Annotated in this window: 53 protein-coding genes (2 of these 53 cut by a window edge); 24 read left to right on the forward strand and 29 right to left on the reverse strand. The window is 74.0% G+C overall.

What is annotated here, in order from left to right; genetic code table 11:
- The 5 genes from H6H00_RS29640 to H6H00_RS29660 form a co-directional block, all read right to left on the reverse strand.
- Nucleotides 1–206: the beginning of an RNB domain-containing ribonuclease gene (locus H6H00_RS29640; RefSeq protein WP_185718908.1), read on the reverse strand. Its footprint begins 1201 nt before the window's first position; the window shows 206 of its 1407 coding nt (coding positions 1–206); it begins with the start codon at nt 204–206; its stop codon lies off the left edge, out of view.
- Nucleotides 207–227: 21 nt separating this feature from the next.
- The gene (locus H6H00_RS29645; RefSeq protein WP_185718909.1) at nt 228–944 is read right to left on the reverse strand and encodes a maleylpyruvate isomerase family mycothiol-dependent enzyme; all 717 of its coding nucleotides are present in this window, start codon (nt 942–944) and stop codon (nt 228–230) included.
- On the reverse strand, nt 941–1780 hold the full coding sequence (locus H6H00_RS29650) for a fumarylacetoacetate hydrolase family protein (RefSeq protein WP_185718910.1): 840 nt from the start codon (nt 1778–1780) through the stop codon (nt 941–943). The genes H6H00_RS29645 and H6H00_RS29650 overlap by 4 nt, the downstream gene beginning before the upstream one ends.
- Nucleotides 1781–1863: 83 nt before the next feature.
- Nucleotides 1864–3018: a serine hydrolase domain-containing protein gene (locus H6H00_RS29655; RefSeq protein WP_185718911.1), complete on the reverse strand. Its 1155-nt coding sequence runs from the start codon at nt 3016–3018 to the stop codon at nt 1864–1866.
- A gap of 116 nt (nt 3019–3134) precedes the next feature.
- A complete protein-coding gene (locus H6H00_RS29660) occupies nt 3135–3611 on the reverse strand; it encodes a MarR family winged helix-turn-helix transcriptional regulator (RefSeq protein WP_185718912.1) in 477 nt (158 codons plus the stop codon).
- A 90-nt stretch (nt 3612–3701) separates the two neighbouring features.
- On the opposite strand from H6H00_RS29660, the gene H6H00_RS29665 reads away from it, so the two are divergent.
- On the forward strand, nt 3702–5291 hold the full coding sequence (locus H6H00_RS29665; RefSeq protein WP_185718913.1) for an MFS transporter: 1590 nt from the start codon (nt 3702–3704) through the stop codon (nt 5289–5291).
- Nucleotides 5292–5399: 108 nt separating this feature from the next.
- On the opposite strand, the gene H6H00_RS29670 is transcribed toward H6H00_RS29665, so the two are convergent.
- Nucleotides 5400–7748 carry a xanthine dehydrogenase family protein molybdopterin-binding subunit gene (locus tag H6H00_RS29670; protein WP_185718914.1) on the reverse strand — a complete coding sequence of 783 codons (2349 nt, stop codon included), beginning with the start codon at nt 7746–7748 and terminating at the stop codon, nt 5400–5402.
- A 182-nt stretch (nt 7749–7930) separates the two neighbouring features.
- On the opposite strand from H6H00_RS29670, the gene H6H00_RS29675 reads away from it, so the two are divergent.
- A complete protein-coding gene (locus H6H00_RS29675; RefSeq protein ID WP_185718915.1) occupies nt 7931–9583 on the forward strand; it encodes a fumarate hydratase in 1653 nt (550 codons plus the stop codon).
- Nucleotides 9584–9589: 6 nt separating this feature from the next.
- Here the strand turns inward: H6H00_RS29675 and H6H00_RS29680 are convergent, their stop codons facing one another.
- The 5 genes from H6H00_RS29680 to H6H00_RS29700 are packed head-to-tail and all read right to left on the reverse strand — an operon-like array spanning nt 9590 to nt 15621.
- Nucleotides 9590–10429, reverse strand: coding sequence for an HpcH/HpaI aldolase/citrate lyase family protein (locus H6H00_RS29680; RefSeq protein WP_185718916.1), 840 nt, complete (start codon nt 10427–10429; stop codon nt 9590–9592).
- Entirely contained in the window at nt 10426–10881 is a 456-nt protein-coding gene (locus H6H00_RS29685) for a MaoC family dehydratase (RefSeq protein WP_185718917.1), read from the reverse strand. The genes H6H00_RS29680 and H6H00_RS29685 overlap by 4 nt, the downstream gene beginning before the upstream one ends.
- Complete coding sequence (locus H6H00_RS29690; RefSeq protein WP_185718918.1) at nt 10878–12803, reverse strand: AMP-binding protein; 1926 nt, start codon at nt 12801–12803, stop codon at nt 10878–10880. Before H6H00_RS29690 ends, H6H00_RS29685 begins: the two co-directional genes overlap by 4 nt.
- A gap of 14 nt (nt 12804–12817) precedes the next feature.
- Nucleotides 12818–14485 carry an acyl-CoA carboxylase subunit beta gene (locus H6H00_RS29695; protein ID WP_255425443.1) on the reverse strand — a complete coding sequence of 556 codons (1668 nt, stop codon included), beginning with the start codon at nt 14483–14485 and terminating at the stop codon, nt 12818–12820.
- Nucleotides 14482–15621, reverse strand: a complete 1140-nt coding sequence (locus H6H00_RS29700) for an acyl-CoA dehydrogenase family protein (RefSeq protein ID WP_185718919.1) — start codon at nt 15619–15621, stop codon at nt 14482–14484. The genes H6H00_RS29695 and H6H00_RS29700 overlap by 4 nt, the downstream gene beginning before the upstream one ends.
- A 90-nt stretch (nt 15622–15711) precedes the next feature.
- Here H6H00_RS29700 and H6H00_RS29705 point away from each other — a divergent pair, with 90 nt between their 5' ends.
- Nucleotides 15712–16326, forward strand: a complete 615-nt coding sequence (locus tag H6H00_RS29705; protein ID WP_185718920.1) for a TetR/AcrR family transcriptional regulator — start codon at nt 15712–15714, stop codon at nt 16324–16326.
- 83 nt (nt 16327–16409) lie between these two features.
- Here the strand turns inward: H6H00_RS29705 and H6H00_RS29710 are convergent, their stop codons facing one another.
- From H6H00_RS29710 to H6H00_RS29720, 3 genes are read right to left on the reverse strand one after another with little or no spacing between them, the layout of a single operon-like run.
- A complete protein-coding gene (locus H6H00_RS29710; RefSeq protein WP_185718921.1) occupies nt 16410–19205 on the reverse strand; it encodes a bifunctional acetate--CoA ligase family protein/GNAT family N-acetyltransferase in 2796 nt (931 codons plus the stop codon).
- A 28-nt stretch (nt 19206–19233) separates the two neighbouring features.
- Nucleotides 19234–20406: an acetoin utilization protein AcuC gene (locus H6H00_RS29715; protein ID WP_185718922.1), complete on the reverse strand. Its 1173-nt coding sequence runs from the start codon at nt 20404–20406 to the stop codon at nt 19234–19236.
- Entirely contained in the window at nt 20403–21308 is a 906-nt protein-coding gene (locus tag H6H00_RS29720) for a sulfurtransferase (RefSeq protein WP_185718923.1), read from the reverse strand. The genes H6H00_RS29715 and H6H00_RS29720 overlap by 4 nt, the downstream gene beginning before the upstream one ends.
- Nucleotides 21309–21398: 90 nt before the next feature.
- Between H6H00_RS29720 and H6H00_RS29725 the strand changes: the two genes are divergently transcribed.
- Both H6H00_RS29725 and galE read left to right on the forward strand, forming a co-directional pair.
- Nucleotides 21399–22106 (forward strand): iron-dependent transcriptional repressor DtxR, encoded by a 708-nt coding sequence (locus tag H6H00_RS29725; protein WP_185718924.1) that lies wholly within the window; start codon nt 21399–21401, stop codon nt 22104–22106.
- 51 nt (nt 22107–22157) lie between these two features.
- A complete protein-coding gene (gene galE, locus H6H00_RS29730) occupies nt 22158–23120 on the forward strand; it encodes a UDP-glucose 4-epimerase GalE (protein ID WP_185718925.1) in 963 nt (320 codons plus the stop codon).
- Between the two features lie 5 nt (nt 23121–23125).
- Here the strand turns inward: galE and H6H00_RS29735 are convergent, their stop codons facing one another.
- Nucleotides 23126–24127, reverse strand: coding sequence for a DUF4192 domain-containing protein (locus tag H6H00_RS29735; RefSeq protein WP_185718926.1), 1002 nt, complete (start codon nt 24125–24127; stop codon nt 23126–23128).
- Between the two features lie 197 nt (nt 24128–24324).
- On the opposite strand from H6H00_RS29735, the gene sthA reads away from it, so the two are divergent.
- Nucleotides 24325–25749: a Si-specific NAD(P)(+) transhydrogenase gene (sthA, locus tag H6H00_RS29740; protein WP_255425444.1), complete on the forward strand. Its 1425-nt coding sequence runs from the start codon at nt 24325–24327 to the stop codon at nt 25747–25749.
- A gap of 10 nt (nt 25750–25759) precedes the next feature.
- Here the strand turns inward: sthA and H6H00_RS29745 are convergent, their stop codons facing one another.
- The 6 genes from H6H00_RS29745 to H6H00_RS29770 form a co-directional block, all read right to left on the reverse strand.
- The gene (locus tag H6H00_RS29745) at nt 25760–26581 is read right to left on the reverse strand and encodes a M23 family metallopeptidase (protein WP_255425445.1); all 822 of its coding nucleotides are present in this window, start codon (nt 26579–26581) and stop codon (nt 25760–25762) included.
- 535 nt (nt 26582–27116) lie between these two features.
- On the reverse strand, nt 27117–30551 hold the full coding sequence (locus tag H6H00_RS29750) for an indolepyruvate ferredoxin oxidoreductase family protein (RefSeq protein ID WP_185718927.1): 3435 nt from the start codon (nt 30549–30551) through the stop codon (nt 27117–27119).
- A gap of 59 nt (nt 30552–30610) precedes the next feature.
- Entirely contained in the window at nt 30611–31465 is an 855-nt protein-coding gene (locus tag H6H00_RS29755; protein WP_185718928.1) for an IclR family transcriptional regulator, read from the reverse strand.
- A gap of 21 nt (nt 31466–31486) precedes the next feature.
- Nucleotides 31487–32572 (reverse strand): histidine phosphatase family protein, encoded by a 1086-nt coding sequence (locus H6H00_RS29760; RefSeq protein ID WP_185718929.1) that lies wholly within the window; start codon nt 32570–32572, stop codon nt 31487–31489.
- The gene (locus tag H6H00_RS29765; protein ID WP_185718930.1) at nt 32569–33498 is read right to left on the reverse strand and encodes a catechol 2,3-dioxygenase; all 930 of its coding nucleotides are present in this window, start codon (nt 33496–33498) and stop codon (nt 32569–32571) included. The genes H6H00_RS29760 and H6H00_RS29765 overlap by 4 nt, the downstream gene beginning before the upstream one ends.
- A 73-nt stretch (nt 33499–33571) precedes the next feature.
- Nucleotides 33572–34501, reverse strand: coding sequence for a catechol 2,3-dioxygenase (locus tag H6H00_RS29770; RefSeq protein WP_185718931.1), 930 nt, complete (start codon nt 34499–34501; stop codon nt 33572–33574).
- A 96-nt stretch (nt 34502–34597) separates the two neighbouring features.
- Between H6H00_RS29770 and H6H00_RS29775 the strand changes: the two genes are divergently transcribed.
- The 7 genes from H6H00_RS29775 to H6H00_RS29805 all read left to right on the forward strand — a co-directional run bounded on the left by H6H00_RS29775 (nt 34598) and on the right by H6H00_RS29805 (nt 38581).
- Nucleotides 34598–35296: a hypothetical protein gene (locus tag H6H00_RS29775; RefSeq protein ID WP_255425446.1), complete on the forward strand. Its 699-nt coding sequence runs from the start codon at nt 34598–34600 to the stop codon at nt 35294–35296.
- The gene (locus H6H00_RS29780) at nt 35293–36081 is read left to right on the forward strand and encodes an IclR family transcriptional regulator (RefSeq protein ID WP_185718932.1); all 789 of its coding nucleotides are present in this window, start codon (nt 35293–35295) and stop codon (nt 36079–36081) included. Before H6H00_RS29775 ends, H6H00_RS29780 begins: the two co-directional genes overlap by 4 nt.
- 88 nt (nt 36082–36169) lie before the next feature.
- Nucleotides 36170–36952: a 2-keto-4-pentenoate hydratase gene (locus H6H00_RS29785; protein ID WP_185718933.1), complete on the forward strand. Its 783-nt coding sequence runs from the start codon at nt 36170–36172 to the stop codon at nt 36950–36952.
- Nucleotides 36949–37689, forward strand: a complete 741-nt coding sequence (locus H6H00_RS29790) for a 2-keto-4-pentenoate hydratase (RefSeq protein WP_185718934.1) — start codon at nt 36949–36951, stop codon at nt 37687–37689. The genes H6H00_RS29785 and H6H00_RS29790 overlap by 4 nt, the downstream gene beginning before the upstream one ends.
- Nucleotides 37690–37759: 70 nt before the next feature.
- Complete coding sequence (gene thmT / locus H6H00_RS29795) at nt 37760–37963, forward strand: 2-hydroxymuconate tautomerase (RefSeq protein ID WP_185718935.1); 204 nt, start codon at nt 37760–37762, stop codon at nt 37961–37963.
- Nucleotides 37964–37967: 4 nt separating this feature from the next.
- Nucleotides 37968–38330 carry a Rieske (2Fe-2S) protein gene (locus H6H00_RS29800; protein ID WP_185718936.1) on the forward strand — a complete coding sequence of 121 codons (363 nt, stop codon included), beginning with the start codon at nt 37968–37970 and terminating at the stop codon, nt 38328–38330.
- A 44-nt stretch (nt 38331–38374) separates the two neighbouring features.
- Nucleotides 38375–38581, forward strand: a complete 207-nt coding sequence (locus H6H00_RS29805; RefSeq protein ID WP_185718937.1) for a helix-hairpin-helix domain-containing protein — start codon at nt 38375–38377, stop codon at nt 38579–38581.
- Between the two features lie 12 nt (nt 38582–38593).
- Here H6H00_RS29805 and H6H00_RS29810 read toward each other — a convergent pair whose 3' ends face one another.
- Nucleotides 38594–38821 carry a hypothetical protein gene (locus H6H00_RS29810; RefSeq protein ID WP_185718938.1) on the reverse strand — a complete coding sequence of 76 codons (228 nt, stop codon included), beginning with the start codon at nt 38819–38821 and terminating at the stop codon, nt 38594–38596.
- Between the two features lie 160 nt (nt 38822–38981).
- Here H6H00_RS29810 and H6H00_RS29815 point away from each other — a divergent pair, with 160 nt between their 5' ends.
- Nucleotides 38982–40397 (forward strand): phosphatase PAP2 family protein, encoded by a 1416-nt coding sequence (locus H6H00_RS29815; RefSeq protein WP_185718939.1) that lies wholly within the window; start codon nt 38982–38984, stop codon nt 40395–40397.
- Here the strand turns inward: H6H00_RS29815 and H6H00_RS29820 are convergent.
- Together H6H00_RS29820 and H6H00_RS29825 are read right to left on the reverse strand one after the other, a co-directional pair.
- Nucleotides 40351–40569, reverse strand: a complete 219-nt coding sequence (locus H6H00_RS29820) for a hypothetical protein (RefSeq protein ID WP_185718940.1) — start codon at nt 40567–40569, stop codon at nt 40351–40353. The two genes, H6H00_RS29815 and H6H00_RS29820, sit on opposite strands and share 47 nt — an antisense overlap.
- Nucleotides 40566–41840, reverse strand: a complete 1275-nt coding sequence (locus H6H00_RS29825) for a Rieske 2Fe-2S domain-containing protein (protein WP_185718941.1) — start codon at nt 41838–41840, stop codon at nt 40566–40568. The genes H6H00_RS29820 and H6H00_RS29825 overlap by 4 nt, the downstream gene beginning before the upstream one ends.
- 99 nt (nt 41841–41939) lie before the next feature.
- Here H6H00_RS29825 and H6H00_RS29830 point away from each other — a divergent pair, with 99 nt between their 5' ends.
- Nucleotides 41940–42716 carry an IclR family transcriptional regulator gene (locus tag H6H00_RS29830; protein ID WP_185718942.1) on the forward strand — a complete coding sequence of 259 codons (777 nt, stop codon included), beginning with the start codon at nt 41940–41942 and terminating at the stop codon, nt 42714–42716.
- A gap of 59 nt (nt 42717–42775) precedes the next feature.
- Here H6H00_RS29830 and H6H00_RS29835 read toward each other — a convergent pair whose 3' ends face one another.
- Both H6H00_RS29835 and H6H00_RS29840 read right to left on the reverse strand, forming a co-directional pair.
- Complete coding sequence (locus tag H6H00_RS29835; protein WP_255425447.1) at nt 42776–43846, reverse strand: PEP/pyruvate-binding domain-containing protein; 1071 nt, start codon at nt 43844–43846, stop codon at nt 42776–42778.
- Nucleotides 43847–43869: 23 nt separating this feature from the next.
- Nucleotides 43870–45618, reverse strand: a complete 1749-nt coding sequence (locus tag H6H00_RS29840) for a PEP-utilizing enzyme (RefSeq protein ID WP_185718944.1) — start codon at nt 45616–45618, stop codon at nt 43870–43872.
- 167 nt (nt 45619–45785) lie between these two features.
- On the opposite strand from H6H00_RS29840, the gene H6H00_RS29845 reads away from it, so the two are divergent.
- The 5 genes from H6H00_RS29845 to H6H00_RS29865 all read left to right on the forward strand — a co-directional run bounded on the left by H6H00_RS29845 (nt 45786) and on the right by H6H00_RS29865 (nt 50193).
- Nucleotides 45786–47021 carry an aromatic ring-hydroxylating dioxygenase subunit alpha gene (locus tag H6H00_RS29845; RefSeq protein WP_185718945.1) on the forward strand — a complete coding sequence of 412 codons (1236 nt, stop codon included), beginning with the start codon at nt 45786–45788 and terminating at the stop codon, nt 47019–47021.
- On the forward strand, nt 47015–47179 hold the full coding sequence (locus H6H00_RS29850; protein ID WP_185718946.1) for a hypothetical protein: 165 nt from the start codon (nt 47015–47017) through the stop codon (nt 47177–47179). Before H6H00_RS29845 ends, H6H00_RS29850 begins: the two co-directional genes overlap by 7 nt.
- Entirely contained in the window at nt 47179–47832 is a 654-nt protein-coding gene (locus tag H6H00_RS32610; protein ID WP_185718947.1) for an HAD family hydrolase, read from the forward strand. The genes H6H00_RS29850 and H6H00_RS32610 overlap by 1 nt, the downstream gene beginning before the upstream one ends.
- A gap of 160 nt (nt 47833–47992) precedes the next feature.
- Nucleotides 47993–48718 (forward strand): SDR family oxidoreductase, encoded by a 726-nt coding sequence (locus tag H6H00_RS29860; protein ID WP_221775719.1) that lies wholly within the window; start codon nt 47993–47995, stop codon nt 48716–48718.
- A gap of 65 nt (nt 48719–48783) precedes the next feature.
- Nucleotides 48784–50193, forward strand: coding sequence for a Dyp-type peroxidase (locus tag H6H00_RS29865; RefSeq protein WP_185718949.1), 1410 nt, complete (start codon nt 48784–48786; stop codon nt 50191–50193).
- Here H6H00_RS29865 and H6H00_RS29870 read toward each other — a convergent pair.
- Both H6H00_RS29870 and H6H00_RS29875 read right to left on the reverse strand, forming a co-directional pair.
- Complete coding sequence (locus tag H6H00_RS29870) at nt 50186–50596, reverse strand: tautomerase family protein (RefSeq protein ID WP_185718950.1); 411 nt, start codon at nt 50594–50596, stop codon at nt 50186–50188. The genes H6H00_RS29865 and H6H00_RS29870 overlap by 8 nt on opposite strands.
- Nucleotides 50597–50656: 60 nt before the next feature.
- Nucleotides 50657–51124, reverse strand: coding sequence for a MarR family winged helix-turn-helix transcriptional regulator (locus H6H00_RS29875; RefSeq protein ID WP_185718951.1), 468 nt, complete (start codon nt 51122–51124; stop codon nt 50657–50659).
- A 127-nt stretch (nt 51125–51251) separates the two neighbouring features.
- Between H6H00_RS29875 and H6H00_RS29880 the strand changes: the two genes are divergently transcribed.
- The 4 genes from H6H00_RS29880 to H6H00_RS29895 all read left to right on the forward strand — a co-directional run bounded on the left by H6H00_RS29880 (nt 51252) and on the right by H6H00_RS29895 (nt 55057).
- Nucleotides 51252–52283 carry a substrate-binding domain-containing protein gene (locus H6H00_RS29880; RefSeq protein WP_185722883.1) on the forward strand — a complete coding sequence of 344 codons (1032 nt, stop codon included), beginning with the start codon at nt 51252–51254 and terminating at the stop codon, nt 52281–52283.
- Between the two features lie 70 nt (nt 52284–52353).
- Nucleotides 52354–52641, forward strand: a complete 288-nt coding sequence (locus H6H00_RS29885) for an FmdB family zinc ribbon protein (RefSeq protein ID WP_185718952.1) — start codon at nt 52354–52356, stop codon at nt 52639–52641.
- Nucleotides 52642–52688: 47 nt separating this feature from the next.
- Nucleotides 52689–53942: a formamidase gene (fmdA, locus tag H6H00_RS29890; RefSeq protein ID WP_185718953.1), complete on the forward strand. Its 1254-nt coding sequence runs from the start codon at nt 52689–52691 to the stop codon at nt 53940–53942.
- 29 nt (nt 53943–53971) lie between these two features.
- On the forward strand, nt 53972–55057 hold the full coding sequence (locus H6H00_RS29895; RefSeq protein ID WP_185718954.1) for an urea transporter: 1086 nt from the start codon (nt 53972–53974) through the stop codon (nt 55055–55057).
- Here the strand turns inward: H6H00_RS29895 and H6H00_RS29900 are convergent.
- Nucleotides 55047–56001 carry the 3' portion of a cyclic nucleotide-binding and patatin-like phospholipase domain-containing protein gene (locus H6H00_RS29900; protein ID WP_185718955.1) on the reverse strand. It continues 959 nt past the right edge of the window, so only the last 955 of its 1914 coding nucleotides appear in the window; the start codon falls outside the window, past its right edge — the gene reads right to left on this strand; its stop codon occupies nt 55047–55049. The two genes, H6H00_RS29895 and H6H00_RS29900, sit on opposite strands and share 11 nt — an antisense overlap.

Here is a 56001-nt window from a genome sequence, read left to right on the forward strand (position 1 = left end):
CCGTCCCGGGAGACGCCGACCGCCTGGTCGAGGTCCTTGGACCCCGGCGGGTCGATCGTGACCAGGGGGAGGTCGGTCGCGTCGAGCCGGCCGGGCGACGGCGGCCGCGCCGCCGCCCGGGCGGCCTCGGCGAGCACCTCGGGCGGGAACCCGTCCGGGAGGCCGAACTCGACACGGACGGCGGCGAAGTCAGGACGGGCGGACACCCGGGCAGCCTCCCACGGGCGTCAGAGCCAGCGCGGCAGCACCGGGGGCTTCGTCCCCTCGGAGGTGCGCAGGTCCTTGCCGCGGGACCGGCCCAGCACCCAGCCCGCCAGCGACGCGGCCGGGCCGCGCACCTCGGCGCCGGTGCCGTCGCCGAGGACCCAGCTGCGGTCGGCGTCGGTGGTGGCCAGGCGCAGCGGCGGGCAGTCCGGCTTCGCCCCGACGACGCGCACGACGTCGCCAACGACCTCCACCAGCATCGGGACCGGCAGGTCGGACAGCGAGGCCCCGACGTCGAGGTCGACGGCGTGGATCCACATCTCGCGCGCCCGGATCCACGGGATGTCGGTGGCCGGGATCTCCACGCCCTGCACGTTCTTCACGTGCGCCGACCACGCCTGCGCCGGCATCTCCCGGACCGCCTGCGCGAGCCGGTCCGAGGAGTCCACGACGTCGTCGCGGATCGCCGCGGGGCTGCGGGTGGCGCCGGCCTCGATGTCGGCGTCGCGCGCCTCCGCGCTCGCGTACGCCGGGGTGGGCACGCCGGTGCGCGCCCACGTCAGCAGGTTGATCATCCCGTCGGCGTTGCGCGCGATGTGGGACAGGACGTGGGCGCGGCTCCAGCCGGGCAGGCCCGACGGGGCGGCGAACGCGTCGTCGCCCATCCGCGCCATCAGCCCGCGCAGGTGGGCCGCCCCGTCACCGGCCCAGGCCAGCGTCTCGTCGAGACGACGCGTCACCGCTTCTCCCTGCGGCAGGTGTTGCGCAGCTCGCCGACCCCCGCGACGGAGGTGACCAGCTCGGCGCCGTCGGTCAGGTAGCGCGGGGGCGTGCGGGCGTGTCCGACGCCGCCGGGCGTGCCCGTGGCGATCACGTCGCCGGGGTTCAGCGTGACGATCGCCGAGAGGTAGACGACGAGGTCGACCGCGCCGAAGACCAGCTCCGCGGTCGTCGACTCCTGCATCGTCTCGCCGTCGAGGGTGGTGGAGATCGCCCAGCCGGCCTCGGGGCCGCCCCCGGGCAGCTCGTCGGGCGTGACCAGCCACGGGCCGAGCGGCGTCGAGTGCTCGAACGTCTTGCCCTGCAGGAACTGGCTGCTGCGGCGCTGGAAGTCGCGCACGCTGACGTCGTTGAGGACGGTGTAGCCCGCGATCGCCGCCCGCGCCTGCTCGCGGTCGGCGTGGCGCACCGGGGTGCCGATGACGACGGTCAGCTCGGCCTCCCAGTCGACCTTCTCCGACGCCTCGGGCAGCACGATCTCGTCGTGCGCGCCCACCAGCGACGGCGCGTACTTGGCGAACAGCGTGGGGTACTCGGGCAGCTCGTTGCCCATCTCCAGCACGTGGTCGCGGTAGTTCAGGCCCACACAGACGATCTTCTCCGGCGACGGGACCAGCGGCGCGTAGTCCAGGCCCGCGACGTCGTGGGACGGTCCGGCGGCCGCCGCGGCGTGCGCGGCCCAGTCCGGACGCTCCAGCAGCGCGCGGACGTCGGCGTCACCGGTCTCCACCGCCGTCGTGTCGTCCACCCGCACCGCACGGTGCCCCGTGGCGGTGCGGATCGTGGCCAGCCTCATCGTGTCTCCTCCGTCGCGGGTGTCACGCCGGAAGTCTCGCCCAGCCCGCCCCCGGAGTGCATCCGGGGGCGGGCGGAGGTCGCTCAGAGCGAGGCGTAAAGGGCCTTCTCGTAGTTCGCGTAGAGCTCCAGCGCCTCCGGCGGGACGAACGGGAGGAAGTTGGAGTAGATCGAGCCGCAGATGCCGGTGGTCGGGTCCACCCAGAAGTGGGTGTTGCACAGCCCCGCCCACGCACCGCTGTACGCGCGGCGCATGCCCGGGACGTCCTGGGTGTTGAGCAGCAGCCCGAGGCCCCACTTGTAGCCGGGACCCGCGTTGAACTCGTGCGTCGACGCCGGGTCGGCGGTGGGGATCGCGGCCGGGAAGTCGAGGTCGCCGATCTGGTTGGTGAAGGCCTGGTCGACGGTGGCCTGCTGCAGGATCCGGACCCCGCCGAACTCGCCGCCGCCGAGGAGCGCCTGCTGGAACTTGATGTAGTCGCGCGGGGTCGAGTACAGCCCGTGGCCGCCCGCCCAGTACTCCGGGGTCTGGTTCAGCTCGATGCCCGAGTCGATCCACTTCCCGTCCTCGCCCTTGACGTGGACGGGCGTCGTGGAGTCCTTCCAACCCTCGTTCAGCGCGAACGCGGTCTCGTTCATCCCGAGCGGGCCGGTGATCCCGTCCTTGATCGCGACGTCGAGGGTGGTGCCCGACGCGGCCTCGACGACCTTGCCCAGCCAGTCGGTGTTGATGCCGTAGATGTACTGCGTGCCCGGGTCGGCGAGCAGCGGCGCGGTGAAGACGACGTTGGACCCCGACAGCACGTTGGGCGTGCTGGTGGCCGCCTCCCACTTGACGAGGTCCTCGCTCCAGAACCAGTAGCCCAGGCCGGAGGTGTGCGTCACGAGCTGCTTGACCGTGGCCTGGCTCGCCGGGGCCCGGAGCCTCGGGGTGTCGCCGTCCCACCCGTCGAGGACCTGGACGTCGGCGAACTCGGGGCAGTAGTCGGCGATCGGGGCGTCGAGGTCGAGCGTGCCCTTCTCGACCTGCTGCAGTGCCGCGGCCGTGGCCACCATCTTGGTCATCGACATGATCCGGAAGTGGGTGTCGACGGTGAGCGGGTCGTCGCTGCCGGCCGCCTTCGGGCCCGCCGCCCCCTCGTAGATCACGCCGTTGCGGTCCGCGGCGATCGCCGCGACGCTCGGTACGGCTCCGGCGTCGACGGCGTCCTGCAGGACCTTGTCGATGGACGAACTCACGGGATCGACTCCTCATGTGGACTGCGTGTGGGTCACGTCACACCCTCGCGGAGCCACTGCGACGCGTCAATGCGCAGCCACCCGTTCGCAGGTCCGCACCTGGCGGAACGGAGGGGTCACCCGGTGCTGAAGCGCCGCATCGCCCCGGCGACGCCGCGCAGGTACCGGGTGACGACCGCGGCCTCGTCGGCGCTGAGCTCCTGCGCGATCGCCTCGACGTCGGTCAGCAGCGGGAGGAGGGCGGCGAGCACGTCGCGGCGCGCGGAGTCGGTGGTCTCGACGATCAACCGGCGGCGGTCGGTGGGGTGCCGCACCCGCCGGACGTGCCCGGACGACTCCAGCCGGTCGACCAGCGCCGTGGCCGATGCCGACCGGATGCCGAGGTGGTTGCCCAGCTCGACCGGCCCCATGGCCTCCGGGGACTGCAGCAGGATGTCGAGCGCGAGGGTCTCGTTGTGGCCCACGCCCAGGCGTCGGGTCACCGCGTCGTTCACCGCGTCGGTGAGCCGGTTCACCTCGCGCAGCGCCCACGACACCTCGCTCAGCTCCGGCGAGTCCCGCCGTTCCGCGGCCTCGACGTCGTCGATCTCCACGTCCACCCCTCCCCCATATCGCTAGCTTGCCTAGTCACCAGACAGTCTCTACTCTGCGATCGCTAGACAAACTAGCTATCGGAGGATCTCATGCAGTCCGCACCCCCGTCCACCGACCGGCGCCGCTGGTACGGCCTGGTCGCGATCGCGTTCGCCGTCTCCCTGGTGATCATCGACGTCACGATCGTCAACGTGGCCGTGCCCGCCATCATCACCGACCTCGGTGCGACGGCCACGCAGGCCCAGTGGGTGCAGGAGGCCTACACCCTCGTCTTCGCTGCGCTGCTGCTCACCACCGGGCGCATCGGCGACCGGATCGGCAGGCGGCGGGTGCTCGTGGCCGGCATCGCGGTGTTCGTCGCGGCGAGCGTGCTCGCGGCGCTGGCCGCCACCCCCGGCCTGCTCATCGCCGCGCGGATGCTGCAGGGCGTCGGCGGGGCGGCGATCTTCCCGGCCACCCTGTCGCTGATCAACGCGACGTTCGTCGGCCGCGAGCGCGGCGTCGCGTTCGCCGTCTGGGGCTCCACCATCGGCGGGATGGCCGCCGTCGGACCGCTGCTCGGCGGGTGGCTCACGACCGAGGCGTCGTGGCGGTGGGCGTTCGGCATCAACGTCCCGCTCGGCGCGCTGGTGGTGGCCGGGGTGCTGGCGTTCGTCGTGGAGTCGCGCGACGGGGACTCGCGCCCGGGGATCGACGCCGTCGGCGCCCTGCTCTCCGCCGGGGCGGCCGGGTCGCTGGTGTTCGCGCTGATCGAGGGCCGCACGCTGGGCTGGTGGGCGGTGCGCGAGCCGGTCGGGCCGTGGTGGCCCGGCCCGCTGTCCCCCGTGCCGTACCTGCTGCTGCTGTCGGTGGTGCTGGCCGTGGCGTTCGTGGCCCACCAGCGACGCCGGGCCGCGGCGGGGCGGGTGGCGCTGCTGGACCTGACGCTGTTCGCCGTCCCGGGCTTCCGCCGCGGCAACGTGGCCGCGCTGACCGTGTCGCTCGGCCAGTTCGGCATCCTGTTCGCCCTGCCGCTGTGGCTGCAGAACGCGCTGGGCTACACCGCCCTGCAGACCGGCGTCGCGCTGCTGCCGCTGGCGCTGGCGTCGTTCGTCGCGGGCGGGGTGGGCGGCGTGCTCACCGACCGGTACGGCGCCGCGCGGACCGTGCAGCTCGGCCTGGTCTGCGAGCTGGCGGGCGTGGCGTGGCTGGCGTCGGTGATCGCCGTCGACACGCCGTGGTGGGGCACCGTCGGACCGCTGGCCGTCTACGGGTTCGGCGTCGGGCTGGCCACGGCGCAGCTGGGCAACGTGGTGCTCGCCGACGTGCCGCCGTCGGCGAGCGGCCAGGCCTCGGGCACCGAGACCACCGCCCAGGAGCTCGGCTCGGCGCTGGGCATCGCCGTGCTCGGGTCGGTGCTGTTCACCGAGCTGGGCCGGAGCCTCACCGAGCGGCTCGGTGAGGCTCCCGGCACGGTCGGGCTCGTCGACGCCGTGCGGGAGAGCGCTGGCGGGGCCATCGCCGGGCTCGCCGCCGACCCGGCCACCGCGGCCGTGGCCGACGCCGCCCGCGCCGCCCTCACCGACGGCGCCCGCACCGCGGCGTGGACGGCCAGCGCGTTCCTGGCCCTCGGCCTGCTGGCGAGCCTGCGCCTGCGCTCCGACTCGCCCCGCGACGCAGAGCCGGCGCCGACCCACTGAGGCCCCGCCCACACCCCCTGTCCCACGTGCAGTGGGGTGGCTCTACTACAACTGGGTGGGAGTGAAGCCACCCCACTGCAACTTGGGCGGGGGCGGGGGCGGGGCTCGTCAGATCTCGCCGCCCTCCGGGGCCGCGGCCTTCGCGCCGCGCACCGGGAGGGTCGCGAAGACCGCGGGCGGCTCGCGCCACGGGTCGGGCAGGGTGCCGGCGCGGGCGTCCTGCACCGCCCGCCAGACCCGCTCCGGGGTGCACGGCAGGTCGACGTGCCGCACCCCGAGCGGGGCCAGCGCGTCGACCACCGCGTTCTGCACGGCCGGGGTCGCCCCGACCGTCGCGGACTCCCCGATGCCCTTCGCCCCGAGCGGGTTGAGCGGCGTCGGGGTCTCGGTGTTGGCGGTCTCGAAGGTGAACAGGTCGGCCGCGGTCGGCATGCGGTAGTCGGCGAGCGTCGCCGTGAGGGGCTGGCCCTCGCCGTCGAACACGACCTCCTCGTACAGCGCCTGCGCGACGCCCTGCGCCAGCCCGCCGTGCTGCTGCCCGGCGACCAGCAGCGGGTTGAGGATCCGCCCGCAGTCGTCGACGGCGACGTGGCGCAGCGGGGTGACCCTCCCGGTGTCGGTGTCGACCTCCACGACCGAGACGTGCGCGCCGAACGGGAACGTCGCACCCTCCTGCCGGAAGTCGAGCCCGGCGTGCAGCTCCTCCCCCGCGCTGGCCACCTCGGCCCAGGTGACGGTCGCCGAGGGCACCCCGGCGACGCCGAACTCGCCGTCCTCGGTGAGCTCCACGTCGTCCTCGGCCGCCTCCAGCAGCGCGGCCGCGCGGCGGCGGGCCTGGACCAGCACGTCGTCGGCGGCGACGACGACCGCGTTGCCGCCGAGCTGCAGCGACCGCGACCCTCCGGTGCCGCTCCCCCGCGGCACGAGCGCGGTGTCGGACTGGACGAACGTGAACTTCTCCATCGGGATGCCGAGGCGGTCGCTGGCGAGCATCGCGAACGCCGTCGGGTGGCCCTGGCCGTGCCCGGAGGTGCCCGCGGAGATCGTCGCGGTGCCGTCGGCGTGGATCGTGACGGAGCCGAACTCGGAGCCGCCGCCGCCCGCGGTGATCTCGACGTAGACGCACACGCCGATGCCGATCTGCACCGGGTCGCCGCTCTCGCGGCGGGCGGCCTGCTCCTCGCGCACCTTGTCGACGTCGACCAGGCGCAGGGCCTCGCGCAGCGGCAGGTCGTAGTCGCCCACGTCGTAGCGCGCGCCGGAGTGCATGGTGTGCGGGAAGGCGGCCGGGTCGAGGAAGTTGCGGCGGCGCAGCTCGACCGGGTCGATGCCCAGCTCCGCGGCCGCCATGTCCATGATCCGCTCCAGGTGGGCGGTGGCCTCCGGGCGGCCCGCGCCGCGGAAGGCGCCCATCGGCGTGGTGGTCGTGAGCGCGGCGGCGGCGTCGTAGCCGACCACCGGGATGTCGTAGACGCCCTGGCTCATCGTGTACGTCGGGCCGAGCGCGAGCGCGCCCCCGAACCCGGCGTACGCCCCGGAGTCGGCGACGACCCGGGCCCGCAGGCCGGTGATCCTCCCGGCGCGGGTCAGCCCCAGCTCGTAGTAGGCGATCTGGCCGCGGCCGTGCGGCATCGAGACGAGGTTCTCCGAGCGGGTCTCCACCCAGCGCACCGGGCGGCCCAGCGCCCGGGCGGCGGCGATGGCCGTCGTGTGCTCGGCGAGGACCCCGGCCTTGCCGCCGAAGCCGCCGCCGACGTGCGGGGCGATCACCCGCACCTGCTCGGGCTCCAGCCCGAACAGCGCGGCGGCCTGGGTGCGGAAGCCGTGCGGCATCTGGGTGGACACCCAGATCGTGAGCGCGTCGTCCACCTCGGGCCGCACGGCGATCGCGTTGCCCTCCATCGGCATGACGGCCAGGCGCTGGTTCACCATCCGCGCCCGGACGACCACCTCGGCGTCGGCGAGCGGGTCGGCGTCGCTGCGGGCGCCGCCGGCCAGGTTGTCGGTGCGGCCCGGGTACTGGAGCGGGGCGTCCGGGGCCAGCGCGGCCTCCGGGTCGACGGCGGCGGGCAGCGGGTCGTAGTCGACCTCCACGAGCTCGGCGGCGTCGACGGCCTGCGCCTGCGTCTGCGCGACGACGACCGCGACGGCCTCGCCGACGAACCGGACGTGGTCGACGGCCAGCGGGGGCCGCGGCAGGTCGGGGTTGAGCACCATCAGCCCGTGGTGGGCGGGGAGGTCGAGATCGGCCGCGGTGAACACGGCGACCACCCCGGGCGCGGCGGCCGCGGCGGCGGTCTCGATCCCGGTGATGCGGCCGTGGGCCAGCGGTGAGCGGACGAAGGTGAGGTGCAGCATCCCGTCGAGGACGAGGTTGCCCACGTACGTGCTCGCCCCCGTCACGAGGTCGCGGTCCTCGACCCGGCGGACGGACGTACCGAGAATCGATCCAGGCATGTACCAACGCTAACCGAATCGCCCCGCACCCGTCAGCGGTTGACGGACCCTCCCCGTTCGGGGAGGGTCTCCATCCGGAGACCCCGCGTCGAGGGACCTCACGGTCCCGCTGCGCGTTCCCCCGGGGGGCCGGACTGGTCGGGGGCCGGTCCGGCCTCCCGACCACTTGTTACCGTCGTGGGGTGCCTGACTTCCACCACACAGAGGTACTCCCCCTCGGCCCCGACTCCACCGAGTACCGGCGGCTGGACCTGCCGCCGGGACGGGTCGTGGAGGCCGCCGGCCGCACGTTCCTGGAGATCGAGCCGGCCACGATCACCGCACTGGTGCGCGAGTCGGTGCACGACATCCAGCACTACCTGCGCACCTCGCACCTGCGGCAGCTGCGCGCGATCATCGACGATCCCGAGGCCTCGCCCAACGACCGCTTCGTGGCCACCGACCTGCTGCGCAACGCGTGCGTGTCCGCGGGCGGCGTGCTGCCGATGTGCCAGGACACCGGCACCGCGATCGTCATCGGCAAGCGCACGGAGACGGTGCTGACCGGCGGCGAGGACGAGGAGTCGGTCTCGCGCGGCATCTTCGAGGCCTACGACACGCTCAACCTGCGGTACTCGCAGATGGCGCCCACGTCGTTCTGGGACGAGCGCAACACCGGCACCAACCTCCCGGCGCAGGTCGAGCTGTACTCGGTGCCCGGGCAGGCGCCGAAGTACGAGTTCCTGACGATGGCCAAGGGCGGCGGCAGCGCCAACAAGACCTTCCTCTACCAGGAGACGAAGGCGCTGCTGAACCCGAAGAAGCTGGCCTCGTTCCTCGACGAGAAGCTGCGCTCGCTCGGCACCGCGGCCTGCCCGCCCTACCACCTCGCGGTCGTCGTGGGCGGGATGTCGGCGGAGTACAACCTCAAGGTCGCGAAGCTCGCCTCGGCCCGCTACCTCGACAACCTGCCCGCCGCGGGCTCCGAGCTCGGCCACGCGTTCCGCGACCACGACCTGGAGAAGCAGGTCCTGGAGCTCACCGCGCAGTTCGGCATCGGCGCGCAGTTCGGCGGCAAGTACTTCTGCCACGACGTGCGCGTGGTCCGCCTCCCCCGCCACGGCGCGTCGCTGCCCGTCGGGATCGCGGTGTCCTGCTCGGCCGACCGCCAGGCCAAGGCCAAGATCACGCCGGAGGGCGTGTTCCTGGAGCAGCTCGAGCGCGACCCGGCGCAGTTCCTGCCCGAGGTCACCGACGAGGGGCTGTCCTCCGACGTCGTGCGGGTCGACCTCAACCGCCCGATGAGCGAGATCCGCGAGCAGCTCTCGGCGCTGCCGGTCAAGACGCGGCTGTCGCTGACGGGCCCGCTCGTGGTGGCCCGCGACATCGCCCACGCCAAGATCGCCGAGCGGCTCGACGCGGGCGAGGAGATGCCCGGGTACCTGCGCGACCACCCCGTCTACTACGCCGGGCCGGCCAAGACCCCCGAGGGCTACGCGTCGGGCTCCTTCGGGCCGACGACGGCCGGGCGCATGGACTCCTACGTGGCGCAGTTCCAGGCCGCGGGCGGGTCGCTGGTGATGCTGGCCAAGGGCAACCGCAGCCAGCAGGTCACCGACTCCTGCGCCGCGCACGGCGGCTTCTACCTCGGCTCGATCGGCGGCCCCGCCGCCCGGCTGGCCCAGGACTGCATCCGCAAGGTCGACGTCCTGGAGTACGCGGAGCTGGGCATGGAGGCGGTCTGGAAGATCGAGGTGGAGGACTTCCCCGCGTTCGTCGTGGTGGACGACAAGGGCAACGACTTCTTCTCCGAGGTCAGCGCCCCCACCCTGCAGATCGGCTTCCGCCGCTCCTGACCCCGGTCAGGGCGCGGGGGCCCGGCCGAGCGTCACCTGGGCCATGCGGACGTGGACGTCGTCGACCATCTCGCCGTCCACCGTCCCGACGCCCTGCGCCGACGCCTCGATCACCGCGCGGGCGTGGGCCAGCTCGGCCTCGGTCGGGGTGAACGCCTCGTGGGCCAGCGGGACCTGGGCCGGGTGGATGCAGAGCTTGCCCAGGTAGCCGAGGTCGCGGGCGCGGGCGGCGTCGCGGCGGAACGCGTCGTCGTCGCGCACCGCGGTGACCACCTGGTCCAGCGCCGCGACCGCCGCGAGGCGGGCCGCCAGCACCACCTGGCTGCGGGCGTAGAGCACCTCGTGGCCCTCCGCCGTGCGCCGTCCGCCCAGGTCGGCGATGTAGTCCTCGGCGCCGAAGTAGGCCGCGACCAGACCGACCGTCGCCCCGACCGAGAGCAGCGACCGCGCGTCGACCACGCCGGCGGCCGACTCCAGCCCGCCGACGATCACGGCGTCGCCTCGGCCGCGGGCCTGCAGCTGCGAGCGCAGCTCCACGAGCTCGATGGTGCGCTCCAGCTTGGGCAGCACCACCCCGTCGGCCCGGGTGCCCGCCACCGCGGCGACGTCGTCGTCGAACCACGGGCTGTGGGCGTCGTTCACCCGGACCAGCACGAGGGTGCCGTCGGGCACCTCGAGCGTCTCCAGCGCCTCGACGACCGTGGCCCGCGCCGCCTCCTTGTCGCCCGGCGCGACGGCGTCCTCCAGGTCCAGCACCACGCCGTCGGGGGCCGACCGGCCCACCTTGGCGATCATGTCCGGGCGCCCGCCGGGGACGAACAGCAGGCTGCGCAGGACGCCGCTCATGCCGCGGGCCTGCATCGCATGAACGCCGCCCGCGTGGCCCGGCAGACGATCTCGCCGCGCTGGTTGGACGCGTCGTGCCGGAACGTGACGATGCCGGCGTCCGGCCGCGACGAGCTGCGCCGCGCCTCCACCACCTCGGTGATCACCCGCAGAGTGTCACCCGCGAACACCGGTTTGGGGAACTCGATCGACGAGAAACCGAGGTTCGCGATGGTGGTGCCCAGCGTCAGCTCCGGCACCGCCAGACCCACGACCAGCGCGACCGTGAACATCGAGTTCACCAGCGGCTTCCCGAACTCGGTGCCCGCCGCGAACTCCGCGTCGAGGTGCAGCGGCTGCGGGTTCATCGTCATCGTCGTGAACAGGACGTTGTCGGTCTCGGTGACGGTGCGGCGCGTCGCCGCCTCCACCACCCGGCCGACCGTCAGGTCCTCGAACCACAGCCCGCTCACGCCGTTCCCCCCACCGCCGCCGCGACGGCGTCCAGCGCCGCGGGATCGTCCATCGCCGACGTGTCGCCGGTCGGCCCGCCGTGCACCACGACGTCGCGCAGCAGCCTGCGCATGGTCTTCCCGGTGCGCGTCTTGGGCATCGCGGGCGTGACGTAGACGCGGTCGGGGCGGGCGTAGCCGCCCATCTCCGCGACGACCCGCGCCCGGATCTGCTCCGCGGCGTCCGGCCCGGCCCCCGCCCGCAGCGTGACGAACGCGATCGGCACGGTGCCCTTCGTCGGGTCCGGCACCCCGACGACCGCCGCCTCCACGACGTCCGGGTGCGCGGTCACGACCGCCTCGATCTCCATCGTCGAGATCCGGTGCGCCGCCACGTTGATCACGTCGTCGGCGCGGCCGAGCACCCACAGGTGCCCGTCGTGGTCGAGCACGGCCTCGTCGTTGGTGGCGTACCGGCCGGGGAAGCGGGAGAAGTACGTGCTGAGGTACCGGTCGTGGTCGTCCCACACCGTGCGGGCGAGCGTCGGGAACGGGCTGGTCAGCACCAGGTTCCCCTTGACGCCCGGCGCGACCGGCCGCCCGTCGTCGTCGAGGATCTCGAAGGAGTGCCCCGGCACCGGCGTGCCCACCGAGCCCGCCTTGAGGTCCTCGGCGCCGTACACCGGGTAGGTCCAGGTGGAGCCGGTCTCGGTCTGCCCGTAGGCGTTGACGACGGGCACCCCGAGCGTGTCGGTGGCCCAGCCGAAGGTGTCGCCGTCGAGCGGCTCGCCCTGCACGGTGATCAGCTTCAGCCCGGGCAGCGGGTGCGCGGCGGCGAGGTCGTCGCCGAACTTGCGCAGCATCCGGATCAGCGTCGGCGCGCACAGCACCTTGGTGACGGCGTGGCGCTCGCAGACCTCGTAGAACCGCGACGTGGTGGGGGTGTCGAGCGCGCCCTCGAAGCAGGCGATCGTCATGCCGCAGGCCAGCCCGCCGACGACGGCCTGGATCGGGAACGTCAGCCAGCCGACGTCGGCGGCCACCCAGTAGACGTCGCCGGGCTCGTACCCGGCCTGCCAGTGCGCGTTGGCCCAGGTGCCGAGCAGGAACCCGCCGACGGAGTGCACCACGCCCTTGGGCGTGGACTCGGTGCCGCTGGTGAAGATCAGGAACGACGGCTCGTTGGGGTCGAGCGGCACGGCCGGGGTACCGGCCGCGCCCCGCTCCAGCACCGCCGCGTAGGCGTGCTCGCCGTCGACGAGCGGCACGCCGTCGCCGGTGCGGTCGACCACCACGGTGGCCAGCACGGTCGGGGTCCGGACGCGGGCGGCTCGCAGGGTCTCGAGCAGCGGGACGGGCTTGGTGCGGCGGTAGATCGCGTCGGCGACCACCACGACCTTCGCCCGCGCCGCCTGCAGCCGCGACGCCACCGCCTCCTCGCCGAACCCGGAGAACAGCACGGTGTAGATCGCGCCGATCCGGTTGCAGGCGTGGATGGTCGTGAACGCCTCCACCAGGTTCGGCATGTAGATCGCGACGACGTCGCCCTTGGTCACGCCCAGGTCCAGCAGGCCGGCGGCGAGCCGGGCGTGCTCGTCGGCCAGCTGGGCGTAGCTGACGGTGCGGGTGTCGCCGGGCTCGCCCTCCCAGACCACGGCGGCGCGGTCGGCCGTCGCGGGGTCCTGCGCCCACCGGTCCACGCAGTTGTCGGCGACGTTGAGCCGGCCGCCCTCGAAGTAGCGGAAGTCGTCGATCTCACCGGTGCGCACGGTCGTCCAGGGCGTCGACCAGCGCTGCTGGCGCGCCACCCACTCCCAGTAGTCGTCCGGATCGGTGAGCGCCCGCGCGGCGGCGAGCTGCTCGACCCGCTCCGGCACCGTCCACTCCGGGCGCAGCGGGACGATCGGGGCGTCCAGCAGGGTGGTCAGGCTGTCGTCGGACATCGTCGTCCTCCAGGTCACACGGGGCTGATGGGGTGGTGGCGGCGGCCGGTCGTGCGCGTCCAGCGGTCGGCGTCGACCATCCGGGCGACGAGCTCGGCGCGCAGCCGCTCGGGTTCCACCACGGCGTCGACGACCAGGTCGGACGCCATGCGCAGCAGGTTGATGTCGGCCTGCTGCTCGGCGGCGCGGGCGGCGACGAACGCGGTGCGCTCGTCCTCGTCCTCGATCGCCGCGATCTTGTTCGCGTACACGGCGTTGACCGACGCCTGTGCGCCCATCGGGCCGATCGTCGCCGTCGGCAGCGCGAGCGTGGCGCGGGGCTCGAACCCCGGGGCGCACATCGCGTAGAAGCCGGCCGCGTAGGCCTTGCGCAGCACGACCGAGTACTTGGGCACCTCGGCGCTCGACATCGCGGTGATCATCTTCGCGCCGTGCCGGATGATCCCGGCCCGCTCGACGTCGACGCCCACCATGAAGCCGGGCACGTCCTGCAGGAACACCAGCGGCACGTTGAACGCGTCGCACAGGCTCATGAACCTGGCGGCCTTGTCGGCGGAGTCGACGAAGATCGCGCCGCTGCGGACCATCGGCTGGTTGGCGACGATCCCGACCACGCGGCCGTCGAGGCGGGCCAGGCCGGTCACCAGCTCCTGCGCCCAGCGCGCCTTGATCTCGAAGAACGTGCCGGCGTCGACGAGCCGGTCGACGACCCCGCGCACGTCGTAGGCGGTGTTCGGGTCCTCCGGGACGAGCCCGGCCCAGTCGTCGCGCTCCGGCTCGCGGGCCGCGGTGCGCGCGGGGGCGGAGCGGAAGTCGTCGGGCAGGTAGGACAGCAGCAGGCGGGCCGCGGCGATGGCCTGCCAGTCCTCGTCGAACACCTCGTCACCGCAGCCGGAGACCTCGGCGTGCATCATCGCCCCGCCCATCTCCTCCAGCGAGGTGCGCTCGCCGGTGACCTTCTCCGCCACCCGCGGGCTGGCCAGGTACATCGAGGCGTTGCCCTCCACCATGCCGACCCAGTCGCAGAACGCCGGCATGTACGCCCCGCCGGCGGCGCTCGGTCCGTGCAGGCAGCACAGCTGCGGCACCCGCCCGGACAGCTTCACCTGGAGGTGGAAGATCGCCGACGCACCGCGGCGACCGGGGAAGAACCCCATCTGGTCGGTGAGCCGCCCGCCCGCGGAGTCGACGAGGTAGACCACCGGCAGCAGGTCGCGGTCGGCCCGCTCCAGGATGCGGATCTGCTTCTCGCACGTCAGCTCGCCCCACGACCCGGCCTTGACGGTGAAGTCGTGCGCGATCACCGCCACCGGCCTGCCCTCGACCCGTCCGACGCCGGTGATCACGCCGTCGGCCGGCAGCGCGCCGTCGGCGGCGGTCGCGAGCAGCCCGTCCTCGACGAAGGAGCCGGCGTCGACGAGGACGGCGATCCGGTCGCGGACCGGGAGCTTGTCGGGCCAGCGGGTGGGGTCGCCGCCGGCGAGGGCGACCTCGGTGGCCGCGACGACCTCGTCGGGCGTCGGGGCCGCGGGCCGCTCCCCGGCGGCCGGGACCGCAGCGGCGTCGCCGGCCGCGGCGGCGGGAGCCGGGTCAGCGGCCCCGGCGGCGGGGATCCCGGGGTCCGGCTCCGGGGCGGTCTCGGCCGGACCGGCCGCTGCGGCACCGGCTGCGGTGCGGGTCACGAGGCCATGCCGCGCGTCAGGATCTCCAGCTGGATCTCGTCGGTGCCGCCGCCGATGCGCAGGATCCGGGCGTCGCGGTAGTGCCGGGCCACCGGCGACTCCTCGACGAACCCGGCGCCGCCGAAGAGCTGCACGGCGTCGTCGACGATGCGGTTGCACGCGACCGCCGAGACGTACTTGGCCCGCGCCACGGACTTCCCCGCCTCGGGGTGGCCCGCGTCGAGCCGGGCGGCGGCCTGGTAGGTGACCAGCCGGGCCGACTCCAGCTCGATCTCCATCAGCGCGAGCTTGTGCCGGACGGTCTGCAGGTGCATGAGCGGGGCCCCGAAGGCCTCGCGCTCGCGGGTGTACTGCAGCGCCAGGTCCAGGCACTCCGCGGCGTGCCCCAGACCCATCCCGGCCAGCGCGATCCGCTCGAGCTGGAAGGCCTCCATGATCTGGTAGAAGCCGCGGTCCTCCTGGCCGAGCACCGCGTCGGAGGGCACGTGCACGTCGTCGAGGACGACCTCGCGGGTGTCGGAGGAGTGCCAGCCCATCTTGGCCAGCGGGGCGCCGGTCGACACCCCGTCGGCGGTGCCCTCGACCAGGAACAGCGTGACGCCGCCGCGCCCCGGCTCGCCGGTGCGGGCCGCGACGACCAGCAGGTCGGCCAGCCCGGCGTTGGTGATGTACATCTTGCGGCCGTTGATGACCCAGCCGTCGTCGGTGCGCCGTGCGGTGCTGGTGACGCCCGCGACGTCGGACCCGGTGCCGGGCTCGGTGACCGCGATCGAGGCCACCGCCTCCCCCGACGCCAGCGGGCCGAGCCAGCGCTCCTGCTGGGCCGCCGTGCCGTGCCGGACGACGTGCGGCGCGGCCATGTAGGCGCTGACCAGCGCGGTCACCGCGATGCCGCCGCTCGCCCGCGCCAGCTCCTCGGCCAGCAGCGCGACGGTGACGCTGTCGCCACCGCCTCCCCCGTGCTCCTCGGGGGTGACCAGGCCCAGGAGCCCGGCGGCCCCGAGCGGCTTCCACAGCTCGGCGGGGAACGTCCCCGACGCCTCCGCGGCGAGGACCAGCGGGCGCACCTCGCGGTCGACGAACGTGCGACAGGTGTCGCGGAACGCGTCGTGCTCGGTGTCGAGCTCCCAGTTCATGCGGCCCCTCTCAGATTCCCGACCGCCCGGTCGGTCGAACCAGTAGAGTGGTCGGGCTCACCGCTGTCAAGACGGGATACGGTCACCGCGATGCCGCCCACCACTCCCACGCGGGCCGACGCCCAGCGCGCCCGCGTCCTCGCCGCGTCCGTCGAGATCTTCGGTACGCGCGGCTACCGGGCCACGTCCATGAACGAGATCGCGGCGGGCGTCGGGCTGTCGAAGCCGACGCTCTACCACTACTTCCGCAACAAGGAGGAGCTGCTCGTCCGGATCTACTCCGACGTGCTCGACGACAGCCTGCGGATGGCGCGCGAGACCGTGGCCGCCGCACCCACCCCGCTCGACGGGCTGCGCGACCTGCTCGTCTCCCGCGTGGTGCACACCTGCGAGAACCGCGAGCTGCTCAAGATCTGCTTCGAGGAGGAGGACGAGCTGCGGCCCGACCTCGCCGAGGAGCTGCTCGTGCGCCGGCGCCTGTTCGAGGACGTGGCCACCTCGACGCTGGAGCGCCACCTCGCCGCGCACCCGCAGCTGCGCCTGGGCATGTCGCCGAAGGTCTTCGTCAACATGTGCCTCGGCGCCGTCAACTGGACCTACAAGTGGTACCGCCCCAGCGGCCCCCGCACCCCGGCGGAGCTGGGCGCGGACATGGCCGACGCCCTGCTCGCCGTGCTCGACCCCGCCCGCCCTCCTCGGGACTGACCACGCACGGCCCGACGGTGGCCGTCGGCCGCGCCGAGCTCGACACCGGGGGGGCGCTGCCCGGCCGCGGCCACCGATCCGGATCAGCCCAGGCGGCGGGGCCCCCCGTCGTTGCGGGTGGGCGGGGGTCCGAGCACGATCCTGGCGCCGGTGACGAACACCCCGGAGGCCGAGGCCAGCACCGGGTCGAGCGCGAGCGAACGCACCTCGGGCAGCTCCTCGGCGATCTTCCCGACGCGCAGGACGAGCTGCTCCAACGCGGCGAGGTCGGTGGGTTCGCTGCCCCGGTACCCGGCCAGCAGCGGGGCCGCCCGCGGGCTGCGGACCAGCGCCGCCGCGTCGACGTCGGACACGGGGACCACCCGGAACGCGCGGTCGCCGAGCAGCTCGGTGGCCACCCCGGACAGCCCGAAGGACAGCAGTGAGCCGAACGACGGGTCCTCGACGACCTCCAGCACGCAGGACAGACCCTTGACCGCCATCCGCTGCACGTAGACCTCGTCGTCGCCGGTGAGGGCGACCAGGTCGTCGACGGCCCGGCGGACCCCTGGCCCGGTGCCGATGTCCAGGCGCACCCCGACCAGGTCGGTGCGGTGTCGCCACCGGTCGCCGACCGCCTTGATCGCCACGGGGTAGCCCAGCTCGTCGGCCGCGGCGACCGCCTCGTCGGCGCCCCGCGCCCGCCGGAACGGGGTGACCGGGATGCCGAAGCAGTCGAGCAGGGCCACCGCCGACTCGTCGTCGAGCCGGCCGGCCGGCAGCGTCGCGACCAGCTCGCGGGCGCGCTCGAGATCGAGCCCCTCGGGCGTGACGAACTCCCCCACCGGCCGCGACCGCCAGCGGGCGTAGCGCGAGACCCGCGAGAGGGCGGCCACCGCCCGCTCCGGGCTCGGGAAGCTCGGCACCGACCCGGCACCGGGAGAGCCGTCGGGGCCGGGCAGGGCGAGCTCGGCGGGCACGCCCTCGACCGCCAGGAACACCGCGACGACCGGCTTCCCGGACCCCTCCACCGCGGCCCGCAGCGCGCGGGCGTACTCGGCGCCGGGGGTGGCGACCGGCGGGACGAAGACCGCGACGAGCGCGTCGCACTGGTCGCCCTGCACCGCGTTCGCCACGGCCGCGGCGAACTGCTCGGGGGTCGCGGCGGCCCCGACGTCGACGGCCTCCCCCACCGGGTCCAGCCCGGAGTCGAGCAGCCCGTCGGTGACCAGCAGCCCCAGTGCGGTGGAGTTGCCCACGACGGCGACGCGCGGCCCGTCGGGCAGCGGCTGGTAGGCCAACAGCAGTGCGGTGTCGAACAGCTCGGAGAGCGTCTCGACCCGGATCACCCCGGACTGCTCGAACAGCACCTTCACGCTGGCGTCGTCGATCGGGGCGGAGACCTCGGCGTGCGCCGCGATCGGCGCCGAGTGCCGCCCGCTCTTGACCGCCACGATCGGCTTGGTGCGGGCCAGCCGGCGCGCGAGCCGGCCGAACTTGCGCGGGTTGCCGAAGGTCTCCAGGTAGAGCAGCACGACGTCGGTGGCCGGGTCGGTCTGCCAGTACTGGAGCAGGTCGTTGCCGGACAGGTCGGCCCGGTTGCCCGCCGAGACGAACGTGGAGAGCCCGAGCCCGCGCTCCTTGGCCGCGGCGAGGATCGCGATGCCGAGCGCGCCGGACTGCGAGAAGAACCCGACCCGCCCGCGCCCGGGCAGCGTCGGCGCCAGCGTGGCGTTGAGGCGCACCTCCGGATCGGTGTTGGCCACGCCGAGCGCGTTGGGCCCGATCACCCGCATGCCGTGCGCCCTGGCCTCCTCCACCAGCCGGCGCTGGGCCCCGGAGCCGTCGGCCCCGGCCTCCGCGAACCCCGCACTGACCACGACGAGCGCCTTGACCCCCTTGGCCAGGCAGGAGTCCATCACCTCGTCGACCCCCGCGGCGGGCACGGCCACCACCGCCAGGTCGACGTCGTCGGGGATGTCGGTGACCGACGGGTAGGCCCGGACCCCGCGCACCGATCGCGCCTCGGAGTTGACGGGGTAGACCGGCCCGGTGAAGTTGCCGCGCAGTAGGTTGGAGAACACCGCGTGGCCGATCTTGGACGGGTCGGTGGACGCCCCGATCACCGCCACCGAGGTGGGGTGCAGCACGTTGTGCACGCTGCGGGCCTCGGCGCGCTGCTCGCGGGAGTCGCGCACCGCCAGCGACTTCTCCGTGGGGTCGATGTCGAACTCCAGGTGCAGCACGCCGTCGGCGAACGCCCGGCTCACCTGGTAGCCGGCCTGCCGGAACACCCGCACCATCGCGTGGTTCTCGACCAGCACCTCGGCCTCGAACCGGCGCAGCCCGTTCTCCCGGGCCGCGGCGGCGAGGTGCTCGAGCAGTATCGAGCCGAGGCCGCGGCCCTGGTGGGTGTCGCGGGCGACGAAGGCCACCTCCGCGGAGTCGATGGCGTCGGTGCCGGTGGTGCCGCCGGGCCCGCCGTCGCCGGGCAGTCCCTCGTACCGGCCGACGGCGATGATCTCGTCGCCCAGCAGGCAGATGAACGCGACCCGCGCGCGGTGGTCGACCTCGGTGAACCGCTTGAGGTCGCGCGGCGCGATGCGCGGGTAGGGCCCGAAGAAGCGCAGGTAGCGGGTGCGCTCGGACAGGCTCTCGTGGAACCGGAGCAGTGCGTCGGCGTCGGAGGGCAGGATCGGGCGCAGGTGCACGATCCCGCCGTCGGAGGCGACGACGTCGGCCTCCCAGTGCCGCGGGTACCCGGGTGCGGCCGGGGGCGTGCCGGGCGCCGCACCGGTGGTGTCGGGCTCGGCGGGATCCGCGGAGATCTCGCCCGGTGCGGGATCGGCGGTCGGCGGGTCGGTCGCGTCGGTCGGTGCGGCACCCGGGGAGCGGGTCATGGCAGGGGGTCCTGTCGGGTGGGCCGCGTCAGTCGCGCGGATCGTCGGGATCGAGGCCGTGCAGCGGGAACACCGCACGGCGGGTCTCCAGGATGGCGGTGTCGACCCGGTCGGCGATGTCGTCGCCCCACCGCGCGAAGGACGGGTCGGCACCGTCGGTCATCGCCGTGGGCAGGGGGTGGCGGGTGAGGCCCGCGGTGTGCGCGACCCAGTCGGCGGGCAGCGGACGGGCCGGGTCGACGTCGCGGTCGAGTGCGGTGGCGAGCAGGTGGGTCCACGAGCGGGGCACGACCCGGAACAGCGAGTAGCCGCCCCCGCCGAGCACCAGCCACTTGCCGCCGGCGGTGGTCTCGGCCAGGTCGCGCAGGGAGTGGTAGATCGCCCGCTGGCCGTCGACCGACAGCTCCAGGTTGGCCAGCGGGTCGTCGGAGTGGGTGTCGGCGCCGCACTCGGTGACCAGCACCTGCGGCCGGAAGGACTCCAGCAGCGACGGCACCACCGCGTGGAAGGCCCGCAACCAGCCGGCGTCGCCGGTGCCGGGCGGCAGCGGCACGTTCACGGCGTAGCCCGCGCCGTCGCCCTTCCCGTACTCCCCGGGCCAGCCGGTGCCCGGCCAGAGCGTGAGGGGGTGCTGGTGCATCGAGATCGTCATCACGCGCGGGTCGTCGTAGAACGCGGCCTGCACCCCGTCGCCGTGGTGGACGTCGACGTCGACGTAGGCGATCCGCTCGTAGCCCTGCTCCAGCAGCCACGCGATCGCGACCGAGCAGTCGTTGTAGACGCAGAACCCGGCGGCGCGGTCGGCCATCGCGTGGTGCAGCCCGCCCGCGAGGTTGACGGCGCGGTCGGCCCGGCCCTCGGCGATCGTCTGCGCCGCGAGCACCGACCCGCCCGCGATCAGCGCGCTCGCCTCGTGCATCCCCAGGAAGATCGGGTTGTCGTCGGTGCCCAGGCCGTGCCCGACGCCCCACGGCTCGTGCGGGGCGCTGCGCACCGCCGTGAGGTAGGACGGCGTGTGCACGCGCGTCAGGTCCTCGTCGGTGGCCGGCTCCGGCGTGAGGGTCTCGACGCCGTCGAGCACGCCGAGCCCGGCGGCCAGGCGCATCGTCAGGTCGAGGCGCACGGGGTTGAGCGGGTGGTCGTCGGAGAGCTGGTAGCTCAGGAAGTCCGGCGTCCAGACCACCGAGGTGCGGGGGCTCATGAGTCACGACCGTAGGCGGGTGCGTCGCCGGTGGCCACCGGTCGCCCGAGGGCGCACCAGTTGGACCACGAGCCGACGTAGAGCGCCGCGGGGTCGGCGGGCGGCCGCACCCCGGCGTGCTCGGCGGCGAGCACCAGCGCCGCGGCCGTGACGCCCGACCCGCAGTACGCCGCGACCGGCGCCCCGGCGCGGACCCCGAGCGCCTCCAGCCGCGCGGCCAGCTCGGCCGGCGACGGCCAGAACCCGTCCGCCCCGAGCAGCTCCGCCGCGGGGAGGTTGACCGCCCCCGGGACGTGCCCGGCCACCGGGTCCAGCGGCTCGGTCTCGCCGCGGAAGCGGGGCCCGGAGCGCGCGTCCAGCAGCACCCCGTCGGCGTCGACCACCGCCACCGCGCCGTCGGCGTCGAGCACGGGCATGCCGCCGGGCCGCACCGCGACGTCCCCGGCGACCGGCGGCGTCGGGTCGGCGGTGACCGGGAGCCCGGCCGCGACCCAGGCCGCCCAGCCGCCGTCGAGCACCTGCACCCGCTCCGCGGGCAGCCCCGCCCAGCGCAGCAGCCACCACGCGCGGCCGGCCATCGTCGCGTCGCCGTGGTCGAGCACGACGACCCGCGAGCCGTCGCGGACCCCGGCGCCGCGCAGCGCGTCCTGCAGGCGCCCCGGCTCGGGCAGCGGATGGCGCCCCGCCGGGCCGGGCGCGGAGGCGAGATCGGTGTCGAGGTCGAGGTACACCGACCCCGGGACGTGCGCGGCCGCGTACTCCTCGCGACCGGGCGGGCCGCCCGGACCGGCCACCGGCGGGCGGCGGACGTCGATCACCACGGGACGCGGGGCGTCGGACGGGGCGCGGAGGAGCGCGGCCAGCTCGGCCGGGCGGATCAGCGGGCTCGTTGCTGCAGGCACGGGCCCATCCTGCCCCGCGGGCGGTCCGGGATGCGGAACGACCGCGGCGGCGTTGCCCGGATACGATGGACGGCGACGAAGGGGCCGAGTGTGAACGAGCTCATCGATACCACCGAGATGTACCTCCGCACGATCTACGAGCTGGAGGAGGAGGGCGTCGTGCCGCTGCGGGCACGGATCGCCGAGCGGCTGGGCCAGAGCGGCCCGACCGTGAGCCAGACCGTGGCGCGCATGGAGCGCGACGGTCTGGTCGTGGTGGCGGGTGACCGCCACCTGGAGCTCACCGACGCCGGCCGGTCGCGGGCCGTGGCCGTGATGCGCAAGCACCGCCTGGCCGAGCGCCTGCTCACCGACGTGATCGGGCTGGAGTGGGAGCTGGTGCACGCCGAGGCGTGCCGCTGGGAGCACGTGATGAGCGACGCCGTGGAGCGCAAGCTCGTGGCCCTGCTCGACAACCCCACGATCTCCCCCTACGGCAACCCGATCCCCGGCCTCGACGAGCTGGCGCAGCACCGGTCGGCCCCCGGCGGCCCGCCCACCCTCGAGGTGGGACTGCAGCGGCTCGACGAGTTCGCGCGCCGCGGCGGCGGCACCGTGGAGGTGCGCCGGATCGCCGAGCACGTGCAGATGGACGCCACGCTCATGGCGGAGCTGAAGGGCTCGGGCATCGTGCCCGGTCACGACGTGCAGGTGCACTCCATCTCCCGCTTCGGTGACGCCGTGCCCGTCACCTCCGAGGGCGAGGGATCGTCGGTGGCGCCCCTCATCGCGCACGCGGTGCTGGTGCGGGCGCGGTAGTCCCGTCGTGGGACGGTGTGCCCGACCCGAACCCGTCCCAGGAGGAGTTCCGTGAAGCTGCTCGTCACCGGCGGCGCCGGCTACATCGGCAGCGTGTGCGCCGCGCACCTGGTCGCCGCGGGCCACGACGTGACCGTGCTCGACGACCTGTCGACCGGGCACCGCGACGCGGTGCCCGACGGGGCCGCGTTCGTCGAGGGTGACGTGGGCGAGGCGGCGGGCGACGTGCTCGCCGCGGGCTTCGACGGGGTGCTGCACTTCGCGGCCCGATCCCTGGTCGGCGAGTCGGTGCACCGCCCGGAGCTCTACTGGTCGGGCAACGTGGTGGCCTCGCTGCGGCTGCTGGAGGCGATCCGCGCGCACGGCACCCCGCGGCTGGTGTTCTCCTCCACCGCCGCCACCTACGGCGAGCCCGCGCAGGTGCCGATCCGGGAGGACGCGCCGACCCGGCCGACCAACCCCTACGGCGCGAGCAAGCTCACCATCGACCACGCCATCACCTCCTACGCCGCCGCCCACGGGCTGGCCGCGGTGAGCCTGCGGTACTTCAACGTGGGCGGCGCGCACGGTCGCTTCGGCGAGCGCCACGGCACCGAGACCCACCTGATCCCGATCGTGCTGCAGGTGGCGGCCGGGGTGCGGGACTCGGTGCAGGTCTTCGGCGACGACTGGCCCACCCCCGACGGCACCTGCGTCCGCGACTACGTGCACGTCGACGACCTGGCCGCGGCGCACCTGCTCGCCCTCGACCACGCGACGGCCGGCACGCACGCCGTCTACAACCTGGGCAGCGGCACCGGGTTCTCGGTGCGCGAGGTGATCGACACCTGCCGCGAGGTGACCGGGCACCCGATCCCGGCGGTGACCGCGCCCCGCCGCGACGGCGACCCGGCCGTGCTCGTGGCCTCCAGCGAGGCCATCACCGCCGCGCTGGGCTGGTCGCGGGCGCACACGGGCCTGCGGTCGATCGTGGCCGACGCGTGGCGCTTCGCCCAGGAGCAGCTGCCCGTCTGACCCGCTCACGGCCGCCCGCCGAGCAGGGCCTCGCGGATCTCCGCGGGCCGCAGCGGGACCGACGCCGCCGACCGCAGCAGCCGCGTGAGGCGGTGCCCGGGCCAGCTGCGCTCGGCGCGGTCGAGCGCGACGTTGGCCAGCGCCCCCTCCCCGCGCAGCAGCGCGGTGGCCGCGAGCAGCGCCGCGGGCTCGGCCGCCTCGGGGTCGGGCAGCTCCCGGCACAGCGCCGCCCACAGCGCCTCGGCGCCCGGGAGGCCACCGGGGTCGTGCGCACAGCGCCGCAGCACCGCGTCGCGCACCGTCGGGCGGGTGAGGGCGGCGGCCAGCGCGACGGCCCGGGTGTCGTCGATCACGCAGCGGCCCGCTGCGGACTCGGCGAGCGCCGCGTCGAGCGCGGCGAGGTGGACGGCGTCGTCGTCGACCGGACCGCCGGGACCGGCCGACGCGACCAGCAGACCCTCCCGGCGGCGGATCGCGATCCCGTCGACCGGTTCGACGAGCCGGAGCAGCTCGTCGCGACTTCCCCGCAGCACCGCCCCCGCCAGCACCGCGGCGGCGGCGAGCTCGGTGCCGGCCGGGTCGGGCAGCACCCCGGTGCACGCGCACTCGCCGAAGCAGCCCCAGCGCCCGCCGCCGTCGGTGTGCTCGGCCCACACCGCGGTGTGCACGGTGACGCCGTGGTCGTCGAGCGTCTCGACCGCGACGTCGACCACGTCGGTGCGCCGCCGCGCCCCCGCCCCCACGACGACGACCGCCGCCCCGACCGGATCGTCGGTGCACAGCGTGGCGGCGGCGTGCCGCACCACGTCGGGGACCTGCGGGGGCGGGGGCAGGTCGACCCGCAGCGTCAACCCGATCCGGCGCCCGGACGGGCCTCCGGTGGCGACGAGCACGAGCGACTCGCGGGGCCGGAACCCGAGCATCACGGGCACCGCGGCGACGAGATCGGCCGGGCGGCCCAGGCGCAGCAGGGTGGGCGCGGGACCGGCGACGGGGGTGGAGGTCATGGCGCCAGGGTCGGCACCGGGGGCCGTCCCGGCCAGGCCGTGATCGACATCCTGTGGACGGAGCCCCTGCGGGCGCCGGTCGCGGGCCCGTACCGGCCGGTTGTGGACAGCCCGGTCGCGGACGCGCCGGACCGTCGTCGTGCAGTGTTAACCTGCCCGGCTTGCCCGCGGGGCGCCCGGCCGCGACGCTGGGCCCCGTGACCGACGAGACCACCGTGTACGACTACGACCTGCTGGTGATCGGATCCGGGCCGGGGGGCCAGAAGGCCGCGATCGCGGCGGCCAAGCTGGGCAAGCGCGTGGCGGTCGCCGAGCGCCGGCACATGATGGGCGGGGTCTGCGTCAACACGGGCACGATCCCGTCCAAGACGCTGCGCGAGGCCGTCCTCTACCTGACCGGGTTCGCCCAGCGCGACATGTACGGCGCGAGCTACCGCGTGAAGTCCGACATCACCATCGCCGACCTGCTCGCGCGCACCTCGCACGTCGTCGGGCGCGAGGTGGAGATCATCCGCAACCAGCTCATGCGCAACCACGTCGACCTGCTCGGCGGCACCGCCCGGTTCGTCGACGAACACACCGTCACGGTCCAGGGCGAGGTCCGCGGCGACCACAACACCGTCACCGCGGCGAACGTCGTCATCGCCACCGGCACCCGCCCCGCCCGCCCGCCGCAGGTGGAGTTCGACGACGACCACGTCATGGACTCCGACGGCGTCCTGGACATGCAGCGCGTCCCCGGCTCGCTCGTCGTGGTCGGCGCGGGCGTCATCGGCATCGAGTACGCCTCGATGTTCGCGGCGCTGGGCACCCGCGTCACCGTCGTCGAGCGGCATCCGCAGATGCTCACCTTCTGCGACCCCGAGGTCGTCGAGTCGCTCAAGTTCCACCTGCGCGACCAGGCGGTGACCTTCCGCTTCGGGGAGGAGGTCGAGAAGGTCGAGATCACCGCCAAGGGCACGGTCACCAGCCTGGCCAGCGGCAAGCGGATCGCCGCCGACATGGTCATGTACTCCGCGGGCCGCCAGGGCGTGACCGACGAGCTCGACCTGGAGAAGGCGGGGCTGTCCGCGGACGAGCGCGGGCGGATCACCGTGGACGAGCAGTACCGCACGTCGGTGCCGCACATCTTCGCCGTGGGCGACGTCATCGGCTTCCCCGCGCTGGCCGCCACGAGCATGGACCAGGGCCGCCTCGCCGCCTACCACGCGTTCGACGAACCGGTCCGCGAGCTGCAGGAGCTCCAGCCGATCGGCATCTACACCGTGCCCGAGATCTCCTACTGCGGGAAGACCGAGGAGGAGCTGACGTCCGGCTCCGTCCCGTACGAGGTGGGCATCTCGCGCTACCGCGAGCTCGCCCGCGGGGCGATCGTCGGCGACTCCTACGGCATGCTCAAGCTGCTCGTCTCCACCGAGGACCGGACGCTGCTCGGCGTGCACGTGTTCGGCTCGGGCGCCACCGACCTCGTGCACATCGGGCAGGCGATCATGGGCTGCGGCGGCACCGTCGACTACCTCGTCGACACCGTGCTCAACTACCCGACGCTGTCGGAGGCCTACAAGGTCGCCGCGCTGGACGTCACGAACAAGATCCGCGCGCTGGAGGCGTTCTCGGGCTGAGGCCCGGGTCCTAGGTGAGGCCGATCCCGCGCTCGTCGATCCACGGGCGCGGGTTGACCTTCGTACCGCCCGGGGTGATGACCTCGAAGTGCAGGTGCGGGCCGGTGGACTGGCCCTCGTTCCCGACCTCGGCGATCACGTCGCCCGCGGCTACCGACTCGCCGACTCGCACCAGCGAGCGGCTGATGTGGCCGTAGACGGTGATCGTGCCGTCGTCGTGCCGGACGCGGACCCACTGGCCGAAGCCGCTGGCCGGGCCGGAGTCGATCACGGTGCCGTCGAGCGGCACGCGGATCGGGGTGCCGATCGGGGCGGCGATGTCCAGACCCTGGTGCGAGGTGCCCCAGCGGGCGCCGAAGCCGGAGGTGATCCGGCCGACGACCATCTGCACGCCGCCCGCCGCGGACGCCGCGGCGGTGGCGGCGAGGCGCGCCTCCTCGGCGACCCGGGCCTCCTCCGCGAGCCGCGCCTCCTCGGCGGCGCGCGCGGCCTGCTCGGCGGCGACGCGCTGGACCTCGGCGGCCTTCACCAGGTCGGCCGCGCCGACCACCTGCGGCTCGGGTGCCACCGGGGCGACCGCGGAGACCTGCTGCGCGACGAGCGGGAGGGCCGCCTCGGCGACGGGTGCGCCGGGCGTCAGCACCTCGTCGAGGCCGATGCGCAGGACGTTCGCGCCCTCGGCGGCGGCGGGCAGGGCCGACGACAGCGCCATCTGGCCCGCGGCGACGAGGGTGCCGCCGGCGACGAGTGCGCCGACGAACCGGGCGGCTCCGGAGGGGCCGGACACGTGGTCCAGCACGGACGGGAGCGCGAACGAGCGGCTCGCCGCCACACCTGCTCCCGCTGCCACCGGGGAGCTCGGCAGCGGGAGCGCGAGGTGTGTGCGACGGCCCTGGGGGGAGCGGTGCCGTGACACGACCTTGTTCCTTCCGGATCCACACGGCCCGGGGACGTTCCCGTCGGGGGGCGGGCGGACCGCTGGGGAGCGCGGTCCGTCGTCCGGTTCTGTGACCGGGCCGTTATCGATCGACGACGACGTTAACCGAGGCCGACCGGTGGGTGACCCCGGGCGGCCCCGGGTGAGACCGTCGGCCCGCGGGGCGCGCCGAGCGGCAGGAACGGCGTGTCCGGCCCGACACGCCGGGTGCGTGTCCGTCCGTTCGGCGCAGCGCCACGTCCCGTCCCCCGCCGGGACCGCACGACGGCCCGGGCGAGCGGGCCGGGAGGAACCGGAACCGGCGAACGGAGCAGTCACCCGTCGCGGCCGGCGCGGCGGGCGGGCCCCCGGGCGTGATCGGGAGTGCGGCCCGGGTGGGCGTCAACCCCGGGCCGCGGACGTCACAGCGGACGTCGCAGGGGCTGGGACATCACAGCCCCAGCTCGGCGATCCGCGCCCGGTACCGCTCCACGTGGGCCAGCTTCACGTCCTCGTACCCGCGCACCAGGTCGGCCGCCTGCGCCGCGGCGACGGCCGTGGCGTGGTTCTCCGCGGTCAGCCCCGCGGCGAGGCCGCGGACCATCGCCCGGTAGTCGTCGCGCAGCTCGCGCTCCAGCCGCCGGATCCCGGTCCGCCCGAACGGGTCGAGCGGGGTGCCGCGCAGCACCCTGCCCCGGGCGAGCGTGGTGAGCACCGGGCGCATCCACGGCCCGAACGCGATCTTCTTCTGCCGGCCCAGCGACTTGAGCACCGGCGGGTGCAGCCGGTAGCGCCGCTTCGTCCCGCCGGGGACCTCCGCGGCCAGGGTCGCCTCGAAGGCCGGGTCGGTGAGCAGCCGCGCCACCTCGTACTCGTCCTTGTAGGCGGTGAGCTTGTGCAGCCCGTGCGCGACGGCCTCGCTGAAGGACGTGTCGTCGCCCAGCGCCCGCTCCGCCCGCCACGCCGCCTGCACGTCGCGGACGTAGGCGCGCGCGGTGCGGACGCCCTGGTAGCCGACGAGCTGCGCGGCCCGGATCCCCGCGAGGCGGCGGGTCTCCCCCGCCAGGTCGCCGAGGTCGTCGAAGACGGCCGGGGCGGGCGCCGCGGCGGACCCGGTGGCCGACGCGAACGCCACCGGGTCGGCGACGGCGACGCGCCCCCAGCGGAACGCCGCGGTGTTGACCGCGACCGCGACGCCGTTGAGCTCGATCGCCCACTCGATCGCCGCGGCCGTCAGCGGCAGCGCGCCGGACTGGTAGGCCGCGCCGACGACGATCAGGTTGGCCGGCATCGCGTCGCCGAACAGCGCGTTCGCGGCGGCCTGGGCGTCGAGCGGCACGACCGCGCGGGCCGTGCCGGCGATGCGGGCGACCAGGGCGTCGACGTCGGGGGCCGACACCGACGCGTCGCGCACCATCGCCCCGGTCGGCACCGGGCTCGTCGAGACGACGGCCAGCGTCCGCTCGGCGGAGGCGTAGGCGAGGTAGCGGGCGTCGGCGCCGACGAGGGCGTCGAAGGCCAGGTAGCAGGCGGCCGTGCCCGTGCCGACGCGGTTGGCCGCGCCGAGGGCGTCGGTGTCGGCGGCGATCCGCAGGTGCGAGGTGACCGGGCCGGCCTTCTGGGAGAGCCCGGTCTGGTCGACGCCGTGCACCGCGCGCCCGTCGCGGACGGCGGCGGAGGCGAGCACCTGGTTGACCGTGACGATCCCGGTCCCGCCGATGCCGGCGAGGAACACGTCACCGGACCCCGGGCCGGTCACGTCGGGGACCGCCGGGGGGTCGCGTCGCTCCGGCCGCTCCGCCGACGAGCCGGGCGGCAGCTCGACCGTCACGAACGACGGGCAGTCCCCGTCGAGGCAGGAGTAGTCGGTGTTGCAGGAGGTCTGGTCGATGCGGGTCTTGCGGCCGAACTCGGTGTCGACGGGCTGCACCGAGAGGCAGTTGCTCTTCACCCCGCAGTCGCCGCAGCCCTCGCAGACCGCCTCGTTGATGACGACGCGGGTCGGCCGCACCGCCAGCGCACCGCGCTTGCGCAGCCGCCGGGACTCCGCGGCGCAGCGCTGGTCGTAGACCAGGACGCTGACCCCGGCCACGTCGGCCAGCACCCGCTGCGCCTCGTCGAACCGGTCGCGGTGCCACAGGTCCACCCCCGCGGGCAGGGCCGGGAGCGCGCGGTAGCGCTCCGGCTCGTCGGCGCACACGATGATCTTCGTGACGCCCTCGGCCAGCAGCTTCGCCGCCAGGGCGGGCACCTCGAGGCCGCCCTCGGCGTCCTGGCCGCCGGTCATCGCGACCGCGCGGTTGTAGAGGAGCTTGTAGGTGATCGACACCCCGGCCGCGACGCACGCCTGCACCGCGAGCTGGCCGGAGTGGGCGAAGGTGCCGTCGCCCATGTTCTGGTACATGTGCGCGGCGTCGGTGAACGGCGACTGGCCGATCCACTGCGCGCCCTCGCCGCCCATCTGCGTGATCGAGGTGACCTCGCTCGAGGGCCGGTGCGTCAGCGCCACCATCGCGTGGCAGCCGATCCCGCCGCCCGCGACGGCCCCCTCGGGCACCACCGTGGAGCGGTTGTGCGGGCAGCCGGAGCAGAAGTACGGGGTGCGGGCGACGGGCAGCAGCTCCAGCTTCGGCGGCTCGCGGCGCTCCGGCGCCAGGTCGACCCGCCCGCCGAGCACCCGGCGCAGCGGCCCGACGAGCGCACCGGCCGTCAGCTCCCCCGCCTCCGGGACGAGCGGGCGCCCCTCGGCGTCGGCCGAGCCGAGCACCACGGGGGCGTCGGGCGTGCCGTAGAGGACGTCGCGCACCGCCGACTCGACGAACGAGCTCTTCTCCTCCACCACGAGGACGGTGTCGAGGCCGCGCGCGAAGTCGCGCAGCAGGCCCTTCTCCAGCGGGTGGACCATGCCCAGGCGCAGCAGCGAGATGCCCGCGCGGCGGCAGCCGTCGTCGTCGAGGCCGAGGTCGGCCAGTGCCTGCCGGGCATCGGTGAACGCCTTGCCCGCCGCGACGATCCCGATCCGCGCAGCGCCGCCACCCCGCCCGTCCACCTCGACGGCGTTGATCGGGTTCGCGGCCAGGAACGCGCGCAGCATCGCCCAGCGCGGGCCGTACATCTGCGCCTCGGCCTCCAGCGACGCGGGCGGGGCGAGCATCGGGATCTGCCGGTACTCCCACGGCCGCCCCTCCCACTCCAGCTCGGGCACGGTGATGTCCACGTCGCCGCAGGTCCCGTCCACGGTGAAGATCCCGTCGGCCACGTCGGCGGTGATCTTCATGCCGACCCACATGCCCGACGCCCGCGACATCGCGATGCCGAAGCGGCCCAGCCGCACGATCTCCTCGGCCGTGCCGGGGTAGAGCACCGGCAGCCCGAACCCGGCGAGCGTGCGCTCGCTGATGCACGGGATCGTCGAGGACTTGCAGCTCGGGTCGTCACCGGCCAGCACCAGCACGCCGCCCTTCGGGTGGGCGCCGCACATGTTGCCGTGCCGGAACGGGTCGCCCGCCCGGTCGACGCCCGGCGCCTTGCCGTACCAGATCCCGACGGCCCCGTCGACGGTCCGCGCGTGGCCGGGGACCTCGACCTGGCTGCCCCAGACCGCGGTGGCGGCGAGCTCCTCGTTGACGCCCGGCACCAGCGTGAGCCCGGCGTTGTCCTTCAGCTCGGCGGCCCTGGCCAGCGTCTGGTCGAGCCCGCCGAGCGGGCTGCCCTGGTACCCGGACACGAACGACGCGGTGCGCAGCCCGGCCGCGGCGTCGGCGGCGTGCTGCTCCACGAGCATCCGCGCGATCGCCTGCACCCCCGTCAGCAGGACGGGCCCGGCTCCCGCGCGGTAGCGCGAGGCGAGGTCGAAGTCGACGGGGCGGGAGTCCTGCAGCGTCATGGTGCTCCTCTCGTCGTGCGCGGAGACCGTGGCCGGGGACCACGGCGTCCGCGCACGGCCTACTCCTGGGACCGCTCCAGGGCCGCCGACACCGACGCCGCCGCCCTGCGGACACTCTGCACGACCGCGACCTTCCGCGCTCCGAGCACGCGCGAGGTCCCGCCGACGACGGAGATCGCGGCGACCGCGACCGTCCGCTCGCCCCGGCGCAGCACGATCGGCGCCGCGATCGACGACATCCCCATCGTGTGCTCCTCGCGCGAGGCCGCGTAGCCGTCGACGTGGACCTGGCGCAGCACCTGCCGGTAGCGGTTGGGGTCGACGATCGTGAAGGGCGTGCGGCGCACGAACCCGCGCTCGAGGATCGCCCGCGCCATCGACGGGTTGTACGCCGCGATCACCTTCGCCGCGCTCGACGAGTGGCCGGGCCCGCGGCGGTAGAGCTCGGTGTGGAACATCGTGCCCGCACCGCTGTGCTCCAGCCGGTCGACGTAGAGCACGTCGGCCCCGACGGGCACCGCGAGCTGCGCGGTCTCCCGCAGCACCTCGCGCAGCTCGGCGAGCACCGGCAGCGACAGCTCGCGCAGCATCAGCCGGTCGACGGCCAGCTGCCCGATCTCGAACAGCCGCAGCCCCAGCCGGTAGCGGCCGTTGCGCGAGCGCTCCAGCATCCCCGACGCCGCCAGCGCGGCCAGCATCCGTGACGCCGTGCTCTTCGCGACGCCCAGCTCCGCGGCCACCCGGGTGGCGCCGAGCTCGGCCTCGCGCTCGAAGCAGCCGAGCACGGCCATCGCGATGGAGACCGACCGCAGCGGGCCGTCGCCCACCGCGTCGGTGTCGGGCTCCAGGGCCGGGACCTCGGGCGCGAGCGCCGCCGGGTCCAGGATCGCCTCGTCGAGATCCAGGATCGTCATGGGCTCAGGACTCCCAGGCGGTCATGATTCCCACTGCGGGAACTCGTCCGGTGGCGGCACGTTCACCTCGGTGACCCGGTTGCGGTAGGAGACGAACGCGGTCTGGCCGCCCTCGCGCAGCTTCACCCGGATCTCCTCGGTGTTGAGCGGCTCGCCCGGGTCGTAGCCGTGCGCCCACGTGGCGAACGCGCGCATCGGGCCGGAGTGCGTGGCCGCGAGGATCCGCTGGTCGCCCGGGTTCTCCGCGATGAGCCGGTGGAACCCCCGCCAGAACCGGCGCACGCACAGCGCGGGCGGCTCGAAGTACATCAGCGGGATCGTCAGCCAGGTCTGGATCGGGTCGCCCCCGCCCAGCTGCACGCGGTAGAACCGGTCGATCTCGACGAGCCAGCGCGGCCGGTCGCCGACGGCCATCCGCTCCAGCTTCTCCATCGTCGACTGGTACTGCCGGAACGCCGACGTCACGTCGCGCAGGCCGTCGGGGGTCCAGACCCCGAAGTTGCGCAGCTCGGGGATCGGCGTCGGCTCGGTGAGGGTGATGTCCTTGCCCCACATCGCCATGCCGTCCTGCGCCCCGTTGTAGAGCTGGACGGCGGTCTGCCGGGCCCGGTTGGTGTCGGCGTGCACCAGCCGGACCGTGTCGCCCGCGTCCCAGCGCCGGGCCAGCTCGTGGCCGCGGCGGTGGGCCTGCCAGCCGCCCATCGGCGTCAGGCCGGCGTCGGTGGAGTACCCCTGCGTGATGCCGTGGCGGATGATCGAGATCTCGCAGACGAACTTCTCGCTCGCCCGCCGCTGCACCGGTGCCGCGATCTCCTTGCCGCGCGTCGCCTCGGCCAGGGCCGGGGTGAACACGGCGCCGTCGAACTCGACGGTCGGGGCGGGCGGGGCGGCCGTCGCGCCCCGCTCGCGGAAGCGGCGCAGGTAGAGCGGGGTGTCGTCGACGGTCGCGGTGCCGGTCCCGGCCCTGTTCGCGGTGCCGCTGCTGTTGCCGCCGCGGCCGTTGCTGCCGTTCGCGGCCGGCGCGGTGCCCTGGCGCTCCCGGTACTTGGCGAGGTAGTTCGGCGCCTCGTACCGGTCGAGCTTGCGCGGATCGTGCGGGGCGCTCACGAGTGCACCGTGAAGAAGCGCTCGTTGACCTGGCGGTGGTAGTAGAAGATGGCGCGCCCCATCTCCTCCTCGGTCCAGGTGATCGGCTCGAAGTCGGGGTCGACCCAGTAGCCGCCGGTGAACAGCTCGTTGCGGTTGCCGACGGGGTCGAAGAAGTACGTCGTGTACCCGCGGGTCACGCCGTGCCGCGTGGGCGCCACGTCGATGGTCACGCCGTGGTAGGCCAGCGTGTCGGCGGCGTCGCGGATGCCGTTCCAGTCGTCCATCCAGAACGCGAAGTGGTGCAGCGCGCCGTTCGGGCCCGTGATCACGGCGATGTCGTGCGGGGTGTGGCTGCGCTCGAGGAACGCGGCCAGCTGGTGCCCGTCGTTGGCGACGATCTGCTCGGTGAGCCGGAACTCCAGCACGTCGATGAAGAACGCGGAGAACGCCTCGACGTCCTCGGCCATCACGAACACGTGGTCCAGGCGCGGCGGCGCGATGCCGACGAGGTCCTGCGGCCGGGGCGGCGGGTTCGTCATCGGGAGCATGTTGCCCAGGCGCTCCATGCCGTGCACGAGCTCGACGAGGTGGCCCGACGGGGTCTCGAAGCGGATCGCCTCGCCCCAGCCCGGGCCCAGCTCGCGGGCGGCGTACCGCTTCACCGGCACGCTCACGGCCTGCAGCTTGTCGGTGAAGTAGTCGAGGTCGCCCGCCTCGGCGACCTTGAACGCCATGTGGTCGAGCCCGTAGGTCGGGGCCTGGCGCAGCACGACCGAGTGGTGCTCGTGCTCGTCCCAGCACTTGAGGAACACCCGGTCGACGCCGTCGCGGACGTCGCGCGCGGTCTCGACCAGGCCGAGGACCTCGGTGTAGTAGGCGGTGCACAGCTCGAGATCGGGGACCCGGATCTCGACGTGCTGGAGGCGAAGGATCCGATCGCTCATGAGTGCTCCTCGCTGGCGCTCGTCGCCCGCATTCGCGGCGCTGCTGTGTCCGATGGTGAACTCGCGAGCTCGTTCACGTGTGCATCCTCAGGAAGCGCTGGCTGACGATGTTCTCGTAGTAGAAGAGCCCCTTGCCGAACTCCTGCTCGGTCCAGGTGATGATCTCCTGGTCGGGATCGACCCAGTAGCCGCCGGTGAAGACCTCGTTGCGGATGCCGAGCGGGTCGAAGAAGTAGATGGTGTTGCCGCGGGTGACGCCGTGGCGGGTGGGACCCTGGTCGATCTGCACGCCGTTGTAGGCGAGCGTGTCGGCGGCCTTGCGGATGTGGTCCCAGTCGTCGAGCCAGTACGCCCAGTGGTGCAGCGCGCCGTTCGGCCCGTTGACGATCGCGATGTCGTGCGGGGAGTTGGTGCGGCCGGCCAGCCACACGCCGAGCTGGTGGCCGTTGCCGTCGAGGACCTGCTCGGTGAGGCGCAGGCCCAGCACGTCCTGGAAGAACCGCGCCGCCTCGCCCACCTCCTCGGCGTTGACGAGCATGTGGTCCATCCGCGGCGGGGCGATGCCCGGCAGGTCCGGCGGCGGCACCGGCGACGGATTGGACTTGCCGAGGATGTTGCCGGTCTTCTCGACGTCCCAGACCAGCTCCATGATCTGGCCCGACGGCACCTCGAACCGGATCGACTCGCCCTGCCCGACGGCCTCCCCCTTCGAGACGCGCGAGACCTGGGCGCCGTAGTCGGCGAGCTTCTTCTCGTAGTCGTGGAGGTCGTCCTCGGACTCGACGCGGAAGGTGAAGGAGTCCATCCCGGTGCGCGGGTTGTAGCGCATGCGCAGCGAGTGGTGGTCCTCCTCGTCCCAGCACTTGAAGTAGACGGTGTCGCCCAGCTCCGGGTCGACGGTGCGCTGGACCTGCTGCAGGCCCATGACCTCGGTGTAGTAGGCGGTGGCGAGATCGAGGTCCGGTGTACGGACGTCGATGTGGGCGAGGCGGAGGATGCCCATGCGATCAGCTCCCGGTTCCCTTGACGCCCCGACGCTAGCCCGCCTAGCGTTCCGCAAGGAAGACAAGGCGTTCCGCATATCAGAACGGAGGCGGTCGTGCCGGATCCCCTCGACATGCGCTCGGCCGTGGCCGGGTACGTCACGGCGCTGCACCGCGCCTACCTGGCGCAGGCCGACACGTTCCCGCCCGCCGTCCGCGGGCGCATGCCGCTGTGCGCGGGCGGGCCGCTGACCGTCGCCGCCGTCGGGGCCCGCAACCTGCACCTGCTCGCCACCCGCGAGGGCCTCGGCCCGCTGCGCGGGCAGGAGGTGGAGCTGCCGGGCTCGCTGCCGGGGCTCGAGTGGTCGCTGCGCTTCTACGACCCCGTGGTCACGCCCTCGCTCGGGCTCGTCGACGAGCGGGAGGGACCGGCGTACGGCGAGGTCAAGCACGCGCTCGGCCTGACGACCGTCGTCTACCACGTGGTGGCGCAGCCGGGGTCCGGGCTCACCGCGCACCACGCCGGGCACATCGGCTCCGGGCTGGCCGCGCAGCACTCGTCGGCGGCGCGCGACTTCGAGGCCATCCGCGCGCGGGTCCGGGGACGGGAGCACCTCCTCGACGAGCTGGTGGGCGCCGCGTCCGCCGGGCTCCCCCGCGCCCAGGCCCTGCTCGCGCGCGCGATCGCCCCGCACAACGCCGGGGTCGCCGCCGCGGCCGACGCCGCCGTCCCCGACCCGGACGCGATCCGCAGGGCGCTGCTGGAGTCGGTCGGCGGCCGCCGGGACTGGACCCCGAAGGCCCCGCCCGCATGACCGACGCGACCCTGTCGACCGTCCGCAACGCCGCCCGGCTGCTCAAGGCGTTCCTGTCCCGCGAGGAGTCGATCGGGGTGTCGGAGCTGGCGCGGCGGCTCGACCTCGGCAAGTCCAACGTGCACCGCCTGCTCTCCACGCTGGTCGCCGAGGGGCTCGTCGAGCAGGACCCCCGCACCGGCGGCTACCGGCTCGGCATCGTGATGTTCGAGCTGGGCGAGGCCGTCAAGGTCCACCTGGACCTGCACGCCGCCGCCGGACCGGTCCTCGCCCACCTGCGCGAACAGACCGGCGAGTCGTCGCAGATCGGGGTGCTCGACGGGGACGAGGTCGTCTACGTCGACCGGCTGGAGAGCGCGCACTCGCTGCGCCTGTTCACCGAGACGGGGCGCCGCGTGCCCGCGCACTGCACCTCCAGCGGCAAGGTGCTGCTGGCGCACGGCACGGAGCCCGACCGCGAGGCCTTCCTGGCCCGCCCGCTCACCCGGCTGACGACCCACACGATCGTCGAGCCCGGGGCGCTGCGCGACGAGCTCGCCACCGTCCGCGCGCGGGGCTGGGCCGAGGCGATCAACGAGCGCGAGATCGGCGTCGCGAGCATCGCCGCGCCGATCCGCGACATCCACGGCGACGTCGTCGCCGCGATCAGCATCGGCGCCCCGGTGGCCCGCTTCGGCGCGGTGCCGCGGCGGCGGTTCGCCCGCGCTCTGGCGGAGGCCGGGGAGGCGGTGAGCCGGCGCCTCGGCTGGAACCCGGAGATGGCGACGAGGGGCCGGGAGGCATGACCTGTTCCGGCCAGCGGAACGGGGCCCGTGACCCGCGGGCCGCGGGCCGACACGATCAGATCCGGACACCGACGACTGGGAGCACTCCATGCCCGTGACCGACGCACCGGCGAAGGCCCGGGCGCTCTACGACGCCCGGCGCACCCGCGTGCCGATCCCGCCGTTCACCGACGAGGACCCCACCCTCGGGATGGCCGACGGCTACGCGGTGCAGCGGGAGCTGATCGACCTGCTGCTGGCCGACGGCGACCGGATCATCGGCCACAAGGTCGGCCTGACCAGCAAGCCGATGCAGAAGATGATCGGCGTCGACTCCCCCGACCACGGGCCCGTCCTCGCCTCCACCGTCTACCGCGACGGCGACACGGTGCCGCTCGACCGCTTCATCGCCCCGAAGATCGAGGCCGAGATCGTGTTCGTGCTCGGCGAGCGGCTGCAGGGCCCGGGGGTGACCGTCACGCAGGCGCACGCCGCGATCGCCGGGGCCGTCGCCGCGATGGAGATCGTCGACTCCCGGATCGTCGACTGGCGGATCAAGCTGGCCGACACCGTCGCCGACCTGGCCTCCAACGGCGCCATGGCCACCTCGAGCCGGATCGTGCCGCTCGCCGGGATCGACTCCCGTCTGATCGGCATGACGCTCACCCGCAACGGCGAGCTGATCGACACCGGGGCCGGCGCGGCCGCGCTCGGCGACCCGGTGGCCGTCGTCGCCTGGCTGGCCAACGTGCTCGGCGAGAACGGCGTCGCGCTGGAGCCGGGCCACCTGGTCATGACCGGCGCGCTGCACGCCGCCGTCCCGATGACCGCGGGCGACGTCTTCCGCGCCGAGTTCGACCGGCTCGGCCCGATCACCGTGAGGGTGGCATGAGCGACTACGCGATCCAGCTGCAGAAGGCGGTCGCCGACCGCACCGCCATCGACGCGCTCGACGTCCCCGACCTGCCCACCGCCTACGCCGTTCAGCGCGTCCTGCGCGACGCGGCCGGACCGCTGGCCGGTTGGAAGCTGGGCGTCACCAGCCGGGCCAAGCAGGCCCAGGTCGGTGTGAGCAGCCCCGTCTTCGGGTTCCTGGCCGGCGCGAACGCGCTCGACATCGGCGAGCCGCTCGACACCTCCGAGCTGATCCAGCCGCGCTGCGAGCCGGAGATCGTGTTCGTGCTCGGCCGCGACCTGGCCGGCCCGCACGTGACCGCCGCCGACGTGATCGCGGCGTCGTCCGGGGTGGCCGTCGGCATCGAGGTGCTCGACTCCCGCTACCGCGACTACAAGTTCACGATGGCCGACGTCGTCGCCGACAACACCTCCGCGGGCCGGTTCGTCGTCGGCACCCCGGTGCCGCCCGCGGGCATCGACCTGCGCCTGGTCGGCGTGGTGCTGGAGAAGAACGGCGAGCTGGTCGCCACGGCGTCCGGCGCGGCGTCGCTCGGGCACCCGGCCGCCGCCGTCGCGTGGATGGTGCGGACCATGGCCGCCGACGGCGAGGGCCTGCGGGCGGGCGAGGTCGTGCTGTCCGGCGGGCTCACCGCCGCGGTCCCGGTGGCGCCCGGCGACGTCGTCGTGGCCTCGATCGACCGGCTCGGCACGATCGAGCTCGGCTGCCGCTGAACCCCTCGTGAGTGGATGAGGGGGCTGGAGCCCTCTCATCCACTCACGGCCGACGAAGGAGGCCCCACCCGTGCCACTGGTCCAGATCACGCTCGCCAAGGGCCGCACGCCCGAGCAGCTCGCCGCGCTCGGCGAGGCGGTCACCGCCGCCGTGCACGAGTCGATCGGCGCGCCCACCGAGAACGTGCGGGTCGTCGTCTCCGAGTGCGAACCGGACCTGTGGTTCGTCGGCGGGGAGTCGCTGTCGGCGCTGCGGGCCTCCGGCAAGCGCTGACGGGATGACCCTGGTCCCGCTCGACGGCGCCGACGGCCGCGACACGTGGGTCGTCCGGTCCGCGGACGGGCGCAGCTTCGCGGTCTTCCGCGTCGACGGCGGGTTCCGCGTCACCGACGCGGTGTGCCCGCACAACAGGGGCCCGCTGGACCAGGGCTGGCTGCGCGACGGGCGGGTCGTCGTCTGCCCGTGGCACTGGTACCGCTTCGACCTCGACACCGGCGAGTGCGAGACGGCCCCGCAGCACCGCCTCGGCACCTACCCGGTGGTGGTCCGCGACGGGGTCGCCTGCGCCGACGTGGGCGAGCCGGCCGCCGAGCTGTCCTGGGCCGAGCGGCTGCGCGCCCACGCCCGCGGGGAGGGCTGACCGCACCGTCCCGGGCGGTCCGCCCCCCGCGGTAGGTTCCCGGCATGGCAGACCAGGAGGCCGGCGAGTTCCCCGCCCGGTTGGGCCGCCCCGCGACCCGTGCGCTGGCCGCACACGGGTACACGCGCTGGGAGCACCTCACCCGCGTCGCCGCGGCCGACCTGCTCGCACTGCACGGCGTGGGACCGAAGGCGATCCGGATCCTCACCGAGGAGCTGGAGCAGCGGGGGCTCGCGTTCGCCGGGCCGTGACCCCGGTCGGGGTCACGCGGCGACGATGACCTCGTCGACCACGCCGTCCTGGTCGTAGTCGTAGTAGGCGGTGTCGTCGAAGCCGTCGCCGTCGGTGTCCTCGATGGCGAAGTCGAAGCAGCCGTCGTAGTCGGTGTCGTAGGCGGCGCCCTCGGCGTACCCGTCGCCGTCGGCGTCGTAGGTGTAGGAGTCGATCCGGCCGTCGTGGTCGGCGTCGTAGATGTCGACGATGGTGCTCATGGTGGTCTCCCCTGCGATGTCGGCCGGCGGATCCGGCCTGTTCGTCAGGAAGGACTCCGCCCCGGCCCGCCGGGTTACACCGGATCCGAGAACTCTCCCGGATGCGCCGTTCGGCGCAGCACGGCGGGCGGCCGCGGCCGGGTCGGTCCATCCTGCCCCGATGACCGTCCCCCCTCCGGTCGTCGCCACGGCGGACGACGCGGGAGCCGCCCGCCGGTTCGTCGTCGGCAGCGCGACGGGCCTGGCCGCCGTCGTCGTGGCCGGTGTGGGGCTGGTCGCGCTCCTGTGGCTGCTGGCCGGAACCCTGGTCGGGTTCGACGTCGCGGTGGCCCGCGCGGCCAACGACCTCGTCGCCCCGCGCCGGTGGCTGGTCGCGGTCCTGACGACGGTCTCGGTGCTGGGTGCCGACCTCACCGCGGCGCTCGTCCTCGGGACGCTCACCGTCGCCCTGCTCGTCCGCGGGCGACGGGCCCTCGCGCTCTACGTCGTCGTCGCGGGGGCGGGTGGCGCGGTCCTCGCCCCGGCGGTCAAGGGCCTGGTGGGGCGGCTGCGGCCCGTCGTCGACGTGCCGGTGGCGGTGGCGCCGGGCTCGAGCTTCCCCAGCGGGCACACCCTGACCGTCACGTACTGGGTCGGGATCGTGGTGCTCGTGGCGCTGCCCGCCGTCCCGCCCCGGGCCCGCCGGGCGGTGGTCGCGGCGGCGGTCGCGGTCGTCGTGGCCGTCGGACTGACCCGCATCGGCCTGGGCGTGCACTACCCGACCGACGTACTGGCCGGGTGGCTGCTCGGCGCGACCTGGCTCGCCCTCACCGCCGTCGCGTTCCGCGGAGCGCCCGCGACCGGCGCGGGTCTCGACCCCGGCGCCGCCGCCGACCTGCGGCCCGCGCCGGCGCACGGTCCCCCGGAGCACCGGTGGGGCCTGGCCGCGCGGCTGCTCGTCGTGGCGGTGCTGCTGGTCGGGGTGCTGCTGGGCGTCGGACATCTGGTGACGACGGTCGCGGCCGGCACCCCGGTGGCCGCCGCCGACCTCGGGCTGGTGCAGGCCGTCGCGACCCTGCGCACCCCGGTGCTCGACGCGGTGTCGGCACCCGCGGCGGAGCTGGGCAACACGCTGGTGGTGGTCGTCGGTGCCGCCGTCGCGGCCGTACTCGCCGTCGCGGCGCTGCGCAGATGGCGCCCGGCCGTGCTGATCGTCGTGGCGGTGGCGGGCGAGACCCTGATGTTCATGGTCGTCGCGTCGGTCACCGGCCGCACCCGACCGGCGGTGGACCACCTGGACGCCCAGCTCCCGCCGACGTCGAGCTTCCCCTCGGGGCACACCGCCGCCGCCGTGGCCCTCTACGGCGGGATCGCGGTGGTCGTGCTCGGCGCGACGAGGGCGTGGTGGCGCTGGATCGTCATCGCCGTGGCCGCGGTGGTCGTCGTGGTGGTCGCCGCGGCCCGGCTCTACCGCGGCGCCCACCACCTCTCCGACGTGCTGGGCAGCGTCCTGCTCACCGTGCCGTGGCTCTGGGCCCTGGACCGGACGCTCAGTGCTCCGGCTCGTGCCCCGTCGCCACCTCCCCGGTCGGGGTGATCTCCCCCGTCCAGCCGCAGGCGGTGCAGGAGCAGTAGAAGCGGCGCTCCTCGGCCTCCCAGAACTCCGTCGCCATCCCGAGCCCGACCGCGCACCCCGGGCAGTACCGGGGGACGTCCCGGCGGTGCGCGGCCGCGTCGGCCACGAACCGCCGGTCGACCGGGGTGCTCACTCGGCGGCCGCCTTCTCGGAGGCGATCTTGTCCGCCGCCGAGATGTGGATCTTCTTGATGGCGTCGAGGACGGGCGAGAAGCGGGTGGAGCCCATGTCGCAGAAGTCGAGCGCGAACTGGGCCCCGCCGGCGTGGAACTTGTCCTTCTCGCACGGGAGGTCGATCCGCTCGTGCTCCTCGCGGATGGTGCCCAGCGGGTCCTCCCCGCGCGCGACGACGTCCATCTGCTCGCGGAACATCTTGCGCAGCATGGCCACGCCGATGTCGGAGCGGCCCAGGTGCTCGGTGGTGCGGTCGGTGATCGCGCCCTGCGTCACCCACGCCATCATGTCCTGGCCCTCGACGTAGTTGGTGACGTGGCGGCCGTCCTTGTCGAACACCGGCACCTGGTAGTCCGGGATCTGCGGCTGGTCGACGTGCTCGTACCCGTCGGGGCTGTGCACGGTGTAGAGGATGAACCGGGTGGTGGTGCGGTTGATCGGCACCCGGATCTGCATCTGGTGGATGCCCCCGCCGCCCACCCGCATGTTGTACGGGAAGACCAGCGGGTGGCCGACCTTCCAGTCGTCGTTCTCCTCGGAGGCGCCCTTGAGCACGCGGCGCTTGATGATGCCCCACTCGAACGGCGTGAAGCCGATCTTCACGTGCTCCTTGCCGAAGGACGCGGGCGCGGTGAAGCCCTCGTGCTTGCCGACGAACTCGAAGTAGCGCCCGTGCAGGAACTCGACGTGGTGCGGGTCGACCGCGTTCTCCATGATCTGCACGTAGTTGCAGGGGAGGTCCGCCCAGCCGATGTCGCGGAAGCCGTCCATCACGTAGGTGTCGAAACGGGGCAGCAGCGGGGCGGGGTCCTCCTCGGAGTGCGGTCCGACGTAGGCCCACACCAGCCCGCCCATCTCCTCGACCTTGCCGGCCTGGGCACGCACCCGCTCCTGGAACTGGGTGTTGTCGCGCTCGGCGGGCTGGGAGGTGCACGCGCCGTCGGCGTCGAACACCCAGCCGTGGTACGGGCAGCGGATGCCGTCGGCCTCGACCACGCCGTAGGCCAGCGACGCCTTCCGGTGCGGACACGCCTCCGGCACGATCCCGTAGCGCCCCGACGGGCTCTTCCACAGCGCGAAGAACTCGCCGAGCAGCTCCACCCGCTTGACGGGGAACTCCTCCAGCTCGCGGGTGAAGGCCACGGGGTACCAGTAGCGCCGCAGCACCTCCCCCATCGGCGTCCCGGCCTCGACCTGGGTCAGCTGCTCGTTCTGCTCGGCGGTCAGCATGGAATCTCCCCGTATGTGGTGGTGGGCCCGCCTGCCGGCGGCGGAGGCACAACACGACGGTAGGTAGCGCCTCCCACCGGGACAAGGGATGCTTCCCGCATGGAGGGAAGGCGCCCGAGCTGGGAGCTGACGTCGGTGCGCAACGCCGCCCGGCTGCTCAAGGAGTTCTCCCGCACCGACCGCGAGCTGGGCGTCTCCGAGCTGGCCCGGCGCCTCGACCTCGCGACGTCCACCGTGCACCGGCTGCTGGCGACGCTCGCCGCCGAGCGGCTCGTGGAGCGCGCGCCCGGCGGCTACCGGCTCGGGATCGCGCTGTTCGACCTCGGCGCGAGCGTCTCGCCGCACCTGGACCTGCACGAGGCGGCGATGCCGGTGATGGCCACGCTGCGGCACTCGACGGGCGAGACCGTGCAGCTCGCCGTGCTCGACGGGATGGAGTCGGTCTACATCGACCGCCTGGAGAGCCCGCACACCGTGCGCATCTTCTCCCGCGTCGGCACCCGTCTCCCGGCGGCGACGACGAGCACCGGCAAGGCGCTGCTCGCCGCGCTGGCCCCCGACGAGCTGGACCGGCGGCTCGCGCGCTGGACCCCGCAGCGGCACACGCCGTTCACGATCGTCGACGAGCCGACGCTGCGCACCCGGCTGCGCGAGATCGCCGAGCGCGGGTGGGCGGAGAACCGGGAGGAGAGCCGCGTCGGCGTCGTGTCGGTGGGCGCGCCGGTGCGCGGGGCCGACGGGGACGTCATCGCGTCGCTGTCGGTCGCCGCCCCCACCGACCGCGCGGCCCCCGCGACGCTGCGCCGGATCCGCGTCGCGGTGGTGGAGGCGGCCGCGGTGGTGAGCAGGCGCCTGGGCGCCCCGCCCCGCGGCTGAACCGGCCCGAGACGGGGTGAGCGGTGGGCGGGTTCGAGGACACCGCCCACCGCGCACGTCTACCGGCCCGGGATGGGCTTCCCGCTGAACACGAACTTCTGCGCGAGCGCGACCGGGTCGTAGGTCGCGGCCGCGGCCGCCGGCGCCGTGACCGTGACCGGCCGCGACTGGACGATGCAGACCGGGTCGCCCGAGCGGCGGTGCCGCGAGATGACCCACTCGACGTCGACCGGGTAGCCGTAGTGCTCCTCGATCGAGGTGACCGCGGCGGCGATCGCGGCGATCTGCTCGTCGTCGAGGACCTTGCGGTCGGCGAGCTTGGCCGGCATCTCGATCTCGGTGACGCGCCCGTCGGCGAAGTCGAACGCCGACACCACGGTCTTGTGGGCGACGTCGTACTTGAGCACCCGGCCGTCGGCCTTGCCGACCTCGACGTGGTCGGGGTCGACCAGGCCCTGGACGATCGCCTCGCCCCAGCCCCAGCTCGTCTCGATGACGATCCGGTCCGGCTTGCCGGTGACCGGGTGCACCGAGAACGCCACCCCGGACGCGCGGGCGTGGATCAGCTCGATCACGCCCACGGCGATCGGCATGTCGTGGTGGGAGATGCCCTTGCGCAACCGGTAGGCCAGCGCCCGCCCGGTGAACAGCGAACCCCAGCACGCCCGCACCGCGTCGATCACCCGCTGCGGCCCGGAGACCCCGAGGTAGGTGTCGAAGATCCCGGCGAACGACGCGTCGGCCGCGTCCTCACCCGTCGCCGAGCTGCGGACCGCCGTCGGCACGTTGACGTCGACGGCCCGCAGGCACAGCTCCTCGTAGGCCTCGGTGATCTCGGCGGCGAGCGCGTCGGACATCGGGGTGTGCTCGAACAGGGCCCGGATCCGGGCCGACGCGTCCTCCACGGCCGCGTCGGCCGGGTCCGGTCCCAGCCACTCGATCACCTCGTCGATCCGGGCGTCGAGGCCGGACTCGCCGCAGTGCCGCCGGTAGGCCTCGACCGTGACGGCGAAACCCTGCGGCACCTCCACCCCGGCCCGGTGCAGCTCGGTGAGCCGCCCCATCTTCGATCCCGCCAGTGCCACCGCCTGCGCAGGGTCGACCGCGTCGACCCAGACCACCGATGCCATGTCGACCATGGAAACCCCCGATGTCACGCGCTCGCCAGATCCGCCGCGCGCTTGAGAATGGTGACCCGGCCGTTGGTGCCGTCCACCTCGATCTCGTCCCCGTCCTTGATCGCCACGGTGGCGATCCCGATCGCCGTCACCGTCGGGACGCCGTACTCGCGCCCGACGATCGCGGCGTGGCTGAGCATGCCACCGCCGTCGCACGCCGCGCCCGCGATCTTGCCGAACGCCGCCGTCCAGCTCGGGGACGTGGACTCGCACACCAGGATGGAACCGGGCTCCAGGCGGTGCATGTCGTCGCTGCTCTGCAGGACGCGCGCGATGCCGGTGGCCACGCCCTTGGCCGCGGCGACGCCGGAGAGCACGGTCTCCTCGGAGGCGTTCGGGTTCTGCACCGCGCGGATCGAGGACGGGTTGAGCCCGAAGATCTCGATGAGCACCGGGTCCTCGACGGTCTCCGGGACGGTGCCGAGCACCTTCGGCATCTCCCCGCGCAGCGCGCCCCAGTGGTCGAAGTACTGGCGGCGGTCCTGGACCAGGCTCTTGAGCCCGCCGTCGTAGGTCGAGCCCGTCGCGACCTTCTGCAGCTCCGGCCAGAACAGGTAGAGCATGTCGTTCTTGTCCTCGGCCCCGACCCGGTCGGCCAGCTCCTGGCAGACCCGGCGCAGCGGGATCATGACCTTGAGGTCGATGTAGTAGTTGTGGTCGTCCTGCCACCACGGGAAGTTGGCCTCGAGGTTGGACCGCAGGCCCGCCTCGAACACGGCCTGCTCCTCCTTCGTCAGGCCGGACCGGGCGGTCTCCACCGCGTTCTCGCGCTCGGCCATCGCGTTGCGCGCCGCTTCCTCGAAGTCGTGGTCGGTGTCCTTGAGCACGAAGCTCTTGATCATGTCGAGCGGGATCGTGTTGTCCTCGATCCAGCTCGGGACGCCGACGTCGCAGGTGGCCTCCTGGCGGTGCCCGTAGACCTGCAGGAAGTCGTCGAAGTCGGTGAGCCACTGCGACGCCGAGCCGCCCTGCGCGGACAGCGCGGTGCGGATGCCGAGGCCGGAGTTGTCCTCGAAGGCCTGGCGCAGACCGGCCGCCTTGGCCTTCTTCGCCAGGTCGGCGAGGCCGCGGTCGGTCTCCATAATCTTGGTGTCCTCGCCCTGGAGGAACTTGCCGATGTCGGCGGTGTTGATGCCCATCTCGGCGCAGGCCCCGTAGAAGCCCAGGAAGTTGACCAGCAGCGGGTACATCACGCCGAAGTGGATCTCCATCGACCGCTGGTGGTAGCGGCGGGCCTGGCCCAGCAGCCCGGCGAGGTCGCCCGTCGCCACGGTCGTGAGGTCGAGGCCGTGGAAGTAGTCCCAGGTGGCCTCGAGCTCGTCGCGGCCGGCCTCCCAGGTGGACTGGTAGTTCTCCAGGAAGCGCGGCAGGTTGGTCCCCAGCCGGTTGGCGCGGGCGCCGATCTCCCGGGGGTCGGTCTCGGGGATCGCCGAGCCGTAGAGGTGGGTGCCGGCGAAGCGCGAGGTGATGCCGCGGCCGGGGGGCAGCGGCAGGCTCTCGGCGGCGTGCTGGGTGCCCCAGCAGTAGCCGTCCTGGCCCCAGGCGAACGCGGCGAGCGGGGTCAGCCCGCGCGACCAGTGGAAGTCGAGGAACCAGAACTTGTCCTCGTCCTCCGGCGTGAACGGTCCCGTGCCGTCGACGATGTAGGGGGACTCGATGAACTCGGGCTTGAAGCCCGGGTACCACTCGCCGGTGTACGGCGCGACGGGGACGACGTTGGCCATGGGAACTCCGCTTCTCCGGGTGGTTGCCCGGGACCGTGTCAGTGGTCACAGGGCCGCGGCAAGCGAACCGTTCCCGCCTGCCGAACGCGCGGGCCCGTCGGCGTCGCGTTCGGCGGGCGCGAACCGCGCGCTTCCGCTGGTCACGGGCCCCGCCTAGCGTCGCGCCCATGCTGAGCGCCGAAAAGAACGAGCGCCTGACGCGGGTCGGGCCGGGCACCCCCATGGGTGAGCTGCTGCGTCGGTACTGGTGGCCGGTCGCCACCCACGACATGGCGACGCGGGTGCCGGTGAAGCGCCGCCTGCTCGGCGAGGACCTCGTCCTGTTCCGCGACGGGAGCGGCACCGTCGGCCTGCTGGCGGAGGCGTGCCCGCACCGCCGCGCCGCGCTGTGGCTGGGCTGCACCGAGGACGAGGGACTGCGCTGCGGCTACCACGGCTGGCGCTTCTCGGCGTCCGGCGAGTGCCTGGAGCAGCCCGGCGAGCCCGCCGACTCGACGTTCAAGAACCGCATCCGCGCCACGGCGTACCCGGTGCAGGAGCTGGGCGGGCTGGTGTTCGCCTACCTCGGGCCGCTGCCCGCACCCGAGCTGCCGCGCTACGACCTCTTCGTCTGGGACGACGCCTGGCGCGACATCGGCCACGCCGAGCTGCCGTGCAACTTCGTGCAGATCATGGAGAACTCCGTCGACCCGTACCACGTCGAGTGGCTGCACGGGCGCTACGGCAACTTCCTGCGCGAGCTGGGCGGGAATGCGGCGCCGCTGCCCGTCGTCACGAAGAAGCACGTCAAGGTCGCGTTCGAGGTCTTCGAGCACGGCATCCTCAAGCGGCGCGTCCTCGAGGGGCACACCGAGGAGGACGAGGACTGGAAGGTCGGGCACCCGCTGGTGTTCCCGCACATGCTGCGCGTCGGCGCGGCGGGGCTGGCGACGTTCCAGATCCGGGTGCCGATCGACGACGAGAACACCTGGCACGTCTGGTACCAGACCTACCGGCCCGAGGGCGGGGCGCCGCCGCAGGACGGGATCCCCGTCTACGAGATCCCGCTGGTCGACGAGCGCGGCGAGTACCTGCGCGACTACGTCGACGGGCAGGACATCGTCGCCTGGATCACCCAGGGCCGGATCTCCGACCGCACCCGGGAGCACCTGGGCCGCTCCGACCTCGGCGTGATCCTGCTGCGCAAGCTCTACGCCGAGCAGATGGACGCCGTCGCCCGCGGGGAGGACCCGCTGTGCACCTACCGCGAGCCGCACGAGGTCATTGACCTGCCGATGGAGAAGGACAAGTTCGGCTCGGCGGTGGAGTTCCGGCAGCTCTGGACGCGGGAGAGCTCGGTGCGCTACTCCCCCATCCGCGACGAGGTGCTGGAGATGTTCGGGGACCCGGTACCGGCGTGGTGAACTTCTGCCCGTCCTGCGGCGCGCGGCTCGGCGAGGCGGCGTTCGTGCAGGAGTACTGGGTGGCGCAGGACCGGCACGTGGTGTGCTGGTGCCCGGAGTGCTCGGTGATGTGCACCGTGGTGCTCGGCCGAATCGTGGGAACGGAGCCCGAGCACTGATGCGTGCACTCCTGCTGGACCTGGGCGGCACGGTCTTCCGCTCGGGGAGCGAACTGCTGGGCGAGTACGGCGCCGTGGAGCCGCGGGTGCGGGCCGTCACCGCCCGGCGCGGACCGCTCGGCACCGAGCCCGACCCGGAGTGGGACGCGATGATCCGCCAGGACATCAGCGAACGGGAGTACTGGCGGATCCGCTCCGACGAGGTGGGCGCCGCGCTCGGCCGCGACTGGCCGATCCAGGAGTTCATGCACACCCTCTACGGCCTCGCCGGCGACGACGTCATCCGGCCCGCGGCCGCCGCGCTCGTCGCCGACGCCCGGGCCGCCGGACGCCGGATCGGGGTGCTCACCAACGACCTGCGCGCGTTCCACGGCGACACCGCGATGGCGTCGCACCCGGTGCTCACCCAGGTCGACGTGCTGGTCGACGCGTCGGTCACCGGGATACTCAAGCCCGACCCGCGCGCCTACGCCCTCGCCGCCGCGGAGCTCGGCACGGCGCCGGGCGACATCGTGTTCGTCGACGACATGCCGTGGAACATCACCGGGGCCCGTGCGGCGGGCATGATCGCCGTGGAACTGGACCTGACCGACCCGGACGCCGCCTTCGCGCAGGCGCGCCGGGAACTGGACCTGGACGCGGAGGCGGCATGACGACCACTCGGCCTTGCAGCATGGCCACCTTCCCGCAACGGGACGGCGTGAAGGTGGCCATGCTGCAACGGGCGGGGCGGCGACGGGCGGGGCGGCAACGGGCGGGGCGGCAACGGGCGGGGCGGCAACGGGCGGGGCGGCGACGGGCGGGGGGCGCGGCGTGAGCGGCGGGATCGCCGTCGTCGTCGGGGCCTCCGGGGCGCTGGGCGGGGCCATCGCACAGCGGCTGCGCGGCGAGGGGCTCACCGTCGTCGCGGTGGCGCGGACGGCCGGGCCGGGGATCTGCGCGGCCGACATCGGGTCCGACTCCGCGGTGGACGACATCGCCGCCGCCGTCGCCGAGCTCGACGGGCCGGTGCGGATGGTCGTGCAGGCCGCCGGGCTGCCCGCGGCCGGGCCGCTGGAGACGATCGCCCCCGACGCCCTCGGCCACGCCGTGGCCCTCAAGTGCGGCGGGATGCTGCGCCTGGTCCGGGCCGTCGACGGCCGGCTCGAGCGCGGGTCGCGGATCGTCGCGCTCGGCGGGCACTACGGGATCGAGCCCGCGCCGTACGCGTGCGCGGCGGGCGTCACCAACGCGGCGCTGGCCAACCTCGTGCGCCAGCTCGCGATCTCCTACGGCCCGCGCGGGATCACCGCGCACCTGGTGGCGCCGGGACCGGCCGAAACCCCGCGGCTGCGCGGGCTCTCCGAGCGGGCGGCCGAGCAGCGCGGCGTGCCGGTGGAGCAGGTGCTGGCCGAGCGCGCGGCCGAGTCACCGCTGGGCCGGCTCGTCACGCCGGGCGAGGTGGCCTGGGCCGTGGCGACCCTGCTCGCACCCGAGGCCGACGCACTGCACGGCTCCACCCTGGGCCTGGACATGGGTGCCCGCCGCGGGGTGTTCTGACGTATCACCCGGGCGGGTGGGGACCTCGATGAGTCACCTGGTCCCCCCACACCCGGAGCACTCCGATGCCACTCGACCTGGCCCGTTCCCTGTCCTGGACGACCGCGGCGGGAGCCGACCGCACCCTGCTCGACGAGCTCCAGCCCAACATCCTGCGCCCGCACGTCCGCGAGCACCTCACGGTCCTGTTCCTGCGCTTCGACGCGCAGGCGGACGCCGCCGGGTTCCTCGGGGCGCTGGCCGGGCTGATGAAGTCGGCCCACGACCACCTCGTGGAGGTCGAGGAGTTCCGCGCGGCCGGCACCCCCGGCAGCCCGTACGTCGGGGTCGGCCTCACCGCATCCGGCTACGCCGTGCTCGGGGTGCCCGAGGCCGCGCGCCCGGCCGACGCCCGCTTCCGGGCCGGGATGAAGGCCTCCCGCAGCGCCCTGCACGACCCGCCGCCCGCGGTGTGGGAGCCGCCCTACCGCGAGGCCGTCCACGCCGTCGTCCTCGTCGGGGACGCCACCGACGCGGCGATGGCGACCCGGCTCAACGAGGTGCTGGACCTCGTCCCGGACACCGGCGTCGCCGTCGTCGGGCGGGAGACCGGCCGCGGGCAGCACAACGCGGCCGGTGAGGGCATCGAGCACTTCGGTTACGTCGACGGGCGCAGCCAGCCGCTGTTCCTCACCGAGGACGTCGCGACGGAGGCCGCCGCGACCGTCGGCCCGACGGTCTGGGACCCGCGGTTCGACCTCGGCCGCGTGCTCGTCCCGGACCCGGCCGCCCCCGACCCCGAGGTGCACCACGGCAGCTACCTCGTCTTCCGCAAGCTGGAGCAGGACGTCCGCCGGTTCAAGGAGGCCGAGGAGGCGCTGGCCGACGAGCTGGGTCTGGTCGGCGAGGACCGCGAACGCGCGGGCGCGATGATCGTCGGGCGGTTCGAGGACGGCACGCCGGTGACGACGGACCGCACGGCCGGCGCGCCGCTGCCGGTGACCAACAACTTCCGCTACGACACCGACGACCGCGGCGCGCGGTGCCCCTACCAGGGCCACATCCGCAAGACCAACCCCCGCGGCAGCGGCGGCTTCGAGCCGCCCGAGCAGGAGCGGCTGCACCTCATGGCTCGCCGCGGCCAGACCTACGGCGAGCGCCTCGACGACCCGACCGGCGACGTCCCGCCCTCGGCGCGGCCGACCGGCGGCGTCGGGCTGCTGTTCATGGCGTTCAACGTCGACATCGCCGAGCAGTTCGAGTTCACGCAGCGGTTGTGGGCCGACAACGCCGGCTTCCCGAAGGTGCCCGGTGACCGGTTCGCGCCGGGGCTGGACCTGGTGATCGGGCAGGGGTCCCGCCCGGAGGCCGGATGGGGCCCGGTGTGGGGGGCCGACGGCCAGACGGGGGCCGACCCCGCCCCGCAGGCCGTGACGCTCCGCGGCGGCGAGTACTTCTTCGTGCCCTCGCTGGCGTTCCTGCGCGGGCTCAGCTGACCGCGCGCGCCGTCCGCTCCGCGATCTCCGCGCGGCGGGCGGCGCTCGCCGGCTGCCCGCCGATCCCCCAGTCGTCGGGGTCGACCTGGATGATCCGCCCGCGCACCGCCGCACGGTCGACGCCCAGCACGTCCACGACGACGTCGGTGAACGACGCGAGCAGCCGGTGCCGCTGCTCCGCGGGACGGCCGGTCAGCACGATCGCGGTGAAGTAGGGGGCGCTGACCCCGGGTTCCCCGCCCGCGGCCCAGTGCTCGGGCCGGTGCAGCGTCAGGTAGGCGCGGATCCGGGGCAGCGGGGCGTCCAGCACCTCGGCGTACCGGGTGCTCAGCGCGTCGAGCAGGGCGGCGTGCTGCGCGGGGGTGTGCGCCCCCTCGACGAGATGCACCTCGACGATCGGCATGTGATCACGATAGGGAGCCCGGCGGGGCCCGCCAAGAGCCGCGTTCCGCAGGCGGGGCCGTCAGGACCGCTGCGCCGCCGCCGGGCTGCGGGTCAGGCCGTGCGACAGCCTGCGCAGGAGGTCGTCGAGCAGCGCGGCGTCGGGGCCGAGGATGTCGCGGAACTCCTGCTGCACGGTGGCCGATGCCCCGTCCCAGGCCGCGAGCGCCGCGCGCCCGCGGGTGGTCGCGGCGATGAGCACGCGCCTGCGGTCGTGCTCGTCGGTGCGGCGCAGCACCAGGTTGGCCGAGACCATCCGGTCGACGAGCTTGCTCAGCTTCGGGGCCAGCAGCATCGCGTGGTCGGCGACGACGTTCATCGGGCAGCCGCCCCGCTCGACGAGCAGCGAGAGGATCCGCCACTGGTCGATGCCGCCGCCGTGCGCCCGTAGCGCCTCGTCGAGGCGCTGGGTGACCGACCGCTCGACCAGGGACAGCAGCCGGAGGGACTCGTCGCCGTCCGGCGTGGAGCGCTCGGGATCGGCGGCCATCGCGCGATGATATCCCGTCGTTTGGAGTAGCAGCAGCGCCGCGACTCGTGACTAGCGTGTCGTCATGACCCCGTCCCCGGCTCCGCGGCACCTGCGGGTGCCGCCGTCGGGGGGCGGCGTGCTCAACATGGCGCTGGTGGTCCCGCTGCAGGGCCCCGCGGGGATCTTCGGCCCGTCCTGCGAGAGCTGCGCGGCACTGGCGATGGAGGAGGTCAACGCGGAGGGCGGCGTGCTGGGCCGCGAGCTGAACCTCGTGCCCGTCGACGGCGGGAGCCCGCCCGAGGTCGTGGCCACCGAGGTCGACGCGCTGATCCGCGCCGGGTCCGTCGAGGCCGTCACGGGGTGGCACATCTCCGCGGTGCGCGAGGCCATCGCCCCGACGATCGCCGGGCGGGTCCCGTACGCCTACACGGCGCTCTACGAGGGCGGGGAGGACCGGCCGGGCGTGTTCATGACCGGCGAGACGCCCGACCGGCAGCTCGGCCCGTCGCTGGACTGGTTCGCCGAGACCGTGGGCGTCCGGCGGTGGACGATCGTCGGCGACGACTACGTGTGGCCCCGCCGCTCGGCGCGGGTCGCGCGCCGGTACCTGCGCAGCATCGGCGGCTCGGTCTGCGACGAGATGTACGTGCCGCTGGGCACCTCCGAGTTCTCCGACGTCCTGCACCGCGTCGAGGCGAGCGGCTGCGACGCCGTGCTCATGCTGCTCATCGGCGACGACGCCGTCGCGTTCAACCGGGCCTTCAGCGCGTGGGGCCTCGACCGCGACGTGCTGCGCTTCAGCTCGCTCATCGACGAGAACGTCCTGCTCGCCTCGGGGGCCGGCAACACCCGCGGGCTGATGACGTCCGCGGGGTTCTTCGAGGACCTCGCCACCGCCTCGGGCCTCGACTTCGCCGCGGCCTACTCCCGGCGGTTCGGCCCCGACGCGCCGGTGCTCAACAGCCTCGGTGAGTCCTGCTACGAGGGCGTGCGGCTGCTCACCGAGCTGATGCGGCGCGCGGGGTCGGTCGCCGTGCCGCCGATGACGTCGGTGGCCGAGGGGCTGGCCTACGAGAGCCCGCGCGGCACCGTCGAGCTGCGCGACCGGCACCTGCGCCAGCGGGTGTTCCTCGCCGCCGCCGACGGCCTGCTCTGGGACGTGATCCAGCAGCTCTGAACCGTTGACACCGGGTGTGACCGCCACTACTTTCCTAGGAAATTGTTTCCGGCGCTCACCTGGGGTTCGCATGGCGACGTACACCTACCGCTGCGCGGTCGACGGCACCGTCGACGTCCGGCTCCCGATCGGCACCGCGCCGTCGGCGCTCGACTGCCCGGACTGCGGCACCCCCGCCGCCCGGGTCTTCACCGCACCCCGGCTCGGGCTCGCCGACCGCCGCCGGATGGCCGTGCTCGACCACACCGAGTCCTCCCGGTCCGCGCCCCCCGTCGTCACCTCGCTCCCGGCGGCCGCCGCCCGCCGCGCGCCTGCCCCGCGGCTCGACCCGCGGACCGCCCGGCTGCCCCGCCCCTGACCGTTCCACGACCACCGCTTTTCACCGATGAGGAGTGCTGATCCGCCATGCCCGAACTCGTGTTCCCGCTCGACTCGACGAAGTCCTTCACCGACCAGGCGATCGTGGGCCACAACCGCTGGCACCCCGACATCCCCGCGAAGGTCACGGTGAAGCCCGGCGACTCGTTCCGGGTGCACTGCCGCGAGTGGTTCGACGGCGCGATCCACAACGACGACTCCGCCGACGACATCCTCAACGCCCCGCTGGCCGGCGTGCACGTGCTCTCCGGACCGATCGCCGTCGAGGGTGCGCAGCCCGGTGACCTGCTCATCGTCGACATCCTCGACGTCGGCCCGATCCCGCAGGAGGACTCCGGCCCGCTCGCCGGGCAGGGCTGGGGCTACACCGGCGTCTTCGCGACGCGCAACGGCGGCGGGTTCCTCACCGAGCAGTTCCCGGACGCCTACAAGGTGATCTGGGACTTCACCGGCGGCGTCGCGACCTCGCGGCACGTCCCCGACGTCGCGTTCACCGGCATCGTCCACCCCGGCCTGATGGGCACCGCACCGTCGGCGTCCCTGCTCGCCACCTGGAACGCCCGCGAGCAGGCGCTGATCGACACCGACCCGCAGCGGGTGCCGCCGCTGGCCCTGCCCCCGCTGCCCGACTCGGCGATCCTGGGCGACCTCACCGGCGCGGAGCACGACCGCGTCGCGGCCGAGGCGGCGCGCACGGCCCCGCCCCGGGAGAACGGCGGCAACCAGGACATCAAGAACCTCACCAAGGGGTCGCGGGTGTTCTACCCGGTCTTCGTCGACGGCGCGAAGCTCTCGATGGGCGACCTGCACTTCTCCCAGGGCGACGGCGAGATCACCTTCTGCGGCGCGATCGAGATGGGCGGGTTCATGGACCTGCGCGTCGACCTGATCAAGGGCGGGATGGACACCTACGGCGTCTCCGAGAACGCGATCTTCATGCCCGGCCGCACCGACCCGCAGTACAGCGAGTGGCTCGCGTTCTCCGGCACCTCGGTGACGCTGGACGGTGAGCAGCGCTACCTCGACTCGCACCTGTCCTACCAGCGCGCCTGCCTGCACGCGATCGACTACCTGCAGAAGTTCGGCTACAGCGCCATCCAGGCGTACATGATCCTGGGCGCAGCGCCGATCGAGGGCCGCCTGTCCGGCGTGGTGGACATCCCGAACTCCTGCTCCACGGTCTACCTCCCGACGGCGATCTTCGACTTCGACGTCCGGCCGGGCGCGAACGGCCCGCACCAGGTCGACCCGGGCATGGGCGTCCCCATGTCCGCCGGCTGAGGGCACCGGCCGTGTCGGGCGGGAGGCCGGTGACCGGCTGGGTCGACGGGACGGCGCCGCTGCTGCAGGAGCGCCTGGGGGCGCTGGCCCCGCTGGCGTTCGTGGAGTCCTGCCTGCGCGGCGTCGGCCAGGTCATGTTCATGAACAACCCGATCACCGGGCTGCTCGTGCTGGTCGCGGCCTGGATCCACGACCCGTGGCTCGGGTTCGGCGGCACGGTCGGCGTCGCCGTCTCCACCCTGGTCGCGATCGTGATGGGGTTCGACGCCGGCGCCGTCCGGGCCGGGCTGTTCGGCTTCAACGGGGTGCTGTGCGGCCTGGCGCTGGCCACGTTCCTGGCCCCGCCGTGGGACGGCGTGTCCACGGTGTGGATCGTGGTGGTCAGTGCCGGGTCGTCGCTCGCCATGGCCGGGCTGGCGGCCCTGTTCTCGATCTGGGGCGTGCCGCCGTTCACCCTGGCGTTCAACATCTCGGTGCTGCTGTTCCTCGTCACCGGGCTGAACGTGGCGCGCGGCAACCTGGGCGAGCTCGTGTCCCCGGCCTCGCCGACGGTCGCGGGCCCGTCGGTGTCGACCGTGCTGCGCGAGTCCGCGGACACCGCCGGGAGCACGGACGCGGTCGCGGTGCTCAACGCGGTGTTCCGAGGCATCGCCCAGCTGTTCTTCGTCAACAGCATCCTGGGCGGGGTGATCATCCTCGTCGCCATCGCGGTGTGCTCGCGGATCGCGGCGCTGTTCGCCGTGCTGGGTTCCGCGGTCGGGATGCTGGTCGGCATGGCGCTGGGCGCGGACGGCGTGGCGATCTACAACGGGCTGTGGGGGTTCAACTCCTACGACGCCTGCCTCGCGATCGCCGGGGTGTTCTACGTGCTGACCTGGCGGTCCGCCGTCCTCGGGCTGGCCTGCGCGGCGTACACCGCCCTCCTGTTCGGCGCGATCGGGGCGTTCCTCGGCCCGTGGGGGCTCCCGGCGATGACGCTGCCGTTCTGCTTCGGGGTGCTCACCTTCGTGATGCTCCGCGACGCGGCACCGCGCCGCTTCACCTGGGTGCCCCCCGGGGAGATCACCACCCCGGAGGAGCACCTGCGACGGGCCGGGGAGGCGGTCAGGAGCTGACGGCCCGGCTCCGCGCCAGCGCCTCCACCGCGTACGCGTAGGCGGGCTCCACCAGCCCGGGGCCCGCCCGGAAGTCGAGCAGGCCGGACCGGCCGACCGGGGGCGTCAGCAGCTCGACCGTCCGGTCGCCCAGGCGGTCGCGCTGCAGGCGGGCCGTCGACAGCGACATGCTGCGGACGACGACGTCCCCGATCCGCGGCACGCGCATCCGCGGGGTGAAGGGGTTGAGCCGCGACGCCAGCACCCGCCAGCCCGACACCGCGAGGTCGAGCTCGGCGGGCGGGCGGCGGCCGGACCCGGTCGGCTGCAGGTTGACCGCGACGATCGGGCCGTCGCCGACGACCCGGGCCATGACGTCGACGGGCAGGTTGTTCATCACCCCGCCGTCGACGAGGAGCTGGGTGCCGTCGTGCACCGGCGGGTACACCCCCGGGATCGCGATGCTGGCCCGGATGGCGCGCCAGGTCGGGCCGCTGTCGTGCACCACCTCCCTGGCCTGGCTCAACGACGCCGACACCGCGAAGTAGGGCAGCCACAGGTCCTCGATCAGACCGCTGAAGGAGGGCTCCTCGCGCAGCAGCCGCGTCACCTTGCGGCCCGAGGACACCGCCACGAACGGCGGCGTGAACCCGACCATCGACCCCTGCTCCACCATCGCCGCGCACGCCTGCCGCAGCCGCTGCCCGTGGTCGAGCCCCGCGGCGAGGAAGCCGGCCATGAGCGAGCCGATGCTGGCCCCGCCGACCGCGTCGACCGGGATCCCCGCCTCCTCCAGGGCCCGCATGACGCCCAGGTGCGCGAACCCGCGCACCCCGCCCCCGGCCAGCACCAGGCCGCGCGCGGTGCCGGAGAGGAACCGCGCCACCCGTGCGACGTCGTGCCGGTCGCCGTCGCGGACGTGGTGGTGGCGGGTGATCCCCCGGCCCTCCAGCCACGCCGCGGTC

Origin of the sequence: Pseudonocardia petroleophila (assembly GCF_014235185.1) — a bacterium.
GTDB classification, from domain to species: Bacteria; Actinomycetota; Actinomycetes; order Mycobacteriales; family Pseudonocardiaceae; genus Pseudonocardia; species Pseudonocardia petroleophila.

What these genes read in the sequence shown, in the direction of transcription:
- H6H00_RS29650 (WP_185718910.1), bottom strand. Translation starts at nt 1,780, where the DNA reads ATGAGGCTGGCCACGATCCGCACCGCCACGGGGCACCGTGCGGTGCGG.
- H6H00_RS29665 (WP_185718913.1), top strand. Translation starts at nt 3,702, where the DNA reads ATGCAGTCCGCACCCCCGTCCACCGACCGGCGCCGCTGGTACGGCCTG.
- H6H00_RS29670 (WP_185718914.1), bottom strand. Translation starts at nt 7,748, where the DNA reads ATGCCTGGATCGATTCTCGGTACGTCCGTCCGCCGGGTCGAGGACCGC.
- H6H00_RS29680 (WP_185718916.1), bottom strand. Translation starts at nt 10,429, where the DNA reads ATGAGCGGCGTCCTGCGCAGCCTGCTGTTCGTCCCCGGCGGGCGCCCG.
- H6H00_RS29690 (WP_185718918.1), bottom strand. Translation starts at nt 12,803, where the DNA reads ATGTCCGACGACAGCCTGACCACCCTGCTGGACGCCCCGATCGTCCCG.
- H6H00_RS29700 (WP_185718919.1), bottom strand. Translation starts at nt 15,621, where the DNA reads ATGAACTGGGAGCTCGACACCGAGCACGACGCGTTCCGCGACACCTGT.
- H6H00_RS29705 (WP_185718920.1), top strand. Translation starts at nt 15,712, where the DNA reads ATGCCGCCCACCACTCCCACGCGGGCCGACGCCCAGCGCGCCCGCGTC.
- H6H00_RS29710 (WP_185718921.1), bottom strand. Translation starts at nt 19,205, where the DNA reads ATGACCCGCTCCCCGGGTGCCGCACCGACCGACGCGACCGACCCGCCG.
- H6H00_RS29715 (WP_185718922.1), bottom strand. Translation starts at nt 20,406, where the DNA reads ATGAGCCCCCGCACCTCGGTGGTCTGGACGCCGGACTTCCTGAGCTAC.
- H6H00_RS29735 (WP_185718926.1), bottom strand. Translation starts at nt 24,127, where the DNA reads ATGACCTCCACCCCCGTCGCCGGTCCCGCGCCCACCCTGCTGCGCCTG.
- H6H00_RS29750 (WP_185718927.1), bottom strand. Translation starts at nt 30,551, where the DNA reads ATGACGCTGCAGGACTCCCGCCCCGTCGACTTCGACCTCGCCTCGCGC.
- H6H00_RS29755 (WP_185718928.1), bottom strand. Translation starts at nt 31,465, where the DNA reads ATGACGATCCTGGATCTCGACGAGGCGATCCTGGACCCGGCGGCGCTC.
- H6H00_RS29765 (WP_185718930.1), bottom strand. Translation starts at nt 33,498, where the DNA reads ATGAGCGATCGGATCCTTCGCCTCCAGCACGTCGAGATCCGGGTCCCC.
- H6H00_RS29770 (WP_185718931.1), bottom strand. Translation starts at nt 34,501, where the DNA reads ATGGGCATCCTCCGCCTCGCCCACATCGACGTCCGTACACCGGACCTC.
- H6H00_RS29780 (WP_185718932.1), top strand. Translation starts at nt 35,293, where the DNA reads ATGACCGACGCGACCCTGTCGACCGTCCGCAACGCCGCCCGGCTGCTC.
- H6H00_RS29785 (WP_185718933.1), top strand. Translation starts at nt 36,170, where the DNA reads ATGCCCGTGACCGACGCACCGGCGAAGGCCCGGGCGCTCTACGACGCC.
- H6H00_RS29790 (WP_185718934.1), top strand. Translation starts at nt 36,949, where the DNA reads ATGAGCGACTACGCGATCCAGCTGCAGAAGGCGGTCGCCGACCGCACC.
- H6H00_RS29800 (WP_185718936.1), top strand. Translation starts at nt 37,968, where the DNA reads ATGACCCTGGTCCCGCTCGACGGCGCCGACGGCCGCGACACGTGGGTC.
- H6H00_RS29805 (WP_185718937.1), top strand. Translation starts at nt 38,375, where the DNA reads ATGGCAGACCAGGAGGCCGGCGAGTTCCCCGCCCGGTTGGGCCGCCCC.
- H6H00_RS29810 (WP_185718938.1), bottom strand. Translation starts at nt 38,821, where the DNA reads ATGAGCACCATCGTCGACATCTACGACGCCGACCACGACGGCCGGATC.
- H6H00_RS29815 (WP_185718939.1), top strand. Translation starts at nt 38,982, where the DNA reads ATGACCGTCCCCCCTCCGGTCGTCGCCACGGCGGACGACGCGGGAGCC.
- H6H00_RS29825 (WP_185718941.1), bottom strand. Translation starts at nt 41,840, where the DNA reads ATGCTGACCGCCGAGCAGAACGAGCAGCTGACCCAGGTCGAGGCCGGG.
- H6H00_RS29830 (WP_185718942.1), top strand. Translation starts at nt 41,940, where the DNA reads ATGGAGGGAAGGCGCCCGAGCTGGGAGCTGACGTCGGTGCGCAACGCC.
- H6H00_RS29835 (WP_255425447.1), bottom strand. Translation starts at nt 43,846, where the DNA reads ATGGCATCGGTGGTCTGGGTCGACGCGGTCGACCCTGCGCAGGCGGTG.
- H6H00_RS29840 (WP_185718944.1), bottom strand. Translation starts at nt 45,618, where the DNA reads ATGGCCAACGTCGTCCCCGTCGCGCCGTACACCGGCGAGTGGTACCCG.
- H6H00_RS29845 (WP_185718945.1), top strand. Translation starts at nt 45,786, where the DNA reads ATGCTGAGCGCCGAAAAGAACGAGCGCCTGACGCGGGTCGGGCCGGGC.
- H6H00_RS32610 (WP_185718947.1), top strand. Translation starts at nt 47,179, where the DNA reads ATGCGTGCACTCCTGCTGGACCTGGGCGGCACGGTCTTCCGCTCGGGG.
- H6H00_RS29865 (WP_185718949.1), top strand. Translation starts at nt 48,784, where the DNA reads ATGCCACTCGACCTGGCCCGTTCCCTGTCCTGGACGACCGCGGCGGGA.
- H6H00_RS29870 (WP_185718950.1), bottom strand. Translation starts at nt 50,596, where the DNA reads ATGCCGATCGTCGAGGTGCATCTCGTCGAGGGGGCGCACACCCCCGCG.
- H6H00_RS29875 (WP_185718951.1), bottom strand. Translation starts at nt 51,124, where the DNA reads ATGGCCGCCGATCCCGAGCGCTCCACGCCGGACGGCGACGAGTCCCTC.
- H6H00_RS29880 (WP_185722883.1), top strand. Translation starts at nt 51,252, where the DNA reads ATGGCGCTGGTGGTCCCGCTGCAGGGCCCCGCGGGGATCTTCGGCCCG.
- H6H00_RS29885 (WP_185718952.1), top strand. Translation starts at nt 52,354, where the DNA reads ATGGCGACGTACACCTACCGCTGCGCGGTCGACGGCACCGTCGACGTC.
- fmdA (WP_185718953.1), top strand. Translation starts at nt 52,689, where the DNA reads ATGCCCGAACTCGTGTTCCCGCTCGACTCGACGAAGTCCTTCACCGAC.